The sequence below is a fragment of the Streptomyces sp. NPDC041122 genome (assembly GCF_055592445.1).
Window position 1 is genome coordinate 107,975 of sequence record NZ_JBVIYQ010000013.1, and the last position, 54,595, is coordinate 162,569.

53 protein-coding genes, 1 tRNA gene and 1 riboswitch (2 of these 55 cut by a window edge) are annotated in these 54,595 nt (G+C 72.3%); of the genes, 27 read left to right on the forward strand and 27 right to left on the reverse strand.

The window, feature by feature from the left end:
- A protein-coding gene (locus ACZ6B8_RS36575; RefSeq protein WP_358712291.1) for an ABC transporter ATP-binding protein crosses the window boundary here: on the reverse strand, positions 1-1,018 show its 5' portion. The gene continues 119 nt to the left of window position 1, outside the view; only the first 1,018 of its 1,137 coding nucleotides appear in the window; its start codon is at positions 1,016-1,018; its stop codon lies beyond the left edge, outside the window.
- Positions 1,019-1,230: 212 nt separating this feature from the next.
- Here ACZ6B8_RS36575 and ACZ6B8_RS36580 point away from each other — a divergent pair.
- Positions 1,231-1,304, forward strand: a tRNA-Thr gene (locus tag ACZ6B8_RS36580).
- A gap of 56 nt (positions 1,305-1,360) precedes the next feature.
- Here ACZ6B8_RS36580 and ACZ6B8_RS36585 read toward each other — a convergent pair.
- Positions 1,361-4,552, reverse strand: a complete 3,192-nt coding sequence (locus ACZ6B8_RS36585; RefSeq protein ID WP_471610027.1) for a Tat pathway signal protein — start codon at positions 4,550-4,552, stop codon at positions 1,361-1,363.
- A gap of 157 nt (positions 4,553-4,709) precedes the next feature.
- Entirely contained in the window at positions 4,710-6,179 is a 1,470-nt protein-coding gene (locus ACZ6B8_RS36590; RefSeq protein WP_471610028.1) for an NAD(P)/FAD-dependent oxidoreductase, read from the reverse strand.
- 142 nt (positions 6,180-6,321) lie between these two features.
- Here ACZ6B8_RS36590 and ACZ6B8_RS36595 point away from each other — a divergent pair, with 142 nt between their 5' ends.
- Positions 6,322-7,152, forward strand: coding sequence for a DsbA family protein (locus ACZ6B8_RS36595; protein WP_471088079.1), 831 nt, complete (start codon positions 6,322-6,324; stop codon positions 7,150-7,152).
- On the opposite strand, the gene ACZ6B8_RS36600 is transcribed toward ACZ6B8_RS36595, so the two are convergent.
- Complete coding sequence (locus ACZ6B8_RS36600; protein WP_471610029.1) at positions 7,130-7,876, reverse strand: rhomboid-like protein; 747 nt, start codon at positions 7,874-7,876, stop codon at positions 7,130-7,132. The genes ACZ6B8_RS36595 and ACZ6B8_RS36600 overlap by 23 nt on opposite strands.
- On the opposite strand from ACZ6B8_RS36600, the gene ACZ6B8_RS36605 reads away from it, so the two are divergent.
- The 3 genes from ACZ6B8_RS36605 (at position 7,875) to ACZ6B8_RS36615 (ending at position 10,020) form a co-directional block, all read left to right on the forward strand.
- Positions 7,875-8,798: an aminoglycoside phosphotransferase family protein gene (locus tag ACZ6B8_RS36605; RefSeq protein ID WP_471610030.1), complete on the forward strand. Its 924-nt coding sequence runs from the start codon at positions 7,875-7,877 to the stop codon at positions 8,796-8,798. The genes ACZ6B8_RS36600 and ACZ6B8_RS36605 overlap by 2 nt on opposite strands.
- A 63-nt stretch (positions 8,799-8,861) precedes the next feature.
- Positions 8,862-9,350 (forward strand): GNAT family N-acetyltransferase, encoded by a 489-nt coding sequence (locus tag ACZ6B8_RS36610; protein WP_471610031.1) that lies wholly within the window; start codon positions 8,862-8,864, stop codon positions 9,348-9,350.
- 169 nt (positions 9,351-9,519) lie between these two features.
- Entirely contained in the window at positions 9,520-10,020 is a 501-nt protein-coding gene (locus tag ACZ6B8_RS36615; RefSeq protein WP_471088325.1) for a hypothetical protein, read from the forward strand.
- Between the two features lie 474 nt (positions 10,021-10,494).
- On the opposite strand, the gene ACZ6B8_RS36620 is transcribed toward ACZ6B8_RS36615, so the two are convergent.
- Complete coding sequence (locus ACZ6B8_RS36620; RefSeq protein ID WP_471610032.1) at positions 10,495-11,745, reverse strand: NAD(P)-binding protein; 1,251 nt, start codon at positions 11,743-11,745, stop codon at positions 10,495-10,497.
- A gap of 211 nt (positions 11,746-11,956) precedes the next feature.
- On the opposite strand from ACZ6B8_RS36620, the gene ACZ6B8_RS36625 reads away from it, so the two are divergent.
- Positions 11,957-12,676: a pentapeptide repeat-containing protein gene (locus ACZ6B8_RS36625; protein WP_471610033.1), complete on the forward strand. Its 720-nt coding sequence runs from the start codon at positions 11,957-11,959 to the stop codon at positions 12,674-12,676.
- A gap of 486 nt (positions 12,677-13,162) precedes the next feature.
- On the opposite strand, the gene ACZ6B8_RS36630 is transcribed toward ACZ6B8_RS36625, so the two are convergent.
- The 3 genes from ACZ6B8_RS36630 to ACZ6B8_RS36640 form a co-directional block, all read right to left on the reverse strand.
- Positions 13,163-13,663 carry a hypothetical protein gene (locus ACZ6B8_RS36630; RefSeq protein ID WP_471088067.1) on the reverse strand — a complete coding sequence of 167 codons (501 nt, stop codon included), beginning with the start codon at positions 13,661-13,663 and terminating at the stop codon, positions 13,163-13,165.
- Positions 13,664-13,819: 156 nt separating this feature from the next.
- Positions 13,820-14,515 (reverse strand): response regulator, encoded by a 696-nt coding sequence (locus ACZ6B8_RS36635; protein WP_471088065.1) that lies wholly within the window; start codon positions 14,513-14,515, stop codon positions 13,820-13,822.
- Positions 14,512-15,702: a sensor histidine kinase gene (locus ACZ6B8_RS36640; protein WP_471610097.1), complete on the reverse strand. Its 1,191-nt coding sequence runs from the start codon at positions 15,700-15,702 to the stop codon at positions 14,512-14,514. The genes ACZ6B8_RS36635 and ACZ6B8_RS36640 overlap by 4 nt, the downstream gene beginning before the upstream one ends.
- A gap of 468 nt (positions 15,703-16,170) precedes the next feature.
- On the opposite strand from ACZ6B8_RS36640, the gene ACZ6B8_RS36645 reads away from it, so the two are divergent.
- From ACZ6B8_RS36645 to ACZ6B8_RS36660, 4 genes are all read left to right on the forward strand, one after another.
- Positions 16,171-16,728: a GlcG/HbpS family heme-binding protein gene (locus ACZ6B8_RS36645; RefSeq protein WP_471610034.1), complete on the forward strand. Its 558-nt coding sequence runs from the start codon at positions 16,171-16,173 to the stop codon at positions 16,726-16,728.
- Positions 16,729-16,845: 117 nt separating this feature from the next.
- Positions 16,846-17,499, forward strand: coding sequence for an ankyrin repeat domain-containing protein (locus ACZ6B8_RS36650; RefSeq protein WP_471610035.1), 654 nt, complete (start codon positions 16,846-16,848; stop codon positions 17,497-17,499).
- Entirely contained in the window at positions 17,496-18,611 is a 1,116-nt protein-coding gene (locus ACZ6B8_RS36655; protein ID WP_471610036.1) for a YncE family protein, read from the forward strand. The genes ACZ6B8_RS36650 and ACZ6B8_RS36655 overlap by 4 nt, the downstream gene beginning before the upstream one ends.
- Positions 18,612-18,861: 250 nt before the next feature.
- Positions 18,862-20,289, forward strand: a complete 1,428-nt coding sequence (locus tag ACZ6B8_RS36660) for a M1 family metallopeptidase (RefSeq protein WP_471610098.1) — start codon at positions 18,862-18,864, stop codon at positions 20,287-20,289.
- A gap of 40 nt (positions 20,290-20,329) precedes the next feature.
- On the opposite strand, the gene ACZ6B8_RS36665 is transcribed toward ACZ6B8_RS36660, so the two are convergent.
- From ACZ6B8_RS36665 to ACZ6B8_RS36680, 4 genes are all read right to left on the reverse strand, one after another.
- Positions 20,330-20,854 (reverse strand): GNAT family N-acetyltransferase, encoded by a 525-nt coding sequence (locus ACZ6B8_RS36665; protein ID WP_471610037.1) that lies wholly within the window; start codon positions 20,852-20,854, stop codon positions 20,330-20,332.
- Between the two features lie 89 nt (positions 20,855-20,943).
- Positions 20,944-22,032 (reverse strand): hypothetical protein, encoded by a 1,089-nt coding sequence (locus ACZ6B8_RS36670; protein WP_471610038.1) that lies wholly within the window; start codon positions 22,030-22,032, stop codon positions 20,944-20,946.
- Entirely contained in the window at positions 22,029-22,373 is a 345-nt protein-coding gene (locus ACZ6B8_RS36675) for a PadR family transcriptional regulator (RefSeq protein ID WP_471088053.1), read from the reverse strand. Before ACZ6B8_RS36675 ends, ACZ6B8_RS36670 begins: the two co-directional genes overlap by 4 nt.
- Positions 22,374-22,418: 45 nt before the next feature.
- Positions 22,419-22,901, reverse strand: a complete 483-nt coding sequence (locus ACZ6B8_RS36680; RefSeq protein ID WP_471610039.1) for an ATP-binding protein — start codon at positions 22,899-22,901, stop codon at positions 22,419-22,421.
- A 227-nt stretch (positions 22,902-23,128) separates the two neighbouring features.
- Between ACZ6B8_RS36680 and ACZ6B8_RS36685 the strand changes: the two genes are divergently transcribed.
- Both ACZ6B8_RS36685 and ACZ6B8_RS36690 read left to right on the forward strand, forming a co-directional pair.
- A complete protein-coding gene (locus tag ACZ6B8_RS36685) occupies positions 23,129-23,980 on the forward strand; it encodes a helix-turn-helix domain-containing protein (RefSeq protein ID WP_471088049.1) in 852 nt (283 codons plus the stop codon).
- A complete protein-coding gene (locus ACZ6B8_RS36690; RefSeq protein WP_471610040.1) occupies positions 23,977-24,330 on the forward strand; it encodes a DUF397 domain-containing protein in 354 nt (117 codons plus the stop codon). The genes ACZ6B8_RS36685 and ACZ6B8_RS36690 overlap by 4 nt, the downstream gene beginning before the upstream one ends.
- A gap of 69 nt (positions 24,331-24,399) precedes the next feature.
- Here ACZ6B8_RS36690 and ACZ6B8_RS36695 read toward each other — a convergent pair whose 3' ends face one another.
- Positions 24,400-24,975 carry a TerD family protein gene (locus ACZ6B8_RS36695; protein ID WP_125513572.1) on the reverse strand — a complete coding sequence of 192 codons (576 nt, stop codon included), beginning with the start codon at positions 24,973-24,975 and terminating at the stop codon, positions 24,400-24,402.
- A gap of 198 nt (positions 24,976-25,173) precedes the next feature.
- Between ACZ6B8_RS36695 and arfB the strand changes: the two genes are divergently transcribed.
- Positions 25,174-25,602 carry an alternative ribosome rescue aminoacyl-tRNA hydrolase ArfB gene (gene arfB / locus ACZ6B8_RS36700; RefSeq protein WP_471088043.1) on the forward strand — a complete coding sequence of 143 codons (429 nt, stop codon included), beginning with the start codon at positions 25,174-25,176 and terminating at the stop codon, positions 25,600-25,602.
- 166 nt (positions 25,603-25,768) lie between these two features.
- On the opposite strand, the gene ACZ6B8_RS36705 is transcribed toward arfB, so the two are convergent.
- Entirely contained in the window at positions 25,769-26,311 is a 543-nt protein-coding gene (locus ACZ6B8_RS36705) for a flavin reductase family protein (protein ID WP_471088041.1), read from the reverse strand.
- 469 nt (positions 26,312-26,780) lie between these two features.
- On the opposite strand from ACZ6B8_RS36705, the gene cdgB reads away from it, so the two are divergent.
- Positions 26,781-28,418 carry a diguanylate cyclase CdgB gene (cdgB, locus tag ACZ6B8_RS36710; protein ID WP_471088039.1) on the forward strand — a complete coding sequence of 546 codons (1,638 nt, stop codon included), beginning with the start codon at positions 26,781-26,783 and terminating at the stop codon, positions 28,416-28,418.
- Positions 28,419-28,506: 88 nt separating this feature from the next.
- Positions 28,507-29,529 (forward strand): carbohydrate-binding protein, encoded by a 1,023-nt coding sequence (locus ACZ6B8_RS36715; protein ID WP_471088037.1) that lies wholly within the window; start codon positions 28,507-28,509, stop codon positions 29,527-29,529.
- A 46-nt stretch (positions 29,530-29,575) separates the two neighbouring features.
- Here ACZ6B8_RS36715 and ACZ6B8_RS36720 read toward each other — a convergent pair whose 3' ends face one another.
- From ACZ6B8_RS36720 to ACZ6B8_RS36740, 5 genes are all read right to left on the reverse strand, one after another.
- Positions 29,576-30,424: a class II fructose-bisphosphate aldolase gene (locus tag ACZ6B8_RS36720; RefSeq protein ID WP_471610041.1), complete on the reverse strand. Its 849-nt coding sequence runs from the start codon at positions 30,422-30,424 to the stop codon at positions 29,576-29,578.
- A 63-nt stretch (positions 30,425-30,487) separates the two neighbouring features.
- Positions 30,488-31,426: a 1-phosphofructokinase family hexose kinase gene (locus tag ACZ6B8_RS36725; protein WP_471610042.1), complete on the reverse strand. Its 939-nt coding sequence runs from the start codon at positions 31,424-31,426 to the stop codon at positions 30,488-30,490.
- A 124-nt stretch (positions 31,427-31,550) separates the two neighbouring features.
- Positions 31,551-32,690, reverse strand: a complete 1,140-nt coding sequence (nagA, locus tag ACZ6B8_RS36730; RefSeq protein WP_471088031.1) for an N-acetylglucosamine-6-phosphate deacetylase — start codon at positions 32,688-32,690, stop codon at positions 31,551-31,553.
- The gene (locus ACZ6B8_RS36735) at positions 32,690-33,667 is read right to left on the reverse strand and encodes an ROK family protein (RefSeq protein ID WP_471610043.1); all 978 of its coding nucleotides are present in this window, start codon (positions 33,665-33,667) and stop codon (positions 32,690-32,692) included. Before ACZ6B8_RS36735 ends, nagA begins: the two co-directional genes overlap by 1 nt.
- A gap of 109 nt (positions 33,668-33,776) precedes the next feature.
- Positions 33,777-34,670, reverse strand: coding sequence for an SIS domain-containing protein (locus ACZ6B8_RS36740; RefSeq protein ID WP_471610044.1), 894 nt, complete (start codon positions 34,668-34,670; stop codon positions 33,777-33,779).
- 285 nt (positions 34,671-34,955) lie between these two features.
- Here ACZ6B8_RS36740 and ACZ6B8_RS36745 point away from each other — a divergent pair, with 285 nt between their 5' ends.
- Genes ACZ6B8_RS36745 through otsB form a run of 3 tightly spaced genes read left to right on the forward strand, consistent with a single transcriptional unit; the run spans position 34,956 to position 37,392 of the window.
- Positions 34,956-36,221, forward strand: coding sequence for an ABC transporter substrate-binding protein (locus ACZ6B8_RS36745; protein WP_471610045.1), 1,266 nt, complete (start codon positions 34,956-34,958; stop codon positions 36,219-36,221).
- 39 nt (positions 36,222-36,260) lie between these two features.
- Positions 36,261-36,500, forward strand: a complete 240-nt coding sequence (locus ACZ6B8_RS36750) for a DUF3263 domain-containing protein (protein WP_471088023.1) — start codon at positions 36,261-36,263, stop codon at positions 36,498-36,500.
- Positions 36,501-36,519: 19 nt separating this feature from the next.
- A complete protein-coding gene (gene otsB, locus ACZ6B8_RS36755; RefSeq protein ID WP_471610046.1) occupies positions 36,520-37,392 on the forward strand; it encodes a trehalose-phosphatase in 873 nt (290 codons plus the stop codon).
- Positions 37,393-37,519: 127 nt separating this feature from the next.
- Here the strand turns inward: otsB and ACZ6B8_RS36760 are convergent, their stop codons facing one another.
- The 3 genes from ACZ6B8_RS36760 to ACZ6B8_RS36770 all read right to left on the reverse strand — a co-directional run bounded on the left by ACZ6B8_RS36760 (position 37,520) and on the right by ACZ6B8_RS36770 (position 41,542).
- Positions 37,520-39,007, reverse strand: coding sequence for a right-handed parallel beta-helix repeat-containing protein (locus ACZ6B8_RS36760; RefSeq protein ID WP_471610047.1), 1,488 nt, complete (start codon positions 39,005-39,007; stop codon positions 37,520-37,522).
- A gap of 80 nt (positions 39,008-39,087) precedes the next feature.
- Entirely contained in the window at positions 39,088-40,497 is a 1,410-nt protein-coding gene (locus tag ACZ6B8_RS36765; protein WP_471610048.1) for an alpha,alpha-trehalose-phosphate synthase (UDP-forming), read from the reverse strand.
- Between the two features lie 100 nt (positions 40,498-40,597).
- Positions 40,598-41,542, reverse strand: a complete 945-nt coding sequence (locus tag ACZ6B8_RS36770; protein WP_471610049.1) for a glucosyl-3-phosphoglycerate synthase — start codon at positions 41,540-41,542, stop codon at positions 40,598-40,600.
- Positions 41,543-41,683: 141 nt separating this feature from the next.
- Positions 41,684-41,840, forward strand: a riboswitch (SAM riboswitch).
- 17 nt (positions 41,841-41,857) lie between these two features.
- On the opposite strand from ACZ6B8_RS36770, the gene thrC reads away from it, so the two are divergent.
- The 4 genes from thrC (at position 41,858) to groL (ending at position 46,086) form a co-directional block, all read left to right on the forward strand.
- Positions 41,858-43,156: a threonine synthase gene (thrC, locus tag ACZ6B8_RS36775; protein ID WP_471088013.1), complete on the forward strand. Its 1,299-nt coding sequence runs from the start codon at positions 41,858-41,860 to the stop codon at positions 43,154-43,156.
- An 87-nt stretch (positions 43,157-43,243) separates the two neighbouring features.
- Positions 43,244-43,519 (forward strand): MoaD/ThiS family protein, encoded by a 276-nt coding sequence (locus ACZ6B8_RS36780; RefSeq protein WP_150217764.1) that lies wholly within the window; start codon positions 43,244-43,246, stop codon positions 43,517-43,519.
- 420 nt (positions 43,520-43,939) lie between these two features.
- Positions 43,940-44,143, forward strand: a complete 204-nt coding sequence (locus tag ACZ6B8_RS36785) for a cold-shock protein (RefSeq protein ID WP_005315736.1) — start codon at positions 43,940-43,942, stop codon at positions 44,141-44,143.
- A 317-nt stretch (positions 44,144-44,460) separates the two neighbouring features.
- On the forward strand, positions 44,461-46,086 hold the full coding sequence (gene groL / locus ACZ6B8_RS36790; RefSeq protein ID WP_471088011.1) for a chaperonin GroEL: 1,626 nt from the start codon (positions 44,461-44,463) through the stop codon (positions 46,084-46,086).
- Positions 46,087-46,186: 100 nt separating this feature from the next.
- Here groL and ACZ6B8_RS36795 read toward each other — a convergent pair whose 3' ends face one another.
- Positions 46,187-47,488, reverse strand: coding sequence for an esterase/lipase family protein (locus tag ACZ6B8_RS36795; RefSeq protein ID WP_471610050.1), 1,302 nt, complete (start codon positions 47,486-47,488; stop codon positions 46,187-46,189).
- 2,323 nt (positions 47,489-49,811) lie between these two features.
- On the opposite strand from ACZ6B8_RS36795, the gene ACZ6B8_RS36800 reads away from it, so the two are divergent.
- Both ACZ6B8_RS36800 and ACZ6B8_RS36805 read left to right on the forward strand, forming a co-directional pair.
- Positions 49,812-50,024 (forward strand): hypothetical protein, encoded by a 213-nt coding sequence (locus ACZ6B8_RS36800; protein WP_471088320.1) that lies wholly within the window; start codon positions 49,812-49,814, stop codon positions 50,022-50,024.
- A complete protein-coding gene (locus ACZ6B8_RS36805; protein WP_471088007.1) occupies positions 50,021-50,254 on the forward strand; it encodes a hypothetical protein in 234 nt (77 codons plus the stop codon). The genes ACZ6B8_RS36800 and ACZ6B8_RS36805 overlap by 4 nt, the downstream gene beginning before the upstream one ends.
- Before the next feature lie 64 nt (positions 50,255-50,318).
- Here ACZ6B8_RS36805 and ACZ6B8_RS36810 read toward each other — a convergent pair whose 3' ends face one another.
- Positions 50,319-50,738, reverse strand: a complete 420-nt coding sequence (locus tag ACZ6B8_RS36810) for a winged helix-turn-helix transcriptional regulator (protein WP_471610051.1) — start codon at positions 50,736-50,738, stop codon at positions 50,319-50,321.
- Between the two features lie 109 nt (positions 50,739-50,847).
- On the opposite strand from ACZ6B8_RS36810, the gene ACZ6B8_RS36815 reads away from it, so the two are divergent.
- Positions 50,848-51,735 (forward strand): NAD(P)-dependent oxidoreductase, encoded by an 888-nt coding sequence (locus tag ACZ6B8_RS36815; protein WP_471610052.1) that lies wholly within the window; start codon positions 50,848-50,850, stop codon positions 51,733-51,735.
- A gap of 9 nt (positions 51,736-51,744) precedes the next feature.
- Here ACZ6B8_RS36815 and murQ read toward each other — a convergent pair whose 3' ends face one another.
- Complete coding sequence (murQ, locus tag ACZ6B8_RS36820; RefSeq protein WP_471610053.1) at positions 51,745-52,764, reverse strand: N-acetylmuramic acid 6-phosphate etherase; 1,020 nt, start codon at positions 52,762-52,764, stop codon at positions 51,745-51,747.
- 65 nt (positions 52,765-52,829) lie between these two features.
- Entirely contained in the window at positions 52,830-53,756 is a 927-nt protein-coding gene (locus tag ACZ6B8_RS36825) for a MurR/RpiR family transcriptional regulator (RefSeq protein WP_471087999.1), read from the reverse strand.
- Positions 53,757-53,808: 52 nt separating this feature from the next.
- Here ACZ6B8_RS36825 and ACZ6B8_RS36830 point away from each other — a divergent pair, with 52 nt between their 5' ends.
- Together ACZ6B8_RS36830 and ACZ6B8_RS36835 are read left to right on the forward strand one after the other, a co-directional pair.
- Positions 53,809-54,168 carry a hypothetical protein gene (locus ACZ6B8_RS36830; RefSeq protein ID WP_471610054.1) on the forward strand — a complete coding sequence of 120 codons (360 nt, stop codon included), beginning with the start codon at positions 53,809-53,811 and terminating at the stop codon, positions 54,166-54,168.
- Entirely contained in the window at positions 54,165-54,431 is a 267-nt protein-coding gene (locus ACZ6B8_RS36835; protein ID WP_471610055.1) for a DUF4031 domain-containing protein, read from the forward strand. The genes ACZ6B8_RS36830 and ACZ6B8_RS36835 overlap by 4 nt, the downstream gene beginning before the upstream one ends.
- On the opposite strand, the gene ACZ6B8_RS36840 is transcribed toward ACZ6B8_RS36835, so the two are convergent.
- Positions 54,428-54,595 carry the 3' portion of an HD domain-containing protein gene (locus tag ACZ6B8_RS36840; RefSeq protein WP_471610056.1) on the reverse strand. It continues 4,656 nt past the right edge of the window, so 168 of the gene's 4,824 nt are visible here — the last part of the coding sequence; its start codon lies beyond the right edge, outside the window — the gene reads right to left on this strand; it ends in the stop codon at positions 54,428-54,430. The two genes, ACZ6B8_RS36835 and ACZ6B8_RS36840, sit on opposite strands and share 4 nt — an antisense overlap.

Genomic DNA, 54,595 nt, shown 5'->3' on the forward strand with positions numbered 1-54,595 from the left:
GGTCCTTGTGCTCGCCGGCGACCTCCGCGGAGCCGTAGACGTACCCGTCGGCGCCGAGCTCCTCGACGACGTTCACGGAGACGGCGAGGCCGGCCGGGGCGTCGGCGGTCTCCTTGGAGAGCGTCTTGGCGGTGGTGCCGTCCTGCTCGACGATGTCGAAGTGCTCGGGGCGGACGCCCACGGTGACCGTGCGGTCCCCGCGGTCGGCGGCGGCGGAGAGCGCCTCGCGGTTCACGGGAACGACACTGTTGCCGAACTTCACGCCGCCGTCGGTGATCGGGACCTCGACGAGGTTCATGGCCGGGGAGCCGATGAAGCCGGCGACGAAGAGGTTGGCCGGGCGGTCGTACATGTTGCGGGGCGAGTCGACCTGCTGGAGGAGCCCGTCCTTGAGCACGGCCACGCGGTCGCCCATGGTCATGGCCTCGACCTGGTCGTGGGTGACGTACACGGTGGTGATGCCGAGGCGGCGCTGGAGGCTGGCGATCTGCGTACGCGTCGAGACGCGCAGCTTGGCGTCGAGGTTGGAGAGCGGCTCGTCCATGAGGAAGACCTGCGGCTCACGCACGATGGCGCGACCCATGGCGACACGCTGGCGCTGACCGCCGGAGAGCGCCTTGGGCTTGCGGCCCAGGTACTCGGTGAGGTCGAGGATCTTGGCGGCGTCCTCGACCTTCTGCCGGATCTCCGCCTTGTTCACGCCGGCGATCTTCAGGGCGAAGCCCATGTTGTCGGCGACGGTCATGTGCGGGTAGAGCGCGTAGTTCTGGAACACCATGGCGATGTCCCGGTCCTTCGGCGGCAGGTGCGTGACGTCGCGGTCACCGATGCGGATGGCGCCGGCGTTCACGTCCTCGAGCCCCGCGAGCATCCGGAGCGAGGTGGACTTGCCGCAACCGGACGGGCCGACGAGTACGAGGAACTCGCCGTCCTCGATCTCGATGTCGAGGCCGTCGACGGCGGGCTTGTCGCCACCCGGGTAGATGCGGGTCGCCTTGTCGAACGAAACAGTGGCCATGGTGAGGGCCCCCTTCACCGGCAGGAACGTGCCGGACGATCCGTTGTAGAGAGGGAGTGGTGTAGTCCACCTGAGTGAACTGCTCGTGACCGTATACCGGAGGCCCGCGGTCTGTCAGCAGTCGCGGCTGGACGACCTTCGAGGAAATTTTCGACGGGTGCGGGGGCGGGGTTGGTTACACTGCGGGGGCGCGATCCGCGAGGACCGCGTGTGCCTCCTTAGCTCAGATGGCCAGAGCAACGCACTTGTAATGCGTAGGTCGTCGGTTCGAATCCGACAGGGGGCTCCCGTGGCGAAGGCCCAGGCACCTCATCGGTGGCCTGGGCCTTCGTCGGTTTCGGGCTAACGGACGACGGCGCCCGTGGCCTTGCTCGTCGACGTTCCGTCGTGGTGACCGGTGCGATGGGACGTCACCTTCACCGTGATCTTCTTGCCACGCTGGGCGGTCTTCAGGGTCAGGGAGGACTTGGTCGCGCCGGTGATCTTCGCGCCGTTCGCGTACCACTGGTAGGAGTACGAGCCCGGAGCGGGCGACCACGTGCCCTTCGCCGCCTTGAGGACCTTGCCGACCTTGGCGGTGCCGGTGATCGACGGCTTCGTCGTCGCCTTGGGTGCGGCGCCCTCGGCGACCGTCGCCGCCGACGACGTCGCGGTGCCGTCCTTCCAGCCCGCCTTGTGGGCGGTGACCGTGACGGTCAGCTTCTTCTCCAGGTACGCCGCCGGGATCTTGTACGTCGAGGACGTGGCCCCGTCGATCGCCGTGCCGTCCGCCTTCCAGCGGTAGCTGTAGGAGGAGGGCGTCGCCGACCAGCTGCCGGGGGCGGCGGTGACGGTGGAGCCGACGGCCGCCGTCCCCGTCACCTTGGGCGCGGCGGTCTTGGTGAGGGCCGGCTCGGTCACGGTGAAGGTGCCGCGCGAGTACCGCCCGTTCGCCATGACGGACGCCTGCCACTCCCCGGCCGGGACACCCGTCAGGTCGAGGGTCGCTTTCAGGGTGCGGTTGTCGGCCGACACCGATGTCGTCTTCGCCTTGAGGGTCCTGCCTGCCTGGTGGAGCTCCACCGTGAAGTCGGGGTGCAGGGCGGTGCCCGTCACCGTGAGCGTGGGCTTGGTGCCGCCGGGCGCCGTCATCGGCGTCAGGCCGGTGACGGTGACCTTCTCTTCACCGCAGCGCGACGACGAGCACTTCAGCGTGGCACGGTAGGAGGTGCTCGACGCCTTCTCCGGCAGGCCGAGGACGAACACGGAGGGCCGGTGGGGCACCGAGGACGAGTCGTCCACGCCGCAGACGTAACCGTCGGGGACGCTCAGGGTGCAGCCGTTCTTCCATGTGTTGCCGTAGAGCGCGGGGACCGCCGTCGTGTCGGCGCCGGTGGTGTCCGTGATCTCGGCGTCGAAGTAGTCGAAGGCGGACGTGGGCAGGACCGCGCACACCGCGGTGCGGGACTCGTCGAGGGTGCCGGTGACCGGACCGTATCCGTAGGCGATCGAGGGGACCTTCGCGCACTCGGGGGCGGGCCCCGCGGCGGTGGCGATGCGCAGGGCGTCCAGGTGGTACTCGGGCGCCGCCTTCAGGTTGGCGGGCACCTGGACGAGGACCTGGTGGGTGGTGCTTCCGGTGGCCGCGCAGGAGCGGTTGCGCAGCGAGCACTCGGACGCGCCGTCGTGGTCGAGGACGGCGATGTCGGCGGTGCCGAGTGTGTCGCGCACGTCGACGTGCAGGACGTCCGTGTCCGCCCCGGTGGTGACCTGGTGGCAGCGCAGGGTGCCCGGCGCGCCGTACGCCCCCTTGACGGAGGGGCCGCCGACCTTGACGGCCGCGGTCTTCGTGCAGCCGGCGGACGACGCAGTCGCCGTCACGTCGCGCCGGGTCAGGGTGTACTCGGCGGCCTTGTCGCTGCCGGTGACGAGGACGGTGTGGGCCTTGCCCGGCGTGAGCGGGCAGACCGTCCAGCCGCTGGTGGTGGCGTAGCGGTCGCAGACCCGCTTGCCCGTGGCGTCGAGCACGGAGAACTTCGCGGGGACGTCACCGGAGGTGGCGAGGAGCTGTAGGACCTCGGCCGAGGTGTGGGCGTCCGCCGGGATGGCCAGGCAGCGCGAGAAGGTGCCGACCCCAGTGGAGAACGTGGCCTTGGCCCCGTCGGCGGTGAAGCTGCCCGCGGGCAGGACGGGGCAGTCGTCGGCGGCGTCCGTGCGGTGGACGGCGACCGTGTACGGGCCGGTGTGCGGGGTGCCCTCGGCGTGGACGAGCGCGCGGTAGGGCGCGGCGCCGGTGAGGGCGCAGTCGCCCGCGGCGAGTTGCTCGGCTCCGCACTGCGCGGTGCCCTCGCTGTCGAGGACTTCCACGTCGGCGTCGACTCCGGAGGCGTCGAGTGGGGTGAGCGCCGCGATGCGGGCGCCCTTCGGGGCGGCGAGGCTCAAGCAGTCGTACTGTCCGGACGCGCTGAACTCGCCCTTGTGCACGCCCATTTCGCTCTTCACGCAGCCGCGGTCGGAGGCGCGGTCGAGGACGATCAGGCCCCGCGGAGTGGTGTGAAAGGGGGACGACCCGTCGGTATAGGCGGTGTAGGCGCCGGCGCCGGGCAGCCGGCAGGGCGCCTCGGTGTTGCGGCAGACGGTCTTGCCGGAGCGGTCGAGCACGCGGACCGGGCCGGTCTCACCGTCCTTGTCGACGGAGTCGAAGCGGTACGTGCCCGCTTTCTCGGTGTCGACGGTGAAGCAGGGCGTCGTGGTGAGGTCCTGTGCGGTCAGCGGGCCGTAGGGCCGGACCGGGGCGGACGGGCAGCCCTGCGGGTCGTTCAGGCGGCGCGCCGTGACCGCGTACTCGGCGGGGAAGCCGTGCTCGACGGAGGTCACGCGGGACAGGGCGCGGTAGGGGCCCTTGCCGGGCAGGACGCAGCTGTCCTCGTCGTCCTCGGGGAAACGGGGGCAGATGCGGGCGCCGGTGGCGTCCGTGAGCCAGGCGGTGGACTCGCCGTAGGACCGGGTGCCGTCGGTGAGCCGGATGCGGTCGCCGGGCTCGGCTTCGAAGGGCTGGCAGTCGATCTCGACGGGGCTGGCAGAGGTGCGTGCCGGTGTCGGCTGGTCCCAGTTGGTGCCGGTCTTCGGCGCGCAACCGCGCTCGCTGCTGAGCGGGACGACGGTGACCGCGGTCTCGGCGTCCTCCCAGCCGCTGTTGACGACCTTCAGGGTGTAGGTGGTCTCGGCGGAGAGGTCGCACCACCCGTCGACGCGGTACTCGTTGTCGTAGCAGTCGACCCGGGTGTCACCGCGGTAGATCTCGACGTGTGCGTCGTTGCTGGAGTCTTCGAACGAGACCAGGTGGAGGCCGGCTTCTTCGGTGGTGACCGTGTGACACGTCGTCGTGTCAGGTGCGACGGTGGCCTTGCCGACCGCGCCGCCCGGGTCGCCGAACGGCGCGAGGACCAGCGGTGCGCACTCCGGCTCCGCGGCGTGCGCTGCCGTCGACGACAGCACGGACGGTACGAACAGGGCCAGTAGAGCGGTCAGGACGAGAAATACGGCGGTGGGCACCGCGCGTCTCGCAGCAGGACGTGGTTCAGGCATCGAGCCCCCCCAGGCTGAACGGATGATCCGTGATGTTGGCACAGAGGTGTGACAACGCGCTTGGAGAGGCGCCGTTTTCGGAAGGGGCGGGGCCGGAGGACGGGGCGGTGGCCGTGCCCGGCGGTCAGTGCCGCCCCGCCACCCGGTCCGCCCAGCGGGCCAGGCGGGAGGAATGCGTGGTGTGGGTGGTCTGTTCGCGGCGGTCGGCGGCGTTGTACGTGGCGTACATGCCGTGGACTCCGAGCCAGCGGAACGGTTCCGGTTCCCACTTGCGGACCTTGTGGTTCACCCAGGGGAGCGTGGTGAGGTCCGTGGGGCCCGCCTGGCCCGAGTCCTGTTGGACCAGGTCGCGCAGGGTGCGGGCGGCGAGGTTGGCGGTGGCGACGCCCGAGCCGACGTAGCCGCCCGCCCAGCCGAGGCCCGTGGCGCGGTCCAGGGTGACCGTGGCACACCAGTCGCGGGGCACGCCGAGGACGCCGGACCAGGCGTGCGCCACCCGCACGCCCGCGAGTTGGGGGAAGAAGCGGGTCAGGATGGCGTGGAGGGCCTCGAGGGTGGGCTGCTGGGTGCGGCCGTCGTTGTCCGTCTTCGAGCCGTAGCGGTACGGGACGCCGCGGCCGCCGAGCGCGATGCGGCCGTCGGCGGTGCGCTGGGCGTACATGTAGGCGTGCGCCATGTCGCCGAGCGTCTCGCGGCCCGCCCAGCCGATCGACTCCCACTGGGCGTCGGTCAGCGGCTCCGTCGCGATCATGGAGGAGTTCATCGGGAGCCAGGTGCGGCGCTGGCCCTTGAGGGAGGCCGTGAAGCCCTCCGTGCAGCGCAGCACGTACGGGGCGCGGACCGTGCCGTAGGGGGTGACGGCGTGCTTCGGCTTGATCTCCGTGACGGGGGTCGACTCGTGGATTGTCACACCGAGCGCCTCGACGGCCGCGGCCAGGCCCTGGACCAGCTTGACCGGGTGCAGGCGGGCGCCGTGCGGGGTCCAGGTCGAGCCGACGGCCCCCGCCACCCGTACCCGCTCGGCCGTCTCGCGGGCGCCGTGCAGGGTGCGGTCCTTCTCCCCGTACGAGAGTTCCGTCTCGTGGAAGGCCTTCAGGCGGGCCAACTGGGCCGGGGTGTACGCCACTTCGAGTACGCCGCCGTGGTGGATGTCGGCGTCGACGGACTCCTCGGCGGCAACCCTGATCACCTCGTCGACGGTGTCGTTCATCGCCCGCTGGAGGCGGACCGCGGCCTCGTGGCCGTGCAGCGCCGCGTAGCGGTCGCGGCCCGCGATGCCGTTGTAGAGCCAGCCGCCGTTGCGGCCGGAGGCGCCGTAGCCGCAGAACCGCTGCTCCAGGACGGTCACGCGGAGGAAGGGGGCGGCCTTCTTCAGGTAGTACGCGGTCCACAGGCCGGTGTAACCGCCGCCGACGACGCAGACGTCCGCCGTCGCGTCGGAGGTCAGGGGCTCGCGGACGGGGGGCAGGCCCTGGTCGGCGTACCAGAACGATATGCCGCCGTTGACCGGGCCGGTCCGGTGGTAGGGGATGCCTGCGCTGTGTGCGTTCGCCGCGGCGCCCGCGTCGGCCGCGCTGCTCGTGCTGCTGCTCATGGGCGGACGTTACTGCGCAGGTGGGGGCCGTGGGCAGGGGGTGGGCCGTTGGTCCTTGGGGGCGGGACGTTCGGCAGCCGGGACACGGGATAGATTTCGATACTTTGAGCGGTACGTGTCGAAATTCTGGAGGTCTCCACCCATGGCCGTACACAAGGCCGGACGCAGGGCCGGGCGCGTCGCCGCCGCGGTGGCAGCGGCGGCGCTGATCGGGGTGGCCGCGTCCGCCTGTGGCCCCGACGGCGGCGACGACAGCGGAAAGGGCGGCGGCAAGAGCGCCGGCGCGGACGAGAAGCCCGCCGCGTCGTCCGGCGGCCCGTCCCGTGATCCGTCCGGTGCGCGGTCCCCGGAGGCCGACGCCCCGAACGCCGAGGAGCCCCCGGCGGCCAGTGTCCAACTCGCCGACGTGCCCGCCTCGGTGAAGGGCGGCGTGATCACGGTCGGCGATCCGAAGGCCAAGCATACGGTCAAGGTGTACGAGGACCCGCGCTGCCCGTTCTGCAAGAAGTTCGAGGACGGCGGGGCGCAGGCGCTGGTGAAGCCGGTCGTTGACGGCAAGGTCAAGGTCGAGTACACGATCGCCTCGTTCCTCGACAACAACCTCGGCGGCAGCGGCTCGGTGAACGCGGCGAACGCGCTGCGGGCGTCCGTGGAGGCGGGCAGGTTCCCGCAGTTCCACGCGGCGGTCTTCGCCAACCAGGCGGAGGAGGAGACCGAGGACGCCTACACCCCGGCGTTCCTGCTGAAGATCGCCGACAAGGTCGACGGCCTGCGCGGCGGCGCCTTCGACAAGGCGGTCACCAACGGGACGTACAAGAAGTGGGTCGGTGAGGCGATGGAGGCCTTCACCGCCGACGGAGTCCAGGGCACGCCGACCGTCTTCATCGACGGGAAGAAGGCCGGGGGCAGCGGCAACGCGCTGTACGAGCAGGCGGCGTTCGCCAAGGAGCTCAGGGCGGCGGGGATCTCCTGACGGACGGCCGTGCTCTTCTGACGGGCGGTGGGGCTTTTCCGGCGTGCGGCGGGGTTTTCCCGGCGGCGCCTCGGGTGAGCGGGTAGCAGGCCAGGCCGACCAGGACCGACGTGAAGTGGCCCAGGTCGGTGAAGGTCCTGCCGGTGATCAGCGGGGTGCCGTACACCGCGAGGACGGTCAGGAGGTACGTGTACCGCCACGGGCGCGGGATGCGGTACGTGAGCACGGCGACCACGCCCGCGAGTGCGTAACTCACCCCCACGTCCAGGGTGTTGGCCGAGGAGCCGGGCGCGGCACCGTGGTGGATCGCGAGCGCGAGGACGCCCTCGCTGATGAGGGTGGCGAGGACGTGGGAGAGCGCGGCCACCGTCAGCCAGCGGCGGGTGCCGAGCCAGTGCTCGGCGCTCGCGTGGAACACCGTGTAGAGCACGGCGTACGGCAGCCAGCTCCCGCCGTCGATCCAGAACGCACTGGAGATCAGCACCCGCACGGGGTTCCGCGACAGCTCGTGGATGTTCGTGGAGTGCTGGCGCAGGAAGGCGTCCTCGAACTCCGGCGACATGTGGTGCATGGCGACGGTCGTCACGAAGAGGGTGGTCAGCCAGATGTACGTGCCCGGGGCGGTGCGGACGTAGGTGGCGATCCGGGTGGCGATCCGGGTGGCGATCCCGGGGGCGCGCCTGGTGGCCCGCGCGGGTCCGGTCACGTCCCGAAAAATCCTCATGCGGCGATTCACGCACGCCGGTAGGGTCCGGGCCGTGATCGACATTCGCGTTCCGGAGGGTCTTGTCGCGTCGCAGCACATGTACGCGGGGGAGGCGGGCCGCGCCTTCGTCGCCGGGCTGCCCGCCCGCGTACGGGAGTTCGTCGAGCGGTGGGAGCTGACCCCCGACGGAGAGCCGATGCACGGCATGGCCGCGCTCGTGCTGCCCGTGGTGCGCGCCGACGGCACGCCCGCCGTGGTCAAGTTCCAGGTCCTGGACGAGGAGACCGAGGGCGAGCCGGTCGCACTGCGGGTGTGGGGCGGCGACGGGGCGGTGCGGCTCCTCGACCATGACGCGGGCACCGGCACCATGCTGCTCGAACGCCTCGACGCCGGGCGCATGTTGTCGACGATGACCGACACCCGTGAGGCCGTCCTCGTCATCGCGGAACTGCTCGCCCGGCTGACGGCCGGGCCCGCGCCCGAGGGCATGCGGCGGCTCGGCGACATCGCGGCCGAGATGGTCGAGGAACTGCCGGGGGCGCTGCGGGCGATCGCCGACCCGGCCGAACGCGCGCTCGTCGAGCGCTGCGGGGGCGCGGTGCGCGAGGTCCTGGGGGAGCCGGGGGACCGGATGCTGCACTGGGACCTGCACTTCGAGAACGTCCTCGCGAGCGAGCGCGAGCCGTGGCTCGCCATCGACCCGAAGCCGCTCGCCGGGGACCCCGGCTTCGACCTGTGGCCCGCCCTCGACAACGAGTTCGACGCGGACGAGGTGCGGTGGCGGTTCGACGCGATGACGGAGGTCCTTGGCCTCGACCGCGAGCGGGCCAGGGCGTGGACGCTCGGACGCGTCCTGCAGAACTCCCTCTGGGAGATCGAGGACGGGCGTCCCCTGGTGCCCGACCACATGGAGACGGCGCGGCGGCTGCTGGGGCGGTGAGGCGGTCGCGCCGCGGGTGGGACGGCGTTGACCGCGGTGGGACGGGCGTGGCTTGCTGGCCTCATGATTCGTAACGCCACGCCTGCCGACGTCTCCGTCATCCACACCCTGGTCCGCGACCTCGCCGCCTACGAGAAGGCGCTCGACGAGGTGCGGGCCTCCGAGGAGCAGCTGCGCGACGCGCTCTTCGGGGAGCGTCCCGCCGCCTTCGCGCACGTCGCGCAGGACGACGCGTCCGGCGAGGTGGTGGGCTTCGCGCTGTGGTTCCTCAACTTCTCCACCTGGCGCGGGGTGCACGGGATCTACCTGGAGGACCTGTACGTGCGCCCCGAGGCGCGCGGCGGCGGCCACGGCAGGGCGCTGCTCGCCGAGCTCGCCCGGATCTGCGTGACCCGCGGCTACGAGCGGCTCGAATGGTCCGTCCTGAACTGGAACGAGCCGTCCATCACCTTCTACAAGTCGCTCGGCGCGCTGCCGCAGGACGAGTGGAGCGTCTATCGGCTGACGGATGCGGCATTGGGTGACGTGGCCGCGCTGGCCGTGCCGGCCTAGCGGGACGGAGGAGGGGCGGCGACGGGGCGGGGGAGGGGCGGGGGAATGGGGCGCGTCAAAAGGTTCCTTTGCGCAAAGAAGATCATTGCGTTCGCGGATGGCCCGCTGGTAGCGTCCCGCGTGCAATGACCAAGCAATTGCGGGAAGTTGGGGGAACGACTTCGTGAACATGCGCAATAAAGGGATATCCGTTGCGATTGCCTGCGCCTTGACCGGGGTAGTGGGTAACACGGCGTACGCGTCTTCGGCGCACGGCGAGGGAAATGCGGTGGCCGCGCCGTCGGCGGCGACCCGTCAGGCACTGGGCGCGGACGAGATCTGCGCGGTCCTGGGAATCGGCAGCGGGGCGGCGGGCCTTGCCAAGGCGTTGGCCAAGGGGGCATCGTGGGTGGGCATCGGCGCCAGCGTCGGGTGCTACGCCTATACGAAGGCCAAGGAAGCGACGCCTGCGCAGAAGCGTGCGGCCATGATCAAGTCGTACAAGAAGTACCAGGCCATGAGCGATCTCAAGAAGCTTGACGCCCTCGGCTATTACTGCCGGAAGCAAGGTGGCGGTGGCGGTGGTGGAACCGATGTCGCCCCGATGAACACGGACGTAGGGGTGATGGCGGGGTGGCGGACCATCAAAATGAAGGGCGTCACGTACAAGTGCACGGCCAGCAGGGACTGATGACGCGCCGCGGCCCCGGATACGGGGAGCGCTTTCTGCTCTCCCTGGCCCTGGTCGCGGTGAGCCTGCTGTGGATGACACGGGAAATGGCCCAGTGGGCGACCGTGTTGTGTGCCGTCGGTGCGGGGATCGGGGCAGTGGGAATGCTCTACTTCGGCCGGGGGTATGTGCGGGGGCGCGGGAATTCGCGTTGAGATGGGTTGGCCGTAGCCGGCCTAATCGGTTCTCTTTCCCTGCCGGGTTGCATTTGTGTGCGTGCGGTCATGCGTATGCGTGCGGTCATGCGTATGCGTGCGGTCATTCGTGTGCGTGCTGATGTGGCTGTGTGCTGACTCGGCCGCGTGTTGATTCGGCGCGTGCGCAAGGCGACGAAGGACGCCCGTACCACCTCGGGATGAGGTTCGGTGCGGGCGTCCTGTCTGTTGGGGGCCTCACTCTGGGGCGTCGCGGGCGGGGCCGGCGGCCCTCACCGCTTCAACCCGACGTCGGCCTGAGGTGCAGGCGTGACTCCGTCAGCGCGAGCGTCACCGCCTCCAGCGCGCTGTTGAACGAGACCTCGGAGAGCAGCCCCGGCGCCGCGACCTGGTCGCCCGCGAGGTAGACGCCGTCGCCGCGGTCGATCGCGGGGCGGTCCCGCCAGGTGGTGCCGGGATGGTCCAGCGCGCCGGTCCGGCCGTTCGCGACCGAGGCGCGGCGCCACGTCAGCCGCTCGCGCCAGCCCGGATACCCCAGGTCGAGCAGGTGCTCGGCGCGTGCCACGCCGTCCGCCCCGGTCTCGTCGGGGGAGAGCGGGATCTGTGCCTGGACGAGTTGTTCGCCCTCGGGCGCGAGGGTGCGGTCCTGTGCGGTGAAACGTTCGACCCAGCCCGTACGGTCCAGGTCGGACACGACGAAGGCGTCGCCCCTGCGGGAGCGGAACGCCACGTCGACGAGGGCGGTGCGGCCGCTCGGCCAGCGCAGGGACTGGTCGTCGAGGAGGCGGCGGGCCGACTCCAGCGAGGTGGCGACGACGACGGGGCCCGTCCGGGCGGGGCCGGCCAGGTTGTCGACGCGGTCCAGGGTCTCCGTGCGTACGCCCATGTTCCAGGCGAGCGCGGCCATGCGGTCGATGACCGAGCCCCAGCCGCCGCGCGGGTAGTGCGCCTCCGGGGGCAGCTTGGCGGCGCGGCGCAGGCGTTCGTGCACGAAGCGGGCGGAGAGCGAACCGGGGTCGTGGTGGAACGTCGCCACGGCGGCGTAGTGCGCGGCTGCGTGGGCGCCTTCCTCGCCGACCTGTTCGGTCGCCCAGGTCGTGAAGTCCTGTTCCACCGGGGCGTGTTCGGCCTTGCGGCGCAGCAGCTTGAGCATGGCGAGGGGCGGGACGCGGCGCAGCTCGCCGTGGTGGAGGAGGCGCAGGCGGGTGCCTTCGAGGGGCGGGAGGGGCGCGAGGGGGCCGATGAGGTCGCGCTGCTTGAGCCAGGCCCAGTGGGGGCCGCCGTTGTAGAGGGCGTGCGGTCCGTCGTTCGTCTTGTACGCGCCTTCGGCGGTGCGGGCGCGACCGCCGAGGGTGTGGTGGGCCTCGCGGAGGGTGACGCGGGCGCCGGCCTCCGCGGCGGTGATGGCCGCGGTGAGTCCGGCGAAGCCGCCGCCGATGACGGTGAGGTGGGTGGTGTGGGTGGCGGCGGTGGTGCGGGTGCTGTGGGTGGCGTGGGTGGCTTTGTGGGGGTGGGCGGGGGTGTCGGGCATGGGATGGGCTCCCTTGGGGGGTCTTGGGCTTCACCTCTTGGACGCTCCGGGGTGGGCTGGATGTGACATCGGGTGGGTGGCGGCGGTGGGGGTGGCGCGACGGTGGGGTGGCGCGGTGGTGGGGGTGGCGCGGTGGTGGGGGTGGCGCGGTGGTGGGGGTAGCGCGGTGGTGGGGCCGGGGAATGTCGGTGGGGGCGTGCACGATGGGGGGATGGTGCGGAAGAGAGTGTCGTCGGGTGTGGGTGTGGGTGTGGGTGCGGGTGCGGGCTCGGGGAGTGGGGCTGGGGTCAAGGCTGCTCGGCGGGCCGAGGTGCGGGTGCCTCCGTTGACGCCCTTCGAGGGGCGGGAGTTGGAGCCCGACGGGGATTACGACGGGGTCGAGTTCCGCGGTCTCGACCTCGGGGGGCAGGACGGGGGCGGTGCGCTGTTCATGGACTCCGCGGTGACGGGGTGCTCGGTGGACGAGACCCGGCTGGCGCGGGCGCGGTTCGTCGACTCCGTGCTGACGGAGTTGCGGGGGGTGGGGACGGATCTGGTGGAGGCGTCGCTGCGGGACGTGGAGGTGGTCGACGCGCGGCTCGGGGGTGCGCGGATGCACGGGGGCGTGCTGGAGCGGGTGGTGGTGCGGGGCGGGAAGATCGACTACCTGAACCTGCGGAAGGCGCGGTTGCGGGACGTGGTCTTCGAGGAGTGCGTGCTGGTGGAGCCGGACTTCGGGGAGGCGACACTGGAGCGGGTGGAGTTTCGGGGGTGTGTGGTGCGGGGGGTCGACTTCACGCGGGTGCGGATGCGGGATGTGGACTTCCGGGAGGCGGCGGAGCTGGGGATCGCGCGGGGGATCGAGAGCATGGCGGGGGCGGTGATCAGTCCGGCTCAGCTGATGGAGTTGGCGCCGGTGTTCGCGGGGCAGGTGGGGGTTCGGGTGGCGTGATTTTCTCTGGCGGGGGCGCCTTGGGCGGGTCTCTGCGGGTGCCGCTCGTCTGGGTGCGGGTGTGCTTTGGGCTGGGGTCTGCGCCTGGGGTTCGTCTGTGGGTGCGGGGCCGTGGGGGTATGTGCGTACTCGCTATCCCTGCGCCGCTGCCTCGCGGACAATGTTGCTATTGCGGGCTCGGTGCTCCGTGCGCACATACCCCCACGTCCCCTCCCGTCTCGTACGCGGGTGCGGCCCGGTGGGACACCCCCAGCCGGCTGCACCTCGCGGGGTGGGCCCACCCGCCCGCTCCTACTCCGACTGTGCGTCGCGGGGTAAACGGGTGGGTGGGAGACATCCGCCGCGGAGCGGCGGGCCTGTTTGAGCCTTGAGGCGGGGGCAAGGCGAGGCCCCCACCCGTCCGTCCCCTCCGCCGCGCAGCGGTGGGCCCGGGCACGAGGGAGACGCGGCCGTCGAGGCCCGCACCTCCGCACCGCCCCCCCCGGCCTACCGCACGCGGGGGAAGCGGGAGAGCAGGGACCAGAGGGCCGGGTTGTCCGCCAGGGTGTCGTGGAGGTCCGTGAGGTCGGCCACGAGGTCGTGGAGGAAGTCGCGCGCCTCGCGCCGCAACTCCGTGTGGGAGAAGGACAGCGGCGCCTCCTCCGGGTCCATCCAGTCCGCCTCGATGTCCACCCAGCCGAAGCGGCGGGCGAACAGCATGCGGTCGGTCGACTCTGTGAAGTCGAGCTCGGCGTACTGGGGACGGGAGGCCCGGCTCCCGAGCGGGTCCTTGTCCAGCGTCTCCACGATGTCGCACAGCGCCCACGCGAAGTCCAGGACGGGAACCCATCCCCAGGCTGTGGACAGTTCCCGGTCCGCCTTCGTGTCGGCCAGGTACACGTCCCCGCAGAAGAGGTCGTGCCGCAGGGTGTGGACGTCCGCACGGCTGTAGTCCAGCTGAGGGGGGTCAGGGAAGCGGGCGGAGAGCGCGTAGCCGATGTCGAGCACGGGTCGATGGTGTCATGGTCCGGCCGCACGCCCCGCCCGGCCGCCGGACGGGGAGGCGACGCGGCGGGCGAGAGGCGGAGGGGGAGAGAGGGGAGCGGCGAGAGGTGTAGCGGGAGGTGACGTGGGCGTCGTGGCCCGGCGCCGGCGCGTCACCGCTCAGGGCAGGAGCCGCTGCTCCTTCGCCACCGCCACCGCCCCCGCCCGCGTGTCCACGCCCAACTTGTCGTAGATCCGGCCCAGGTGCGTCTTCACCGTGGCCTCGCTGATGAACAGGGCACGGGCGATCTCGCGGTTGCCGAGGCCCCGGGAGAGCTGGCCGAGGATGTCCCGTTCGCGGTCGGTGAGCGTCGGGTGCGGGGCCCGCATGCGGGCCATGACGCGGGAGGCCACCGGCGGCGAGAGCGTCGTGCGGCCCTGTGACGCCGCGTGGATCGCGGCGAAGAGTTCCTCGGGGCGCTCCGCCTTGAGGAGGTAGCCCGTCGCGCCCGCCTCGATCGCCCGCGTGATGTCCGCGTCCGTGTCGTAGGTGGTGAGGACCAGGACGTGCGGGGCGGGGGACGGCGCCGAGGCGGGAGGTCCTGCCGTGATGCGGCGGGTGGCCTCCACGCCGTCGATGCCCTCGCCCAGCTGCAGGTCCATCAGGACCACGTCCGGCGTCAGCTTCGCGGCCAGGGCGACCGCCTCCTCGCCCGTGCCGGCCTCGCCGACCACCTCGATGTCGGGCGCGCTGCCGAGCAGGGCGAGCAGACCCGCGCGCACGACCACGTGGTCGTCGCAGACCAGCAGCCGCACCGCGCGGCCGGGCCGGGCGGGGCCGTCGTGGGGCGAGGGTGCGGCGGGGGCGTTCGTCACTGTGGCTCCAGCGGGATCGATACGGAGAGGACCGCGCCTTCGCCCGGCGCCGACTCGATCGTCAGTGTGCCGCCGAGCTGCCCGGCCCGCGCCCGGATCGCGGGCAGCCCGTGTCCCCGTACCCCCGGGGCCGCGGTGCCCGCAGCAGCGGGCGGGGTGAAGCCGCGGCCGTCGTCGGCGATGTCCAGGACCACTTGGTCGTCCAGGAGGGTCAGGGTCAGCGCGGCCGTGGTCGCGTGGGCGTGCTCTCGTACGTTGGCCAGCGCGCCCTGCGCGATGCGCAGCAGCGCCGAGCCGACCCGGTCCGGCAGCGGCACCACCGGCCCCTCGGCGTGGAAGCGGACGGCGAGGCCCGCGCCCGACTCTCGCTCCGCGAGGGCCCGCAGCGCCTCGACGGCGCCGCCGCCGTCCGCGAGGTCGGCGGGGGCCAGGTCGTGCACGAAGCGGCGGGCCTCGGCGAGGCCGCGCTCGGTGATCGACTCGGCGGTCCGGACGTGGGCACGGGCCTTCGCCGGGTCGGCGTCCCACAGCCGGTCGGCCGCCTGCAGCAGCATCTGCTGGCTGGACAGGCCCTGCGCGAGGGTGTCGTGGATCTCCATGGACAGGCGTTGGCGCTCGGCGAGCGTGCCCTCGCGCCGTTCGATGGCGGCCAGTTCGCGGCGGGTGCGGATCAGGTCGTCGATCAGTTCGCGCTGGCGGACCGCCTGGCGCTTCATGTGGAGGAAGACGGCCGTGGCGATCGCCGAGACGGCGGGCGGGCCGAGGATCAGATCCGGGTCGTAGCGGCCCGCGAGCCGCAGCTGCGAGGCGATGACGCAGGCGGTCAGCACGGCCACCAGGGCGAGGGCCGCGCGCGGCGGCAGCGTCCGCAGGCCGGTGTAGAAGAGCGGGACCGCGCACCACCCGAAGCTCGGCGCGAGGACGACGAGCACCAGCCAGACCGCGACGACCAGGGCCAGCCAGGCGAGCCGGCGGGGGGTGGGGCGGGCGTCGGGTGCCGGGCGGGGCGCGCGGGGCCCGGGTCCCTTCCGCCGGCGGGCGGCAGCGGCCGTCAGCGGCGGCAGGGCGTAGAGGACGGCGAGGACCGCGACGAGCGCGATGATCCACGGGACGCGCGCGCCGCCGGGGTGACGCAGCAGGAAGCGGGCCAGCGAGGTGGCGAGGAGAAGGTAGAACGTCGCGTGCATGACGGCCGCGAGCCAGCGGGCGTCGGGGTCCGGCGTACGGAGGGCGAGGTCCGGCGTGCGGGCGTCGGCGAGCGGCGCGCGGGCGTCGGCGTACGGCGTCCGGGGGGCCGGGGCCGGGGTGTGCTGTCCCACGGGGCGCCTCCTTCTCGTACGGCCGTCTCTCGTCGGCGGTCGCGCCGCCGCTGAACTGGGCAAACACCTTCATTGTGACCCGTCGTGGCCACCCGGGGGTCAACCGATCGGTTGACCCCCGTGTCGGCCGAGTCGCGCGCGGCGGCGAGCCGGTACGTCGAGGGGTGCGGGGTGTCACCGGCCCCAGGCTTGAGGGCAGAGGCGAACGGATCGCCCGGCCCGCCTCCTCCCTCCACGATCGTCACCGATCGCGCCGCCCCACCCGTCGCACCACCGCCATTGACCTCACCAGCGCCACAGACCCCACCACCGACCACCCACACCCTGGAGCCCCCGATGCAGAAGATCTCCCGCCGCGCCCGTGTCCTCACCGTCGCCGCCACCGCCGCCGTTCTCGGCGCCGGCACGTTCGGCGCCGTCTCCGCCACCGCCGGGACCCCCGACGCCGCCACCAAGGCCGCCGTCACCGCCGACGCGGGCGACAAGAACCTCACGCAGTCGACGCACCTCACCGTCGCCGCCGCCACCAAGGCCGCGCAGGCCGCCCTCGACGCCGCGAAGAAGGAGAACCAGCGGGTCTCCGTCGCCGTCGTCGACCGCAACGGCAACACCGTCCTCACCCTGCGCGGGGACGGCGCGGGCCCGCAGTCGTACGAGTCCGCCGAGAAGAAGGCGTACACCGCCGTCTCCTGGAACGCGCCCACCTCCGAGCTCGCCGGGCGCCTGGAGAAGACGCCGACCCTGAAGGACATCCCCGGCACGCTGTTCCTCGCGGGCGGCGCGCCGGTCACCGCCAAGGGCGCGCCCGTCGCGGGCATCGGCGTCGCGGGCGCCCCGAGCGGCGACCTCGACGAGAAGTTCGCGAAGGCGGGCGTGGCGGCGCTCGGCCGCTGAGCAGCCACCGGCCCACCGGTCCACGGGGCCGGCCATCGTGAGTGCCCCGCGGCCGGCCCCGGCCCGGCCCCCGCGCCCGTCCGCGCGGGGGCCCACCCGTACGAGGAGGAGCCCCCCATGCCCACCACCCCCGACCCCTCCACCACTCCCGACCCCTCCAGCCCCTCCACCCCCAGCCCCTCCGCCGACCAGCGGCTGCTCGACGCCGCGCGGGCCGGGGACGCCGCGGAGGTGGCCGCCGCCCTCCACGCGGGCGCGCGCGTCGAGGCCCGGGACACCGAACTGCGCTCACCCCTGCTGCTCGCCGTCGCCGGCGACCACGTCGAGGCGGCCCGGGTGCTGGTCGCGGCCGGCGCCGACGTCAACGCGCAGGACCACCGGTGCGACAGCCCCTGGCTGGTCACCGGGGTGACGGGCAGCGTCGCCATGCTGCACGTCCTGCTGCCCGCGGGGCCCGACACGACGCTGCGCAACCGCTTCGGCGGAGTCTCCGTGATCCCCGCGTCGGAACGCGGCCACGTCGCGTACGTACGAGAGGTCCTGCGCGTCACCGACACCGACGTCGACCACGTCAACGACCTCGGCTGGACCGCCCTGTTGGAGGCCGTCATCCTCGGCGACGGCGGCCGCGCGCACCAGGACGTCGTCCGGGCGCTCCTCGCCGCGGGCGCGACGCCGGACCTCGCCGACCGCGACGGCGTCACCCCGCTCGCGCACGCGGAGCGCCGCGGCTTCACGGAGATCGGCCGGCTCCTGCGGGACACGGCGTGAAGCCGTCCCGGGCCATCGTGGGCGGGGCGGCGGCGATCCTCGCGACCGCCCTCCTGACGGCCCGCGCCACCACCCCGTCCCCGGCATCCGACGCCCCGCCCGCACGCCCCGCCCACACCCTCCCCACCACCGCGAAGACCCCCGAAGGCACCCTCCTGGTGGCCGACTTCGGCTCCGACACGGTGACCTTCGTCGACCCCAGGACGGGCCCCGTCGACTCGGTGAAGGTCGGCACCGCCCCCTACGGGCTGACCCTGGGCGAGGACGGCCGCGCCTGGGTGGCCACCGCGGAGGGCGTCGCCGTCGTCGACACCCACACCCGCGAGCGCCTCGACCGCGTCCCGTACGAGAGCAGGACCGGCCCCGTCACCACCGGCGAGTACCGCGGCGGCGGCATGGGCATCGCCCTGGCGCCGGACGGAAAGCACCTGTACGTGGGCGTCAACGTGCCCGGAAAATCAGGCGTGTTGGAGGTGATCGACACCGCGGACCGACGGGTGACCGACACCGTGCCCGTGGGACGGCGTCCCTTCGACGTGGACGTGTCGAAGGACGGCCGGGAGATCTACGCCACCGGTCACGACTCCTTCGACGTCACCGTCGTACGCGCCGCCTCGCTGAAGCCGCGCCGCATCGAGGTCGCCCCCTACGGGACGGAGGGCGGCCTCGGCTCCTGGCTGAAGCCGCACTACGCCGCCGTACGGCCGTCCGACGGGCGGCTGCTGTTGCCCTTCGAGGGCGAGCGGCTCGTCGTACTGGACCCGCGCACGGGCCGCTACGAGACCGAGAGGATGACCGCCGACACCCACCAGCACGGGGTGACGGTCGCCGCCGACGGCACGCTGTACGCCGTCGGCACCGGCCCGATCGACCCGGCCACCGACGAAGGCCCTTCCCTGACCGTGCGCGCCACGGACGGCAAGGAGCGGGTCATCCCGCTCGAAGGCCCCCACGAGGACGTCGCCGTCTCCGCGAACGGCCGCACCGCCTACGTCACGGGCGGCTTCACCCGCGACGGCCACTGGAACGGCCTCTCGATCGTCGACACCCGCGACGGCACGGTGACCCGACTCCCGGCGGGCGAACGCCCGTTGGGCATAGCGGTCCTGTGAGACCCGGCCGGTGGCGCGGCAGCGTGCGCTCCCACCGGCCGGCAGGCGCGTACGAGACGGGAGGGGACGTGGGGGCATGTGCGCACGGAGCACCGAGCCGGCAATAGCAACACCACTCACGAGGCGTGGCGAACAGTGGATGGCGAGTACGCACATACCCCCGCGGCCCCGCACCCACCACCGAACCCCAGGCGCAGACCCCAGCCCAAAGCACACCCGCACATTTGCCGCATAAGATCATCGCGTGGACCTGCGATCTCCGGCCGCCCGAGCCGCCACCGTCACCTGCTCCCTCGCCCTGCTCGCGACCCTCGGAGCCTGCAGCGGCGCGGGCGTGAACGGCACCCCGGGCGCCGACGGCGTGCGCGACCCGTACTTCCCCAAACTGGGCAACGGCGGCTACGACGTGACGCACTACGGCCTGACCCTCGGCTACGACCCCGACGCCAAACACCTCACCGGCACCGCCGACATCACCGCCCGCGCCACCAAGAACCTCAGCTCGTTCAACCTCGACCTCAAGGGCCTCGACGTCTCGGGCATCACTGTCGAGGGCAAGGCGGCCCGTTTCCAGCGCGCGGGCCACGAGCTGCGGGCCCGCCCGGCCGATGAGCTCGACCGGGGCGAGACGTTCCGCGCGACGGTCCACTACGCCGGCACCCCGGAGACCATCACCGACGACGACGGCTCCAAGGAGGGCTGGCTCCCGACGGACGACGGCGCGCTCGCGCTGGGCGAGCCGACCGGCTCCATGGCGTGGTTCCCGGGCAATCACCACCCCGGCGACAAGGCCTCGTACGACATAGAGATCACCGTTCCCAAGGGCCTGAAGGCGGTGTCCAACGGCGAGTTGACCCGCGAGTCGACCAAGAACGGCCGCACCACCTTCGCCTGGCACAGCGCCGAACCGATGGCGAGCTATCTGGCGACCGTGGCCGTCGGCAAGTACGAGCTGAAGACGTCGACGACCGACGACGGCATGCAGGTCATCACCGCCGTCGACCCCGCGCGGGCGAAGGCGAGCAAGAAGGTCCTCGACGAGCTGCCCGACATCCTGGAGTGGTCGGAGTACAACTTCGGGCCCTATCCGTTCTCCTCGGCCGGCGCGATCGTCGACCGCGCGGGGCACGTGGGATACGCCCTGGAGACGCAGACCCGGCCGACGTTCCCGGGCGACCTCAGCACCGGACTCCTCGTCCACGAGCTGGCCCACCAGTGGTTCGGCGACTCCGTCACGCCCAAGTCGTGGCGCGACATGTGGCTCAACGAGGGCTTCGCCACGTACGCGGAGTGGCTGTACGAGGAGGACAACGACGGCGACAGCGCCCAGGAGACCTTCGACGCGCTCTACGACGGCGAGTACTTCGAGGACGACGAGGACAACGAGGCGGTCTGGGAGTTCCCGCCCGCGAAGCCGACCGACGCCGCCGGCATCTCGGACTCGCCCGTGTACGAGCGCGGCGGAATGGTCATCCACAAGATCCGCCAGGCGGTCGGGGACGACACGTTCTACGACATCGTGCAGGGCTGGGCGAAGACGTACCGGCACAAGAACGCGGACACCCGGGACTTCACCGAGTACGTCGAGGAGCACGCGGGCGGCGACGAGGCGCGGGCGAAGGTCCGCAGGATCTGGGGCGACTGGCTGTACGGGGACGGAAAGCCGGACCACCGCTGAGCCTCTTGCGCGGCGTGACCGCAAGGCCGCCCCTGCCCCGCTAGAGCTCCTTGCGGAGGACCGCGCAGGGGCGGTGCGGCGCACGGTCCTCGCGGTGCCCGATGACGAGATAGCCGAGCGCGGTCCAAAAGCGCAGTGCCTGCGGGTTGTTCTCCAGGACGGCGAGGCGGGCGGCCGCGCGCCCCGCGTCCCGGAAGCGCTGTTCGACGAGGGCCGCCAACTCCCGCCCCAGGCCGGCGCGGTGCAGCCCCGCGTCGATCATCAGCAGCCCGATCCACGGGTCGGGGTCCGCCGGGTCCGGGTCCGCCGGGTCGGGGTGCCGGGCGAGAGTGACGGCGATCCCCACGAGCCGGCCGGCGGAGCGCGCGAGGAGCACCTCGGCGCCGGGGTGGGCGAGTTCGTCCGCGAGGGCCTTGGCGACCTGTTCGACGCGGATGTCGTCCGGGTCGGGGAAGTCGCCGCCGAGCGCGAAGAACGCGTGGTTGGACGCGTACAGCGCGGTCACCTCGGTGAGGAGGTGACCGGGCAGGGCACCGTCGACGGCGGTGAGCGGTTCGAGGATCATGGGGGCAGGCTAGGGCCCGTGGGCCCACCGGCCCGGGTGCCGGGCCCGGCGGCGCGCAGACCGGAGCCCGCCACGCGCGGCCCCGCACCTCACGCGCCCGACGTCCCCGCGCGCTGCTTGCGCAGGCTGCGCCACTCGCCGACCGCGCTCCAGGCCGCGCACCCGAACGCGCCGACGTAGACGGCGACCCAGCCGCGCGACCCCCCGTCGGGGTTGATCAGACGGTCGACGCCGAGAGCTCCGAAGACGACCGCCGAGGTGAGGGAGCCGTACAGCTTCTGGCGGGTGACGCGCTGCTTCCTGCGCGGCCCCTCGGAGAGGCGGAGGGCGTAGATCTCGACGTCACCGAAGACGTCCTCGGCCCGCCCGTCCTGCGGGGCGGAGGCGAGGTGCTGGCGCGCCTCGCGCACATGGCCGCGTGCCTCGGCGGCCGTCATGCCGTGCCGCCCGCGCAACAGGCCCTGCAGCCGGGCCAGCCACTGCTCGTCGTCGAGGCCGCTGTTGGGGCCGTCATCGGGGCCGTCATCGGGGCGCCCGAAGCTGAACCACCGGTCGATACGGGTATCCGGGAACAGGAAGGCGCCGACGGCCCAGCCGGCCCCCGCCAGCATGAGGACCGGGGCGGGCACGCGGAACAGCCGGTCGTCGGAGAGGGCGTTGGCCAGCGCGATCCCGCCGACCAGCGCGGCACCCGCGCCCGCCAGGAACCCCCACATGCCCCGGATCAGCCCGGCGGAGCGGGCGACGAAGGCGAGGCACCCCAGGCAGGCGCCCACGGCGATCCCGCCGAAGCCGGCGAGCGAGGACGGGTCGACCGTCACCCACAGGCCGTCCTGGATCCAGTACAGGCCGAAGACGGCGAACAGCAAGAAGCCGAGCGTCCCGAACGAGGTGGCGGCCCGCTCACCGGGCCGCATGCCACGGGTGTCGATCCGGGCCCGGTACCGCTCGCTGACGCGCTCGGCGGCGACGCCACGGGCATACGCGGCGGGATCGCCCAGCACCTCCGCCGCGGGCTGCCCCGCCTCGGTCACGAGCTGGTGGGCCTCGGCGAGCATCTCGTCGGCGAAGCCGGAGGGCGCGTCCTCGTCGAGGACCAGCCGCACCAGGACGGCGTCGGCCCACTCCTTGTCCTCCTCGCGCGCCCAACTGAGCTCGGGTGTACGTGTCCTGCTCATGCGTCATCCCCCTTCGCCGTGGGAAGGAGCGCGGCGACGGTCCGGGAGAAGTCCCCCCACGCGGCCTGGTCACGCCGCAACCTCGCTCGCCCCTCCGCGGTGATCCGGTAGTACTTGCGCCCGGGGCCGCCCTCTCCGGCCCCCCACTCGACCTCGACGGCACCTTCCTCTTCGAGGCGCGTGAGGGCGGGATAGAGGGTCGCGGCCTTGACCCCGTCGAGCCCGGCCTCACCGAGCCGGCTGAGCAGGGCGTACCCGTAACTCCGCGGCTCGGACTCGAGGATGCCGAGCAGGCAGAGGGGCAGGACGGCACGGGTCCAGACGGCGGACGGCTCGGCCATGGATCCCCCTCACTTGCTGCTCGACTCTTCGCTCTGCCGGACTATTCAAGTATCCATAATAGTCGGGAACCTGTAAATCCCGTTCCCGGTGCGGCCCTCCCGTCGCAGCTCGAACCACACGTGCTTGCCGCCGCCCGGCCGCACCTGGCGTGGTGCGGGGGCGGTGCCCCAGTCGTGTGCGAGGGCATGCACGAGGAGCAGTCCGCGCCCGCTCTCGCTGTCGCGCGACACGTCGAGGGCGCCGAGGGGTTCGGCACGGCAGTCGTCGTACACGGAGATCCGCACCCCGCCGTCCGCCAGCACGCACGCCTCCATGCCGATGGTCGGCGAGGCGGTGTGCGTGACGGCGTTGGTGACGACTTCGGAGACGAGGGCGCGGGCGGTGTCGGCGAGTTCGGCGCGGCCGGTGGCGGTGAGGAGGAGGGTGAGGGTGTCGCGGCAGATCTTGGGGGAGAGGGGGGTGTTGGGGGTGGTGAGGTGGTAGGTCTGTGCGGCGGTGATGGGGGCGCCGCTCTGTGCGGTGTTCATCTCTTCAACTCCGTGCGTGACTGGACGAGTTGCGCGATACGCCACCGTGGCCTGGCCGCGTGTGGGCGGCTGCTCTGCGGGTTCACCGGCGTTCCGCGTGATGTCGAGAATGACGTTAGGGCACAGGTATGTGACGTCACATATGTATGACGGAAACTCCACTCGTGTGAGTGGACCGGCCGGAGGGCGGGGCGGCAGACTGAGCCCGTCGACTATGAAGGGGACCCATGCCTCCCAGGAGCAATCCCACGGCGCGGCAAGCGCGGTTGGGCGCGGAGCTACGCAAGTTGCGCGAGGCCGCAGGCCTGTCGACCACGGAGGCAGGCGCTCTGCTGGGCGGCAATCAGGCGCAGATCAGCCACATCGAGGCAGGACGGTGGGGCGTCAGCGCTTCCCGTGTACGGCAGTTGGCGGTGCACTACGAGGCGTCGAACGCCGCTTTGGTGGACGCACTGTGCGGCATGGCCGAAGAGCGCGGCAAACGGTGGTGGGACGAGTACCGGGGTCTGCTGTCCCCGGGCTTCCTTGACGTCGCCGAGCTGGAGTACCGCGCCGCGAGCCTGCTTTCTCTGCAGACGGTGACGCTGCCGGGAATTCTCCAGACCGAGGACTACGTACGGGCGATCTATGGCGGCCACATTCCCGCGCTGCCCGCTGATGAGGTCGAGCTGCGGGTGGAGTTCAGAGTGAGGCGGCAACAGCTCTTCGAACGTGTCGACCCGCCCCCGTTCCACGCCTTCGTCCACGAAGCGGCACTGCGCATGCGATTCGGGGGCAGCAAGGTCACGCGGGCCCAGCTCGGCCACCTGCGTGCCGCATCCGAGTGGCCGAGCGTGAAGGTGCGCGTCATCCCCTTCGCCGGCGAAGAGTTCATCGAGGCCACCCAGCCCGTGCTCTACGCGGGCGGCCCGGTCCCCGAGCTGGACACGGTCCGGGTCTCCGGCGCACTCGGTGGCCGCAGCCTGGGCACCGATGCCGGGCTCGAGAAGTACCGGGCGCTGTTCGCCGCCGCGGACCGGGCAGCGCTCGGAATCAAGGCGTCCCGCCAGCTCATCCTCGACATCGAGAAGGAACTGTGAATACTGCCGCCCAGCCGCCCCTCCCGCAGATCACGTGGCAGAAGTCGTCCTTCTCGGGCGCGGGCGACGAGGACTGCGTGGAGCTCGCCCACAACGGTCCCCACCTGCTCCTCCGTGAGAGCGACGACCCGGACACGGTGATAGCCACCCCGCCCGCGGGCCTGGATGCCCTGGTCCGTTGGCAGAAGTCGTCCTTCTCCGGCGCCGGAGGCGAGAACTGCGTGGAGCTCGCCCACAACGGTCCCCACCTGCTCCTCCGTGAGAGCGACGACCCGGACACGGTGATAGCCACCCCGCCCGGGGGCCTGCACGCCTTGGTGCGTTGGCAGAAGGCGGCCCACCACAGGTAGAAGGGCCCCACCCCCAGCGAAATCGCTGAGGCCGGGGCCCTTCTACGACGTTCAGACGGTCACGTCACCTCAGACGTTCACGCCGAAGTCCTGCGCGATGCCGACCAGGCCCGAGGCGTAGCCCTGGCCCACGGCGCGGAACTTCCACTCCGCGCCGTTGCGGTACAGCTCGCCGAAGACCATGGCGGTCTCCGTCGCGGCGTCCTCGGAGAGGTCGTAGCGCGCGATCTCCGTGCCGCCGGCCTGGTTGATGATGCGGATGAAGGCGTTCCGCACCTGGCCGAAGTTCTGCGAGCGGTTCTCGGCGTCGTAGATCGAGACCGGGAAGACGATCTTCTCAATGTCGGCCGGCAGACCTTCGAGGTTGACGTTGATCTGCTCGTCGTCGCCCTCGCCCTGGCCCGTGACGTTGTCACCGGTGTGGACGATGGTCTGGTCCGGCGTCGCCTTGTTGTTGAAGAAGACGAAGTGCTGGTCCGAGAAGACCTTGCCCTGGGTGTTCACCGCGATCGCGGAGGCGTCCAGGTCGAAGTCGGTGCCGGTGGTGGTGCGGACGTCCCAGCCGAGCCCCACGGTGACGGCGGTCAGGCCCGGAGCCTCCTTGGTGAGCGAGACGTTGCCACCCTTGGACAGGCTTACTGCCATTGTTGGGAGTCCCTTCCCTCGTTTACGACGCTCCGCCCTTCGCGGGCGGCGCGTACGGGCTTCGTACTGGGGACGAAGCTACCTTCACTCCTACCAACGCCGACCGGGGTCCCCAAGGTTCCACCCGGCTTTACTTTCTTTACCCGGGCCCGCGAAAAGGGCGTGACGCGCGCCCGGCGGACGCGCGACCATGGGGGCATGTCCGGACCCCATGTCATCCGCGGTTCGGTCTCCCTGCCGGAGGCCGAGCTCATGTGGCGTTTCTCGCGGTCCTCCGGGCCGGGCGGGCAGCACGTCAACACCACCGACTCCCAGGTCGAGCTGCGTTTCGACCTCGCGAACACCGACGCGCTCCCCGAGGTGTGGAAGCGGCGCGCCCTGGAGCGTCTCGCCCCCCGGCTCGTCGACGGCGTCGTCAGCGTCCGGGCGAGCGAGCACCGCTCGCAGTGGCGGAACAGGGAGATGGCCGCCACCCGGCTCGCCTCCCTGCTCGCCGAGGCCACCGCCCCGCCGCCGAAGCCCCGCCGCGCCACGAAGATCCCGCGCGGTATCAACGAACGCCGCCTGCGCAACAAGAAGGCGCGCAGCGAGACCAAGCGGGGGCGCTCCGGCCAGGGTTGGGGCTAGCCCCGCCCGGCGCCGGGGCCCGCCCCGTCAGGCCCGCCCCGTCAGGGGCGCGGGGAACTGCGCGAGCAAGCACGGAAAAGCCGCAGCCGCTCCTGCTGGGATCCCGGCAGACGCGGCTGCGGCTCGTCGCGCGCTGAGCGCGCAGTTCCCCGCGCCCCTTGAGGGGCTAGCCGAGCTGGCGGTACTTGCCGCGGAAGTACGTCAGGGGGCCACCGTCGCCGCTGGGCAGCGACGCAGTCAGCACGCGGCCGATCACCAGCGTGTGGTCGCCCGCCGTCACCGTCTGCTCCGTGCGGCACTCCAGCGTCGACAGCGCGCCGCCGACCAGCGGGGCGCCCGACGCCGCCCCCCGTACGTACGGGATGTCCTCGAAGAGCAGGCGGTCGCTGATGCGGCCCTTCATCGCGAAGCGGCCCGCGATGTGCCGCTGGCTCTCGGACAGCACCGACACCGCCCACAGCGGCTGCTCGGCGAGCAGGTCGTCCATGCGGGAGCCCTCGCGCAGGCTCACCATGACCAGCGGCGGGTCGAGGGAGACGGAGAGGAAGGCCGTGGCCGTCATGCCCACGTCCTCGCCCGCGGGCGCGTTCGGGTCGTCCGGGTCCAGGCCGGGCTCGCGCGCCGTCACCAGGACCACGCCCGCCGCCAGCCGGGACATCGCCGCGCGGAACTCGTCGTTGCTCACCCCATCAGCATGCCCGTGTGACACGGGATGACGGGGGGAACGCGGGGCCGGGAGAGTCTTCGGTACGTGAGCCACACCGTCGACGCTAGCCCGTGCGCCCCCGCCGAAACATCGGCCGCTGGGCCCAGGACGGTCCTAGGACCGGGGGCCGAAGGGTGGGTGTGGACGTGGGTGCGTACGCAGGTGGGTGCGTCCGCGTGGCACTCAGTGCCGTACAGGGGCCTTTCTCCGGAGGACTAGTCCAAGGGACTGGACCAACGGCGGTGCCCCATCTGTGACTTGAGTCACAGGACCCATATTTTGTTGACCCTGTGTACCGGGTGAGCAGCTCGCTGTGATTCAGTGACGGTGGCAATAAGACACTGCGGGCACCAAAGGCGCAAGGGCACGGAAGAGCCACTGCCGCGAGGAGTGCCACGAAGAGCACGGGCGAAAGATCACTGCGGGCGCTGCGCATCCTGGAGTTGCTGTCGAGGTCTCGGGGAGAACGAGCATGGAGACCGAGTCGGAGCCGTACGTCCGTCTTGCGACCCTGCGGCAGCTGCACCAGGTGGTAGCGGAGCTGAACACGGCCCGGAGCCTGGCGGACACGCTGCAGACCGTCGCCGACGGCGTCGTCAACGGCCTTGGCTATGAGCTGGCGTGCGTCAATCTCGTGCGCCCGGACGGCGACCTCGTCGTCGCCGCCTTCGCGGGCAACTCCTCCGCCGAGGCGCTCATCACCGGCCGCGTCGGCTCCCGGGACGCCTGGGAGCGCCGGCTCGCCATGGGCGAGGCCTGGGGCGCGCTGCGCTTCATCTCGTACACCGAGGGCTGGGTCCTCGACGACGACGACGTCCCGCAGTGGTACACCGAGGGCCCCGAGCCCCGCTTCGAGGACGAGTGGCACCCCTCCGACCGCCTCTTCGCCCCCATGTACGCGACCGGCGCGGCCGGCGGCGAACTGCTCGGCGTGATCTCCGTGGACCGGCCCCGCAACGGCCGCAGGCCCGGCGCCTGGGGCCGCGAGGCCCTGCAGATGTACGCCTTCCAGGCCGCCATCGCCATCAGCAACGCCCGCCTGCGCGCCAACATGCAGCGCGCCCTGGTCCGCCTGGAGCGGGAGCAGCAGGCGCTGCGGGCCAGCGAGGAGTCCTTCCGGCAGGCCTTCGAGTACGCGCCCTCCGGCATGGCCATCGCCGAGATGGGCGGCGACCAGCACGGGCGGATCCTGCGCACCAACGACGCGCTCTGCCGCCTGCTCGGCCGGCCCGCGTCCGCGATGCGGCGCTACTCCTTCTCCGACCTCGTCCACCCCGAGGACATCGGCACCCTGCTCCGTACCTCAGCCGAGGGCGGCCGCGCCGAGCTGCGGCTCGCGCGCCGCGACGGGACGTACGTGTGGGTGTCGCTGCGCAACTCCGTCGTCGCCGACGCCGCCGACGGGCCGCGCTTCCTGCTCACCCACGTCGAGGACATCGAGGAGCGCAAGCGCCGCGAGCTCCAGCTCGCCCACCGCGCCTCGCACGACTCCCTCACCGGCCTGCCCAACTCCGCCGAGCTGCGCGCCCGGCTCAGCGCCCGCCTCTGCCGCAGGCCGCACGCCGGCCAGCCGAGCGCCGTCGACTCCCTCGACGCCGCCTACGAGCACGGCTTCGACTTCGGGCCCGCCGCGCACCGGGCGGACGACGGCTTCGACCACCACGTCCACACCGTCGCCCCCGAGGGCGGGGAGAACGACGTGGACGACGGCACCAAGGGCCTCGCCGTCCTCTTCTGCGACCTCGACGGCTTCAAGTCGATCAACGACAGGTTCGGCCACCACACCGGCGACGCCGTCCTCATCGAGGTCGCCCGCCGCCTCACCAACGGCGTGCGGGACGGGGACACCGTGGCGCGGCTCGGCGGCGACGAGTTCGTGGTGCTCGCCGACGGGCTCGGCCGGGCCGACGCCCAGGACCTCGCGGTCCGGCTGCGGAACGCGATCATCCCGCCGATCCGCGTCGACGGCAGAGCGGTCCGGGTGGGGGCGAGTTTCGGCATCGGCTGGGCGCACTGCGGGATGTCGGCCGACGAAGTGTTGCACTCCGCCGACCAGCGGATGTACGTGGAGAAACGCTCCCGTGCCAAGCAGCACCGCAGGGCGGGCTAGCGGTCCTGATGAGGTCAACGCCACCCCTTGGGCTCACTCGGACCGGGTAGGCTCCCGGGCGTCAGCGACATGAGGGAGTGACCTGGGAATGACGCCCGGCAATAACGGCGAGAACACGCCGAGCGCGCCGCAGGGCGACGACGATCCGTTCGGCTACCTGTACGAGGACGGACAGGCGGCCGGAGCGACCCCGCCCAGCGGCGGGGGCGGCTACGGGTACCCGGGGTCCCGCTCCTCGTACAACCAGGTCAGAGCGGTCGGCGACCGCCGCCCCTCCTACGGGCAGCAGCAGACCTACGGCGGCCAGCAGGCGTACGGGCAGCAGCAGGGGTACGGCCAGCAGGTCCCGCCGCAGCAGCAGCCCCAGCAGGGCTACGGCCGGCCGAACGCCCACTACACCGCGCCCGAGGCGCAGCCCGGCGGCGCTCCCGTCACCACGCCGCAGTACGCGCCCGCGGGCGGCGGAGGCGGCCGGGGCCGCGGCCCGAACACCAAGGGGCTGCTGATCGCCGCGGCCTCCGTGGTGGCGGTCGTCGGGCTCGGCATCGGCGCCGCCGTGATCTTCGGCAACGACGACGACAAGAGCGACGACGCGAACGCCGGCGGCAAGCCCTCGCAGGCCTCGTCCGTCGAGCCGAGCGAGAAGCCGAGCAAGAAGCCCGAGAAGAAGGCCGACCTGCCCAAGACCGACGCGAAGGCCCTGAAGCTGGACGGCGGCACGACCACGGCGTCCGACGTCGACGGCGCCAAGGCGGACGGCGGCACCTACGTGGCCGGGTTCGACAAGGTCGGCGCGCAGGTGACGTGGACCGTCAACGGCATCCCCAAGAACGGCGCGTACAGCCTGCGGGTCAACTACGGGGTGCCCGGCAAGGACTCCAACGCCACCATCCTCGTCAACGGCAAAAAGCAGACCCGCCCGCTGAACATGAAGAACTTCGCGCACGCGGACGAGGGCGACTGGGAGAAGGGCTGGACCAACACCTGGGCGGTGGTCCAGCTCACCAAGGGCACCAACACCATCTCGCTCACCTGCGCACAGAGCGACCTGTGCGGGACGACCGGCGCCAACATCGACCAGATGTGGCTCGTGAACGGCGACCAGGGCTAGCGACCGGGCCGCCGCCCCCCACGGGTTCCGGGTGGGCTCCTGAGGGTTACTTCAGGAGCCCCAGGAACCCCGCCACCGTCCCGGCCATCGCCTCGCGGGCCGGGGCGAGGTATTTCCGGGGGTCGACGCCCGTCCCGTGGGCGGCCAGGTAGCCGCGGACCTCGCCGGTGAACGCCGTGTTGAGGGCCGTGCCCACGTTGATCTTTACCATGCCGGCGGCGATGGCGCGGCGGATCTCCTCGTCCGGTACGCCGCTCGACCCGTGCAGGACGAGCGGCACCGGCACCGCCCGCGCGAGAGCGCCGATCAGGGCGTGGTCCAGCGACGCGGTGCGCTCGGTCATCGCGTGCGAGGAGCCCACCGCCACCGCGAGGGCGTCCACGCCCGTCCCCGCCACGTACGCGGCCGCCTCCGCCGGATCCGTGCGCACCCCCGGCGCGTGCGCGTCCAGCGGCGCCTCGCCCTCCTTGCCGCCCACCTCGCCGAGCTCCGCCTCCACCCAGATGCCGCGCTCGTGACCCCAGCGCACTGCGTCCGCCGTCGCCTTGACGTTCTCGTCGTACGTCAGCTTCGACGCGTCGAACATCACCGAGCTGAAGCCCTCCGGATGCGCGGCCCGCAGCAGGTCCACGTCCGTCACGTGGTCGAGGTGGAGGGAGAGCCGGGCCGTGGAGGCGCGGGCCACCGCGGCGCTCGCCGCCGCGATCGGGGCGAGCCGGCCGCCGTGGAACTTCACGGCGTTCTCCGATATCTGCAGGATCGCGGGGAGCCCGGCCCGCTCCGCGCCCAGCGCCACCGCCTCCGCGTGCTCCAGCGTGATGACGTTGAACGCGGCGACGCCATGACCCGCGTCGCGGGCCTCCGCGACGAGTTCGCCGGTGCTGACCAGTGGCACGTGCTCCCCAAATCCCGGGGCCCTGCGCCCCGTTGTGCGGTGCGGATACGGCTCAAGGAGGGTCTATGCGGGCGCCGACACGGCCGGGGAGACCGCCACCCGCGGCAGCAGCTCCTCGTACGTGGCGGGGTCGAACTCGCCCGCCACCGGCGCCGCCACCGTCGCCGCCGACAGCGCGACCGCGCGGGCCAGGCGGTCCGGCCACGGCAGCCCCTCGGCGAGGGCCGACAGCAGCCCCGCGACCGCCGAGTCGCCGGCGCCGGTCGGGTTGCCGCGCACCCGGGACGGCGGACGCGCCCGCCAGCTGCCGTCCGGTGTCACGGCGAGGAGCCCGTCGGCGCCGAGCGAGGCCACCACGGAGTGCGCGCCCCTGCGGCGGACGTCCCGGGTGGCCCGGCCCGGCTCGTGGGACCCGGTCAGCTCGGCGAGCTCGTCGGCGTTGGGCTTGACGATGTCGGGGCGGGCGGCGACACCGCGCCGCAGCGGCTCCCCGCTGGTGTCGAGCAGGACCGGGACGCGGGCGGCGCGTGCGGCCCGTACCAGGAGCGCGTACGCCCCGACGGGGACGCCGGGCGGCAGGCTGCCGCAGAGGGCGACCGCGGACAGGCCGGCGCGGCGCACCAACTCCTCGTAGGAGTCCAGGAACGCGGCCCATTCGGCGGGTGTGACGACCGGGCCCGGTTCGTTGAGCTGGGTGGTGTCGCCGCTCGCCGCGTCGACCACGGCGAGGGTGCGGCGGGTGGCGCCGGCGACCGGGGCGAGGGCGTCGGTGAGGCGCGGTTCGGCCGCGAGCCGCTCGTGCAGGACGCGGCCGGTGTCGCCGCCCGCGAAGCCGGTGACCGTCACGTCGTGGCCGAGGGCGGCGAGCACGCGGGCGACGTTCAGGCCCTTGCCGCCGGGGCGCTCGGTCACCTCGGTGACGCGGTGCGAGGCGTGCGGGGTGAGCGTCGGGACACGGTAGGTGAGGTCGAGGGCGGTGTTCAGCGTGACGGTGAGGATCACTCGTACCACCCCCGAAGTGCCTGTTCGTTCGCGTGTGCCGTTGGCGTTCGTCGGGTTCTGATCATGCCAAACAGAAGGCGGTTGGCCCAGAGGTGAGGGCCAACCGCCTTCTGTTCAGGAGGGGTTAAAAGGGCGCAATCACCCATTCGCCCTTGCGCATCACGCCCGTGACGTCGAACGCGGCGTCCAGGACGACCAGGTCCGCGTCCTTGCCGGGCTCCAGGGAACCCACCCGGTCGTACATCCCGAGGAGCCGGGCCGGGTTGGCGGAGACGGCGCGGACGGTGTCCTCGACGGACAGCCCGTCGACGGTCACCGAGCGCTTGAACGCGCGGTCCTGGGTGAGGGTCGATCCGGCGATGGAGCCGCCCTCGACGAGCCGCGCCACGCTGTCCTTCACCTCCACCTCCAGCGGGCCGAGCATGTAGCGGCCGTCGCCGAAGCCGGCCGCGTCCATCGCGTCGGTGATCAGCGCGACCCGGTCCGCGCCCGCGTGGTGGAAGGCCAGCTCGAAGGCGGCCGGGTGGAGGTGGGTGCCGTCGTTGATCAGCTCGACGGTGATCCGCTCGTCCTCCAGGAGCGCGGCGATCGGGCCCGGGTCGCGGTGGCCGAGGCCCGGCATGGCGTTGAACAGGTGTGTGGCGACGGTGGCGCCCGCGTCGATGGCGGCCACCGTCTGCTCGTACGTCGCGTCGGTGTGGCCGATCGCCGCGATGACACCGTGCTCGGCGAGGAGCCGTACGGAGTCGAGGCCGCCCGGCAGCTCGGTGGCGAGCGTGCACATCCTGGCCTGGCCGCGGGCGGCGTCGATCAGCTTGCGGACGTCGGCGGGGTCGGGGTGGCGGAGCAGCCCTTCGCTGTGCGCGCCCTTGCGGCACGGGGAGATGAAGGGGCCCTCGAAGTGGATGCCGGCGATGTCGCCCTGCTCGGCGAGTTCGGAGAGCACCCCCGCGCGCTCGACGAGGAAGTCCATCTCGCCGGTGACGGTCGAGGCGACGACGGTGGTGGTGCCGTGCAGCCGGTGCGTGTGCACGCCCTTCAGGACGTCCTCGACGGTGCCGGAGGTGAAGGAGGCGCCGCCGCCGCCGTGGTTGTGCAGGTCGATGAAGCCGGGGACCACCCAGTGGCCGGTGAGGTCGACGGTCTCGGCGCCCGCGGGCGCGCTGCCCGCGATGCGGGTGCCGTCGACGATCACTCGGCCGTTGGTGAGGGTCCCGGTGGGCAGGACCACCTGTGCACCGGCGAGAACCTTGCTAGTGGCCATCAGGTGGCTACCTCCGTGGGGTCGGTCGTGGGGTCGGTGTTCCGGTCGCCGGTTCTCCGGTCGACGAGGTCCCAGGCGAGCAGGCCCGCGCCCAGGCACCCGGCGGTGTCGCCGAGGGCCGCGGGGACGATGTCGGGCAGCGTCTGGAACTGGACGACGCGCGCCGCGACGGCGGCCCGCAGCGGCGTGAACAACGTTTCCCCCGCCTCCGCCAGACCGCCACCGATGATCAGCGTGTGCGGGTCCAGCAGAGTGAGAGCGGTGAGCAGACCGTCGGCGAGGGCGTCGACGGCGTCCTGCCAGACCTGCTGGGCCCGCGGGTCGCCGGACTCCACGGCCTTGGCGCAGTCCGCGGCGTCCGCCTCCGGGCCGCCGCTCGCCTCGGCCCAGGCCTTGCTCACCGCGGAGGCGGAGGCGAGGCGCTCCAGGCAGCCGCGCTGACCGCAGCCGCAGGGCGGCCCGCCGGGGCGCACGACGATGTGGCCGATCTCGCCGGCCGAGCCGTGGGCGCCGGGCTCGATGGCACCGCCGATGCCGATGGCGCCGGCGATACCGGTGCCGAGCGGTACGAAGAGGAAGCGGTCGGCGCCCTTGCCCGCGCCGATGCGGCCCTCGGCGAGGCCGCCCGTGCGGACGTCGTGGCCGAGGGCCACGGGGACGCCTTCCAGGCGGGCGCTGAGGAGGTCGCGGAGCGGGACGTCGCTCCAGCCGAGGTTCGCCGCGTACACCGCGATGCCGTGTTCGGCGTCGACGATGCCGGGGACGGCGACGCCGGCCGCGGCGGCGGGCTCGCCGAAGCGGGCCGCGCCGTGGGCGCGCAGGTCCGCGGCGAAGTCGAGGATGGACTCGACGACGGCGTCGGCGCCCCGGTCGCGGCCGGTGGGGCGGCGCGCCTCGTACAGCAGCGTGCCGTCCGCCCCTACCAGGGCGGCCTTCATTCCGGTGCCGCCCACATCGAGGGCGATGACGTGTCTCACGGGGGACAGTCTCGCGCGTTCCCCCTGGAAAGGTCTAGTCCACTTCGGCTTCTCGTGGGGGTCGCGGGTCTCCCCGGGGTCTGCCGCGCCCCGGGGAGATCCGCCCGGCCTACGGCAGGATCACGCTGCGCGTGAGGTTGCGGGGGCGGTCCGGGTCGTAGCCGCGGGACTCCGCCAGCGCCACCGCGAGCCGCTGCGCGCGGATCAGCTCGGCCAACGGGTCGGCCTCCTGGCGGGCCACCAGCTCGCCGCCCACCCGGTCCACGTCACCGGCGAGCCCCTCCGGCAGCACCCCGAACATCCAGGCCACCCGGCCGGGACCGGTGATGGAGATCGGGCCGTGCCGGTACTCCATCGCCGGGTAGGACTCCGTCCACGCCCCCGCCGCCTCGCGCATCTTCAGGGCCGCCTCCAGCGCGAGCCCGTACGTCCAGCCGCGCCCCAGGAACGTCCACTGCTCGGCGTCGACCACCGACGCCGGCAGCGGCTCGGTCACCGCGAGCTCCGCGTCGACGGCGGCCTCGGCCACCGACTTCACGCCGGGGATGTCGCCGAGTCCGGCCCGCAGGAAGGCCAGCGCCGTCGTGGCGAACCGGGTCTGGACCACCGACTCCTCGTCGGCCCAGTCCAGGACGGCGACCGCGTCCGCCGCGTCCATGACGGGGGTCTTGGGGTCGGCGGTCAGCGCGACCGTCGGGACCTTCCCCTTCAGCTCGCCCAGCAGCTGGAGGACCTCCGTCGTCGTGCCGGACCGGGTGATCGCCACGACCCGGTCGTAGGCGCGCCCGGCCGGGAACTCCGACGAGGCGAACGCGTCCGTCTCGCCGAGACCCGCGGCCTCCCGCAGCGCCGCGTACGCGATGGCCATGAACCACGACGTCCCGCACCCGGTGACGGCGACCCGCTCACCCGTCCTCGGCAGCCCCTCGAAGGTGGCGGCCGCCTCCACCGCCCGGTTCCAGCAGGCGGGCTGGGTTGCTATTTCTGCTGCGGTACGCGACATGCGCCGAGGCTCCTCGTCAGTGCGGGGCTGGTCTGGTGCGGGATTTCGCTGTGCTGTGCCGAGACGTGCATAGCAGTCGCCGCCCGCGCACGGCAATGATCAGTCCTCGCCCGGGCGCCCGCGAGCGGGCTCCGGAAGGCGCTCGCCGGGGCGCCCGTGGAGGCCGTTGCACAAGTGATACTCGGGTGGTGTAGACCTTGTGTCCGGACTCGGGGGAAACTCGCAGTTCAAGGGCATAGGGGCGAAGGCGCCTCGGGACGCGGAAGCAATGAGGGTGGGACAGCTGTGCAGCGGCGCGTGACAGGACTGACCGCGGCGGTGGCCGCACTGGGCATGGCGGGCGTGCTCGCCGGCTGCGGTGGTCCCGGCGACTCCGGCGACGTCACCCTCAAGCTGGTGGCCGCCGACTACGGCGACTCCGCGGAGAACAGCTCCAAGAAGTACTGGGACAAGCTGGCCGACGGGTTCGAGAAGGAGAACCCCGGCATCAAGATCGACGTCACCGTCCGCTCCTGGAACGACGTGGACCGCGACGTCAAGGACATGGTCAAGAAGGGCGAGGCCCCCGACCTGGCGCAGATCGGCGCGTACGCCGACTACGCCGCGCAGGGCAAGCTCTACGAGGCCGACGAGCTCCTCTCGATCGCCACCCAGGCCGACTTCCTCGCACCGCTCTCCCAGGCCGGCGAGGTCAACCGCATCCAGTACGGCATGCCGTTCGCCTCCTCCACCCGCCTGCTCTTCTACAACACCAAGCTCTTCAAGGACGCCCACCTCACCCCGCCGCAGAGCTGGACCGAGCTCCAGGCGGACGCGAAGGCGCTCAAGGCGCGCGGCGTGAAGATCCCGTACGCGCTGCCGCTGGGTCCGGAGGAGGCGCCCGCCGAGACGCTGATGTGGATGCTCAGCGGCGGCGGCGGTTACACCGACAACGTCGGCTCGTACGCCATCGACTCCAAGGAGAACGCCAAGACGTTCTCCTGGCTCAGGGACGAGCTCGTCGGCGAGGGCCTGACCGGCCCGACGCCGCCCGGGAAGATGAACCGCGCCGACGCCTTCGCGGCGTTCTCGCGCGGCGAGGTCGGCATGCTCAACGGCCACCCGACGCTGATGAAGATGGCCGCCAGGAAGGGCGTCAAGTTCGGGATGGTCCCCGCGCCCGGCCGCAACGGCAAGGCGCAGGCCACGATGGGCGTCGCCGACTGGATGATGGCGTTCAAGCAGAACGGCCACCGCAAGGAGGCCGGCAAGTTCCTCGACTACGTCTACAGCAAGAAGAACGTGCTCGACTTCTCGAACGAGTACGACATCCTGCCGGTGACGACCTCCGCGTCCCAGGCGATGGCCGCGGAGCGCGGCCACACCGCGCTCGGCAAGTTCCTCGACGAGCTCCCCACCTCGCAGCTCTACCCGGTCGGCAAGACCTCCTGGGCGCAGGTGTCGGCGGAGGTCAAGAAGAACATCGGCAAGAGCGTCGAGAAGGGCGGCAACCCCGCCTCCGTCCTCACCGGCATCCAGAACCGCGCCGCGGCCGAGGAGAACGCCGAGTAGGACTTGGCGTGGTGGCACGAACCGTCGGAGAGTGACGGCATGAACCATCAGGAACCGGAGCTCTCCGAACGGGACCGTGCCGTCCTCGCCCTGGAGCGGCGCCAGTGGCCGGGCCCCGGCGCGAAGGAACGCGCCATCCGTGAGGAGCTCGGCATGGTGCCGGTCCGCTACTACCAGGTCCTGAACGCCCTCCTAGACGACGCCCGCGCGCTCGCCCACGACCCGATTACGGTCAATCGACTGCGCCGGGTGCGGGAGTCACGGCGCGACGAGCGCTGACGCGGTTAAGGTCGGGCCCATGGGTGACCCTACGTACACGCAGCCCGCCGGCTCCGGACGTCCCGGCCTGCCCGAGCCCGTGACGCCCGCCGGGCGCGACGGCCTCGCCGCGCTCCTCGCCCGGCCCGAACGCGCCGTCGTGGCCCTGGACTTCGACGGCACGCTCGCCGCCATCGTGCCCGACCCCGAACAGGCCCGGGCCCACCCCGGCGCCGTGCCCGCGCTCGCCGCGCTCGCGCCCCGGCTGCGGTCGGTCGCCGTGGTCACCGGCCGCCCCGCGGGCGTCGCCGTCCGCTACGGCGGCTTCGCGGGCGCCGCCGGCCTCGAACACCTCGTCGTCCTCGGGCACTACGGCGCCGAGCGCTGGGACGCCGTCACCGGCACCGTGCACGCCGCCGAGCCGCACCCGGGTGTCGCGGCGGTCCGCGCCGAACTCCCCGGCTTCCTCGACGCGATCAACGCCTGGCGCGGCACCTGGATCGAGGAGAAGGGCCGCGCCGTCGCCGTCCACACCCGCCGCGCCTCCGACCCGCAGGCCGCCTTCGAGGCGCTCCGCGGACCGCTCGCGGAGCTGGCGAACCGGCACGGCCTCATCGTCGAACCCGGCCGCATGGTCCTGGAGCTGCGGCCGCCCGGCATGGACAAGGGCGTGGCGCTCGCCGAGTATCTGCGCGAGGTGGGCGCCGAGTCCGTCCTCTACGCGGGCGACGACCTCGGCGACCTGCCCGCCTTCGGCGCCGTGGAGAAGCTCCGCTCGGACGGGGTCGCGGGCCTGCTGGTGTGCAGCGGCAGCACCGAGGTCGCCGAGCTGGCCGGGCGGGCCGACCTGGTGGTGGACGGGCCGGCCGGAGTGGTGGAGTTGCTGACCGCGATCACGGGTCGGCTCGGCTGACCGCCGGCCGGCCCGACTGACCGCCGGCCGGCCCGACTGACCGCCGGCCGGCCCGACTGACCGCCGGCCGGCCCGACTGACCGCCGGCCGGCTCGACTGATCGCCGGTCAGCCGGACTGATCGGCGGTCAGCCGGACTGATCGGCGCCGATGCCGGGCGGGTCGGGGATCCGGTGCCCGAAGTAGTCGTACCGGGTGCCGTCGGCGGTCCCCGCGCCCGCGCCGCGCGCCGGTGAGCCCGGCCGCAGCCGCACGTCGTCCGGCCGCGCCGGGTGCGCCGCCACGAACAGCGGGTCGGCGTTCACGGCCTTCGGGTCGCGGGGCTGCGCGGTGTTCCGGTACAGGTTGTTCTCGTAGGTGCCGACGGTGTCCCTGATGGGGGACCCCGCTCCGGTGGCCGCGCCGACGAAGACGTTGTCCCGGAAGGTCACGCCGGTGGGGCCGTTGTTCGAGACCAGGGCGGTGTCCGCGCGGTCGGTGACGACGGTGTTCCGGTAGACCCGCGTGTCCGTGGTCGCCCCGCACACCACCGAGATCACCCCGTACGGGGAGGCCGTGTTGCGGTCGTTCACGCTGATGTTGTCGTGGACGCGGTTGCCGTCGCTGACCTTGCCCTCGCCGTTGCAGACGAGCAGGAAGCCGCCCTCGTTGTCGTGGCTGTAGTTGTACCGGTAGACGTTGCGGACGTTGCCGCCGTCGATGTCGTACGCCATGGAGTCCCGCGTCCCGTGCCCGCCGGTCACCTCGTTGTACTGGTACAGCGCGTCCTCGGACTCCCAGGCCCACACGCCCGCGTTGTAGCCGGCGGAGCGCGTGTTGAAGCCGTCGACGTAGTTGTGCTCGACGCGGGCCCCCGCCGTCTCGTGGACGACGATGCCGTCGCCGCCCACGTCGTACGCCTCGTTCCGCCGGACCAGCACGCCGGTGGAGAACCGGCCGGGCCCGTCCCACGTCGACATGGTGCCGATGCCGGTGCGGTCGACGTGGCGCACCGTGGAGTCCTGCACGCGCACCCCGTCGAAGCGGGTCGGCTTCGCGGTGCCCTGGACCGTGAAGAGGATGCCGCCGCTCGGGTCCGGGTCCTTGAAGTCGGCGCCGTTCACGTCGTGCACGTCGACGCCGTCGACGACGAAGTGGTGGGCGGTGCCGTAGTCGGTGAGCTGGACGTAGAGGCCCGCGCGGCGGTCGGTGGTGGTGGCGGGTCCGGTGTTGGAGAGGTCCAGGTCGCGGATCTCCCACTGCTCGGTGTCCACCAGGTGCAGCGCCGCGCGGGCGCCGCCGCCCTCGATGTGCGGCTTGGCGGCCCGCCGGTCGCCGTACGCGCCGATCCGCACGGGGGCGCCGGCCGCACCCGCACCTTTGGGGGCCAGCACCCCCGTGCAGCTTGTGCCCCGCCTCAGCAGGAGCCGGTCGCCGGGGCCGTAGGTGTGCGCGCTCGCCTCGGCCACGGTCCGCCAGGCCGCCCTCGCGGAGGTGCCGGACGCGGTGTCGTCGCCCTGGGCGCAGTCGACGTGGTAGACGGTGCCGGTCCGTGCGGCGGCAGCGGTGGGCGCGAGGCCCGTGCCCGCCACGGCGAGAGCGGCCAGGATCACGGTGCTCGTACGGCGCGGGGTCATGCGGTGGACCGTAGTGAGGCACCCGCCCCACGCCCATGGACAAACCGAAGCGGCCCTTGGACTGCCCGCGCCCTACGGCGTCAGCCGGTGAGGGCCCGCAGCTGGTCCAGGAACCACTGGGCGGGCGGCAGCGCGGTGGCCGCCGCCGTGAGCCGCTTGGTGCGCTCGGCGCGCTCCTCCGCGGGCATCGACAGGCCGGTGTGCAGCGCCTGCGCGGTGGCCGACACGTCGTACGGGTTCACGGTGAGCGCGTCGTCGCCGAGCTCCTCGTGGGCGCCCGCCTCCCGCGACAGGACCAGCGCGCAGCCCTCGTCGGAGACGACCGGCACCTCCTTCGCGACGAGGTTCATGCCGTCCCGGATCGGGTTCACCAGCGCCACGTCCGCCATCCGGTAGGCGGCGAGCGAGCGCGCGAAGTCGTCGTCGACGTGCAGCAGGACCGGGGTCCAGCCGGGCGTCCCGTACGCGGAGTTGATGGACTCGGCGACCCGGGCGACCTCCGCCGTGTACGAGCGGTAGACCGCCAGGTCCTGCCGGGAGGGGTAGGCGAAGGCGACGTGCACGACGCGTTCGCGCCACTCGGGGTGGGTGTCGAGGAGCTCGCGGTAGGCCAGCAGGCCGCGCACGATGTTCTTCGACAGCTCCGTCCGGTCCACCCGGACGATCAGCTTCCGGTCCTCCCCGTCCTGCGCGCCCGTCTGCTCGCGCAGCGTCCGCATCCGCTCCTCGACGTCGTCCCGCCGCGAGCGCTCCCGCAGGAAGTCCGCGTCGGCACCGAGCCCGTGCACCCCGATCCGGGTGCCCGAGGTCCCGCCGACGAGCCGGACGCAGCAGTCCGTGAAGGCGTCCGCCCACCGCCCGGTGAGGAACCCCAGCCGGTCGGCGCCCAGCATCCCGCGCAGCACCTGCTCGGCCACGTCGTCCGGCAGTATCCGGAAGTAGTCGGCGGGCGCCCACGGGGTGTGCGAGAAGTGGCCGATCCGCACGTCCTCCCGCAGCTCGCGGAGCATGCCCGGCACCAGCGTCAGGTGGTAGTCCTGCACCAGGACCGCGGCGCCCGGCGCCGCCTCGGCCGCCAGCGCCTCGGCGAACGCCCGGTTGTACCTCTCGTACGCCGCCCACTGCGCCCGGAACTCCGGCCCGAAGGCCGGCTCCAGCGGGGTCTGGTAGAGCATGTGGTGGACGAACCACAGCACCGAGTTGGCGATGCCGTTGTACGCGTCCGCGTGGACGTCCGCGTCGATGTCCAGCATCCGCACGCCCGGCTCGCCGACGCCCCGCCGCACCGCCTCGCGGTCGCCGTCGCCGAGCGCCGCGCACACCCACAGCGCGTCCGCGTCGTCACCGATGGCGCTGAGTCCGGAGACCAGACCGCCGCCACCGCGTTTCGCGGTCAGCTCCCCGTCCTCACCCACGGTGTACGAGACGGGGCCGCGGTTGGACGCGACGAGTACCTGCGCTGCTGCTGACGAAGCGGACTCGGAGACCATGTGGCAAAACGTAGCCCGTCCCGGGCCCGGGCAAACGTACGACCGGACTCCGCGTGCGGCCCGGCCGGATGTGACCCCCGCGCCGGCCCCCGCCGCCCCCCTACGCCACGCGGCGGCGCGCGTACTCGGCGACGCCCGCCATCGGAGGCCGCTCCTCCGTGTCGACCGGATACGTGCGCGGCACGAACCCGTCCGCGCCCCGCTCGAACTGCGTCAGCTCCGGACGCACGAGATGGCCGCGCGCCAGCCGCAGCTGCGCCGTCCGGTAGATCGCCGCCGCCATCCGCCCGAGCGCCTGCCCGTCCTGGTGCCGGTGCCTGCGCACCCCCACGTCCACCTGCGCCAGCGCGTCCAGACCCACCGTGTGCAGCGCGTCGACGAGCAGCCCCAGCTCCACGCCGTATCCGACGGGGAACGGCAGCCGCTCCAGGAGCGACCTGCGCGCCGCGTACTCGCCGCCCAGCGGCTGGACGAACCCCGCGAGCAGCGGCCAGTGCATGTTCAGAAGCGGGCGCGCCATCAGCTCCGTCACCCGGCCGCCCTGCCCCGCGGCCGACCCCAGCGGACGGTCGTACATCGCCTTCACGAACGCCACGTCCGGGTCGGTGAGCAGCGGCCCCACGATCCCCGACACGAAGTCCGCGGAGAACTCCCGCAGATCCGCGTCGACGAACGCCACGACGTCCCCGCCCGTCACCAGGAGCGAGCGCCACAGCACCTCGCCCTTGCCGGGCACCGGCGCGAGGCGCGGCAGGATGTCGTCCCGGTGCACAACCCTGGCCCCGGCCGCCGCGGCGACCTCCGCCGTACGGTCCGAGGAGCCGGAGTCGATCACCACGAGCTCGTCGACCAGCGGCAGCCGCTCCATGAGTTCCCGGCGGATCTCGGCGACGATCTGGCCGACCGTGCCCTCCTCGTCGAGCGCGGGCAGCACGACGCTCACCGTGGTGCCCGACGCCCGCTTGGCGGCGGTCAGCAGCTCCGGCGGGCGGTCGGCGACGGAGAAGGAACGCCTGCTCAGCCAGTGCTCGACCTCTTCCAGCACGGTCGCGGTCCTCCCATATGTGATCCATCTCGCGGTTCGGACGACTATCTCAAGGGTCCGGGGCTTCGGTTACAGTCTTGAACAACGCCGGTGACCATCGCATGTCGGGGTCATCGCCGCCTGAGATCAACAATCGAATACCGCTCATCCAGAGGGGCAGAGGGATACGGCCCGTTGAAGCCCCGGCAACCCTCCAGCCGGTCTCGTACGCGATCAAGTGATCAGCGCCGCGAGGCTCCCGGCTAGGGAAGGTGCCAAATCCGTCTCGCGGCGAGATGCGTCGCGAGGAAGATGAGGAGAAAGGGCCTCGCCTCCATGGCTGTGCAGACTGTCGCCACCGAGAACACCACCACCACCTCCGTAGACCTCGGCCCCGCATCGGGACTCTCCTGCCGGGAGTGCGGCACCACCTTCCCGCTCGGCCCGATCTTCGCCTGCGCCGAGTGTTTCGGCCCCCTCGAAGTCGCGTACGACCTGCCCCTCGGCGACCCGGAAGCCCTCCGCAAGCGGATCGAGGCGGGCCCCGCCAACATCTGGCGGTACGCCCCGCTGCTGCCCGTCCCCGCCGACGTGGCCGACAAGCCGAACCTGAACCCCGGCTGGACCAAGCTCGTCAAGGCCGACAACCTCGCCGCCGAGATCGGTGTCCAACAGGGCAAGTTGTTCGTCAAGGACGACTCCGGCAACCCCACGCACTCCTTCAAGGACCGTGTCGTCGCGCAGGCCCTCGAAGCGGCCCGCGCCTTCGGCTTCACCACCCTCTCCTGCTCCTCCACCGGCAACCTCGCGGGCGCCGTCGGCGCCGCCGCCGCCCGCGCCGGCTTCCGCTCCTGCGTGTTCATCCCGCACGACCTGGAGCAGGGCAAGGTCGTCATGGCCGCGGTGTACGGCGGCGAGCTCGTCGGCATCGAGGGCAACTACGACGACGTGAACCGCTTCTGCTCCGAGCTCATCGGCGACCCGCTGGGCGAGGGCTGGGGCTTCGTCAACGTCAACCTGCGGCCGTACTACGGCGAGGGCTCCAAGACCCTCGCGTACGAGATCTGCGAGCAGCTGGGATGGGTCCTTCCCGACCAGCTGGTCATCCCGATCGCCTCCGGCTCGCAGCTCACGAAGATCGACAAGGGTCTGAAGGAGCTCATCGCGCTGGGCCTCGTCGAGGACAAGCCTTACAAGATCTTCGGCGCGCAGGCGGAAGGCTGTTCCCCGGTGTCGGCGGCCTTCAAGGCCGGCCAGGACGTGGTCCGCCCGCAGAAGCCGAACACCATCGCCAAGTCGCTGGCCATCGGCAACCCGGCCGACGGGCCGTACGTGCTCGACATCGCGCGGCGTACGGGGGGTGCGGTGGAGGACGTCGACGATGAGCAGGTCGTCGAGGCGATCGAGCTGCTCGCTCGGAGTGAGGGGATCTTCGCGGAGACCGCGGGCGGGGTGACGGTGGGCGTCACGAAGAAGCTCGTCGAGGCGGGGCTCATCGATCCCTCACTCACCACGGTGGTGTTGAACACCGGTGACGGGCTCAAGACGCTCGACGCTGTTGCCGAGAGGTCTCAGGCGACCGCCACGATCAAGCCGAGCCTTGAGGCGTTTCGCTCCGCGGGTCTGGCCGGCTGACCTTCTCCTTTCCCTGCGGGCCGGATGTGGCTGGCCGCGCAGTTCCCCGCGCCCCTGACGGGGCCCGTATCCCCTGAGGTGAAACCCATGAGCGTCAACGTCCGGATCCCCACCATTCTCCGCACCTACACCGGCGGCAAGGCCGAGGTCGCCGCCGAGGGGGCGAACCTGGGTGAGGTCATCGCCGACCTGGAGAAGAACCACACCGGCATCGCCGCCCGCGTCCTGGACGACCAGGGCAAGCTGCGCCGGTTCGTGAACGTGTACGTCAACGACGACGACGTCCGGTTCGAGCAGGGCCTGGAGACCGCCACTCCCGACGGTGCGGGCGTCTCGATCATTCCGGCCGTCGCCGGCGGCTGATCGCTTTCCGCAAGAACCCTGCAGAAGTCGAATTGCCCTCTCCGGTGAGAAACGGAGGGGGCAATTCTGCATGGTTGAGCGCGGTACAGTTGGGAAGTGTGCTTCGCCGTTTGTGCCGAGCGCATATACGAAGTCGACCCGGAGTCGACAAGAAGCAGCCAATGCGCGCCGCCCATTTGAGCCCCATGTGGCTTTTGCCCGGCCCGACTTGCCCTGAATTCCGGCAAATTCTCCGCATATTACCGATCGCGCGTGCCCAGAATTCTCGTCCGATTGACCTGTTGCAGACGGCAGTTGGACAGATACATTCAGCGGCGGTCGACGCGTTCCGGCGCACACCCCCAATCAGTGGGGGGTGAGGTCTGACCCGGGTCCGCGAAGTGCGGTCCTGTGCAAGGGCCAGTAATAGGGGAGTTAGGCATGGCTCAGGGCACCGTCAAGTGGTTCAACGCGGAGAAGGGGTACGGCTTCATCGCGGTCGACGGTGGTGCGGATGTTTTCGTCCACTACAGCGCGATCCAGATGGACGGGTACCGCACCCTTGAAGAAGGTCAGCGAGTCGAATTCGAGATCTCGCAGGGCCAGAAGGGTCCGCAGGCGGACATGGTCAAGCTCGCCGTCTAGCTCGGCGCGATCGACCACCGAAGCAAGCATCGCGAGGGGCTCGTATCCCGTCAGGGGTACGGGCCCCTCGTGTGCGCGGGGTCCGCGCGCCGGGCGCCCGGACCTGTCCGAGATCCTCGAGAGGCGCTTGCACTCGCAGGGGTCGAGTGCTAATCATTGGGCTTAGCACTCTCCGAGTGAGAGTGACAGAACTTGGATCGGGTCGGTGAGGCCCGCAGGCCGGGTGGGGCAAGGAACCACAAGGGCTGCAGGCCGTCCGTCGCGGGCACCAGCACGGTCCGTTTGCTTTTCCACCCCGTCCGGGAGGACCACTTCACATGGCCAAGATCATCGCGTTCGACGAGGAGGCACGGCGCGGCCTCGAGCGCGGCATGAACCAGCTCGCCGACGCCGTCAAGGTGACCCTGGGCCCCAAGGGTCGCAACGTCGTCCTCGAGAAGAAGTGGGGCGCCCCCACGATCACCAACGATGGTGTCTCCATCGCCAAGGAGATCGAGCTCGAGGACCCGTACGAGAAGATCGGCGCCGAGCTGGTCAAGGAGGTCGCGAAGAAGACGGACGACGTCGCCGGTGACGGCACGACGACCGCGACCGTCCTGGCCCAGGCCCTGGTGCGCGAGGGTCTGCGCAACGTGGCCGCCGGTGCCAACCCGATGGCCCTCAAGCGCGGCATCGAGAAGGCCGTCGAGGCCGTCTCCGGCGCCCTGCTCGAGCAGGCCAAGGACGTGGAGACCAAGGAGCAGATCGCTTCGACCGCCTCCATCTCCGCCGCCGACACCCAGATCGGCGAGCTCATCGCCGAGGCGATGGACAAGGTCGGCAAGGAAGGCGTCATCACCGTCGAGGAGTCGCAGACCTTCGGTCTGGAGCTCGAGCTCACCGAGGGCATGCGCTTCGACAAGGGCTACATCTCGGCGTACTTCGCCACCGACATGGAGCGTATGGAGGCGTCGCTCGACGACCCGTACATCCTGATCGTCAACTCGAAGATCTCGAACGTGAAGGACCTCCTTCCGCTCCTCGAGAAGGTCATGCAGTCCGGCAAGCCGCTGCTGATCATCGCCGAGGACGTCGAGGGCGAGGCCCTGTCGACCCTGGTCGTCAACAAGATCCGTGGCACCTTCAAGTCCGTCGCCGTCAAGGCCCCGGGCTTCGGTGACCGCCGCAAGGCCATGCTCGGCGACATCGCCATCCTCACCGGTGGCACCGTCATCTCCGAGGAGGTCGGCCTCAAGCTGGAGAACGCCGGTCTCGACCTGCTCGGCCGCGCCCGCAAGGTCGTCATCACCAAGGACGAGACGACCATCGTCGACGGCTCCGGTGACAGCGACCAGGTCCAGGGCCGCGTCAACCAGATCCGCGCCGAGATCGAGAACAGCGACTCCGACTACGACCGCGAGAAGCTCCAGGAGCGCCTGGCGAAGCTCGCGGGCGGCGTGGCCGTCATCAAGGCCGGTGCCGCGACCGAGGTCGAGCTCAAGGAGCGCAAGCACCGCATCGAGGACGCCGTCCGCAACGCGAAGGCGGCCGTCGAAGAGGGCATCGTCGCCGGCGGTGGCGTGGCCCTGCTGCAGGCCGCCTCGGTCTTCGAGAAGCTGGACCTGCAGGGTGACGAGGCGACCGGCGCCAACGCCGTGAAGCTCGCCCTGGAGGCCCCGCTCAAGCAGATCGCCGTCAACGGTGGTCTCGAGGGTGGCGTCGTCGTCGAGAAGGTGCGCAACCTGACCGTCGGCCACGGCCTGAACGCCGCGACCGGTGAGTACGTCGACATGATCGCCGAGGGCATCCTCGACCCGGCGAAGGTGACGCGCTCTGCCCTGCAGAACGCCGCCTCCATCGCCGCGCTGTTCCTCACCACCGAGGCCGTCATCGCCGACAAGCCGGAGAAGGCGGGCGCCGCCCCGGCCGGCGGCGGCATGCCGGGCGGTGACATGGACTTCTGATCGGCTCCGGCTGATCACTGGTTCATCGCTTCACGCGAACCGAGGGCGGCACTCCTTCTCAGGAAGGGGTGCCGCCCTCGGGCGTTCGGCCGGGGCAGGACTACGGCAGGCGGTCCATGATCCAGGTGCAGAGCTCCTCGGTCACCAGGGTGTGGCCCTCGTTCCGCGAGGCGCAGAGGAACTCGTCCAGCTCGCTGTCCTCGTCGGCCGAGGCCGTGACCGGCCCGTACAGCTTCTCGTGGGTGTCGATGTCGCGCAGCGCGATGGCGCTGACCGTCGGCACGAAGCAGTGCTCGCGGATGTCCGCCTCGGAGCCGAGGCCGATGAGCGCGGGAATCTTGTTCAGCTCGTCGGCGAGGATGCCGAAGCCCTCCAGGGTGCCGCCGGGCGCGCCGTCCATCTCCGGCAGGCCGGAGGTGCGGACGCGGGGCTTGCGCAGGGTCACCACGCGCAACTGCGCGACGAGTTGGTCCTCGCCCGTGGACTGGGTGTGCAGGTGGGTGCCGGTGATGGCGAGGCCCGCGCCGTGGAAGGCCTTCTCGCCCGGCGCGATGCCGTTGCCCTCCCCGCTCCGTGACCCGTTGGCGACACCGATCTTCCGGGGCCGCGCGGGCCAGCCGCCGACGCGCTCCAGTTCGGCGAGGAACTCCACGCGCTCCTTGTCGGTCTCCGGGGTGTCGTCCCACTCGGAGATGTGCTGCCACAGCAGCTGGCGCGCGGCCGGACTGTTCATCTGGTGCGAGAACGCCGCGTTGAGGCGCCGGATGTAGTGCGCGAACGACTGCAGGGCGATCGGGATCCACGCGCCGCGGTGCGGGCTGTCGTAGGAGAAGTAGAGCGCCGTCTCGTGGTCGATGCCCTCCTGTTCCATCCTGGCGAGCGCGTACCGCGTGACGAGCCCGCCCATGCTGAACCCGCCGACCGTCAGCGGACGGTCGCCCTGGCGCCGTGCGATCGCCTCCAGGATCGCGGCGCGGGCGACCTGCGCGTTGTCCAGGATGGAGGCGCTTCGCTCGTCGAAGCCGAGGAGGACGACGTCGTAGCCGCGGCGGCGCAGGGTGCTGAGGAACGGGTACGGGCCGCGCTCCAGGATCTCCCAGGAGAAGTCCAGCTCGCTGGGCCCGGTGTTGAATCCGTCGCCGAGGATCACGGGCCGGGTCAGCCCCTGCGCCGGGTTGGCGAGGTACACCCAGGCCCTGCCGTTCGGCAGCGCCCACTCCTCGTCCGGCTCCGGCGCCTCGGCCGGCTGCTCCCTGGCCTCCCGGGACCCGGGCGCCAGGGTGACGCGGGCGGCGGCCCCGAAGGCCTCGGAGATCTGCGGGTCGACGGGCTCGTGCGGTTCGTCCGACGCGGACGACGCGGATGACGCGGACGACGCGTTGGGGTCGCTGGGCTTGGTCATGGGTCCCCTCCGGTGGTGCGGCTTCGCTGGGGTGCCATCTTTGGTACGTCCGGCAGCCGCCGGGTAGGGGGAGCGCCCGGATACGGGCAGGGGTGGTGCCCTTTCGGACAGGGCGGGTTCGGCCGGTTACGGCTGGGGCGTGAGGGGCGGGGCGCGTTGGCCTGCGGTGTACGGGGGGACGGGGCGTGGTGCCCTCGCGGGGCGGCGGCGCGTCGGCCAAGTCGGTGGGGGTGGGGGCGTGGCGGGGGGCGGAAACGGGGGCGAAGTCTGTCGCGAAGGTGACCGGGGTGGGGGAGTCTTCGGTGGGGCGGTGCGTTTGCCGGTGGCCGGGGGGGCGTCTTCGGTGGCCCGGCGCCTTCGATGCGTACCGGGGCCGCCCGGGTTGTTGCGGAGTGTGGCGCCTCCGGGCCGGCAGTAAAGGGCGCTCCTTCGTCGCGTCGGCTTCGCCGATTCCGCTGCGCTCCACCCTTGACTCCCGTCCCTCCACCGCAGCGAAACGTCCGACCCGGCCGGCCAGGGTGAGGCGGCGGGTTCGGCTGGGATGGGTCATCACCTTTCGCTGCCGGGTGCGGACCGGCCCATCGCGGGCGGACGCCCCGGTGCGAGCTCGGCCCACGGCCCGTCTGGTCGGGTCATCGGCCTTCGCGGCCGGGTGCGGACCGGCCCATCGTGAGCGGACGCCACGGTGCGAGCCCGGCCAGCCGCGCGGCATCGCCGCTCGGGACATCCGCTTTCGCGGCCGGGGAGCGGTCCGGCCCATCGTGGGCCGACGTCCCGGTCAAGGTGGTGGGGTCGGGTGTGCGGGGCGGGGTCTCGGGGTCGGGGACCTACTTCGGGAAAGTTGCGAATAGAGACGCCACGCGCCCCCTGCCATCACCGCGAATGCGCCCCCGCGACGTGACCCCGCCCTCTGACCTCAGGTGCGGCCCGGCCCCTCGTGAGCCGCCGTCGTAATCGGCGCTCGGGTCATCGGCTCGCGTTGGCGGGTGCGGCTCGGTCCATCGTGGGCGGCTGCCAGGGTCGGGGTTCGGTCCGCCCTCCGGCTTCGCTGCTCGGGGCATCGGGTTGTGTTGGCGGGTGCGGGGTGGCTCATCGTGGGCGGGTGTCAGGGGCGGGGTGGGTGTTGGGCTGGAGGTGGGGCCCTCTGCCCCTGAGGGTTTGGCACCTACTTTGGGAAAGTTGCGAAGCATTGCCCCGTGCGCCCCTTGCCCGCGCCCTGTGCGCCGGCGGGCGGGTGGCCGGTCGTAGGATCCCACTCACCTACGCGAGCCCAGCAGCCCCACTCAACTCCCTCGTCTCGCAGGCCTCATGCGTCACGAGATCCCGCCCGTCCCAGGATCCCCGTGTCCCGCAGAGGACCTGTCCGTCCCATCGCCGCCAGCGGGTTGGCTGGTTCCGGGGGCGCTTGGGTTGTGACAGGGGGGCGCGCGGCTTCCTCATTCGCAACTTTCCCAAAGTAGGTGCCAGACCCCCTCGGCGGGCAGTCCATCGAAGGTGGCATCCGCCGACGATGGACCGGTCCGCACCCGGCACCGCGAGCCGATGGCCCGACCAGAGCGGCCGTGGGCCGGGCTCGCACCGTGGCGTCGGCTCACGATGGGCCGGACCGCTCCCCGGCCGCGAAAGCGGATGTCCCGAGCGGCGATGCAAGGCGGCTGGCCGGGCTCGCACCGGGGCGTCGGCCCACGATGGGCCGGTCCGCACCCGGCGGCGAAGGCCGATGACCCGACCAGTTGGACCGTGGGCCGAGCTCGCGCCGTGGCGTCCGCCCACGATGGGCCGGTCGGCACCCGGCGACGCGAGCTGATGACCCGATCAGCCGGGCTGCGCGGCTGGCCGAGCTCGCACCGTGGCGCCCGCCCGCGATGGGCCGGTCCGCACCCGGCAGCGAAAGGTGATGACCCATCCCAGCCGAGCCCGCCGCCTCACCCTGGCCGTCCGGGTCGAACGTCAACGTGCGGTGGAGGGGCGGGAGTCAAGGGTGGAGCGCAGCGGAATCGGCGAAGCCGACGCGACGAAGGAGCGCCCTTTACTGCCGGCCCGGAGGCGCCACACTCCGCTCTCACCCGGGCGGCCCCGGTAGGAATCGAAGGCGCCGGGCCACCGAAGACTCCCCCCCCCGGGCCACCGGCAAACGCACCGGCCCACCAAAGCCCCCGACACCCCGAACCCACGCGCAGCGTTCTGCGCCACGGGTTCGATCACGGCCACAGAGCCCCCATGGAGCATGGGGAGTTGTTGGGTCGGCGGAGCTGTTCAGCGGGCGCGGAGCCGGACACGCTGGGTGAGTGAAGAGCAACACTCGGTGGGAAAGGCGGAGCTCATGGCGCTGACGGCGCGGGAACGGGTGCGGGCGGCGGAGGAGGCCGTACGGCAGTTGAGGGCGGGCCTCGAAGGGGTCGGCGTCACGCTGCCGTCGTTGCGGATCGATCCGCTGACCGCCGCGGACGAGGGCGCACTGCCCCTCGTGGAGTTGGGGCGCTGCAACCTCGACACCGCACTGCGGCTGGCCGCCGTTCTGGAGGGGGCGCGATGAGCACCGAGGACCCGAGCGTGCCGGAGACGGGGACCTACGCCGTGGACTACCGGGACGGGAGCGTGGGGGAGGTGATGGGGTGCGTGGGCGGACTCGTCCAGCTCAGGCCGATCGGCGGCGGCCGGGAGTGGGACTGCCCGCCCGCGGAGATCGGCGACGCGCCACCGAAAGAGGTGCTCCGCGAACGGGTGCGGGAGCTGAACCGGCAGGCGCAGGCCAGGCCGCGATGAAAGCCACGCGCGCGCAGGAGGCTCGCTCCGCCGGCATCGGGTGCGAACTCCTGCGCCGGACGCGTCACGCAGCCGGATCCGCTCCCGGCGACCGTCGGGTCGGCGCGGTCGGCGCGGTCGGCGCGGTGGGTGCGGTGGGTGCGGTCGGTGCGGTCGGGCGTTCGCGGCCCCAGGCGGCCAGCGGCTGGAGCGCGGAGTTGAGGCGGGTGCCGTCCTCGGTCAGCGAGTACTCGACGCGGGGCGGCACCTCGTCGTAGGAGGCGCGGTGGACGACGCCGTCCGCCTCCAGCTCGCGCAGGTGGGAGGCCAGCACCTTCTCGGTGATGCCCGGCAGCAACCGGCGCAGCTCACCGAAGCGGCGGCAGGGACGCTCGTGCAGCGCCCACAGGATCAGCACCTTCCACTTGCCGCCGATCACCTCCATCGCCGTATCGATCCCGCAGATGTGCCCGTCCGGTGCGCCCGGCCTGTTCAACGACGCCATGCCCCGCCCCCTCCATGCCCCGCCCTGACGTGCTCGCTCACCTCAGGGTAACCACCCACTCCCAAGTGCGTACTTGTCCGCCTCCGGGCCTGTGACCAGGCTGATCGACATGACACAGCACCCTGTTGAGAAGACCCCCGTCACCCTGCTCGGCCTCGGCGCGATGGGCACCGCCCTGGCCCGCACCTGGCTCGCCGCCGGCCACCCCCTCACCGTCTGGAACCGCACCCCGGCCCGCGCCGCGGCACTCGCCGCCGAGGGCGCGAAGGTCGCGGGCACCGCCCGCGAGGCGGTCGCGGCGAACACCCTGATCGTCGTCTGCCTGCTGGACGACGCCACGGTCGACGAGGTGCTCGACGGCACCGACGTGACCGGCAAGGACGTGGTCAACCTGACCACCGGCACGCCCGCGCAGGCCCGCGCCCGCGCCGCATGGGCCCGCGAGCGCGGCGCCCGCTACCTGGACGGCGGGATCATGGCCGTCCCGCCGATGGTCGGCGTACCGGAAGCGGGTGGCTACGTCTTCTACAGCGGCTCGCGCGCGCTCTTCGCACGGCACCGGGAGACGCTGGGCGTCCCGGCCGGCACCACGTACGTCGGCGAGGATGCGGGCTTCGCGGCCCTGCACGACGTGGCCCTGCTCAGCGCCATGTACGGGATGTTCGCCGGGGCCGCGCACGCCTTCGCCCTGGTCCGCAAGGAGGACATCGACCCGGCGTCGCTCGCCCCGCTGCTCGCCGACTGGCTCGTCGCGATGGCCCCGTCGGTCCACCGGACCGCCGGCCAGCTGCGCGGCGGCGACTACACCGAGGGCGTCGTCTCCAACCTGGCCATGCAGGTCGCCGGCACGCCGACCTTCCTGACCACCGCCGAGGAGCAGGGCGTCAGCACCGAACTGCTCGCCCCCTACTTCGCGTTGATGCGCCGGCGCCTGGCCGAGGGCGTGGGCGCGGGCGAGGAGGACCTGACGGGAGTGATCGACCTGCTGGCCCGTTGACCGGCTCCCTCACGGATCCGTCCGGTCCGAGGCGTGGGCGGAGGCGCGGGCGGAGGTGGCGCGGGCGGTGGCGGCGTGGTCGAGGGCCGTGCGGAGGTGGCCGGACGACGTCGCCAGGAGGGTGGCGGCGGTCGCGGCGTCCACGCCGCCCAGGAGGGTGAGGATCGCGTTCTTCACCTCGCCGTCCGTGGCGGCGAGGGCCGCCTCGATCTCCGCGTCGGACGCGCCCGTGGCGAGGGCGACGATCCGGCGCGAACGGGCCCGCAGCTTCTCGTTGGAGGCGCGGACGTCCACCATCAGGTTCCCGTACGTCTTGCCGAGCCGGATCATGGTGATCGTCGACAGCATGTTGAGGACGAGCTTCTGGGCCGTGCCCGCCTTCAACCGGGTGGATCCGGTGAGGAGTTCGGGGCCGACGACGACCTCGATGCCGTGGTCGGCGGCGGCCGCGAGCGCGCTGTCGGCGTTGCAGGAGAGGCCGATGGTGAGGGCGCCGCGGCGGGCGCGGGCGTGCTCGACGGCGCCGATCGCGTACGGGGTGCGGCCCGAGGCGGAGACGCCGACGACGACGTCGTCCGCGGTGAGGCCCAGGGCGTCCAGGTCCGCGGCGGCGAGCTCCTTGCTGTCCTCCGCGCCCTCGACCGCCGTGACCATGGCGCCGGGACCGCCCGCGATCAGGCCGACGACCTCACCGGGGTCGGTGTTGAAGGTCGGCGGGCACTCGGAGGCGTCGAGCACGCCGAGCCGCCCCGCGGTGCCCGCGCCCGCGTAGACCAGCCGCCCGCCGCGGGCCATCCGCTCGGCGGTGCCGTCGATCGCCGCCGCGATCCGGGGCAGCTGCTCGGCGACGGCGGCCGGGACGGTGGTGTCCTCGCCGTTCATGATCCGGGCGATCTCCAGGGTGGGCAGCCGGTCGATCTCGGAGAGCTCCGGCCGGAACGCCTCGGTGGTGAGGGTGGCCAGCTGGGCGCGGAGCTCCCCGTAGGGGTCGCCCGGGTGGGAGGGGGTGGCGCCGGTGGTGGAGGTCATGACGTCTGCGGCTCTTTCGTGTCCGGTACGTACGGGTGGCGTGATCGGGGAGGTGGGCGCCGCGCTCAGCGGGGGCCGGCGCCGCGTGGACTGTGGCGGTGAGCCAGGGCCTCGTAGGACGCGGCGAGCGCGGGGGCCGCCGTCTCGTACGTCCGCTGCGCCACGCCCACGAACAGGCAGTCCACTACGAGGAGTTGGCTCGTGCGGGACGACATCGCGGCCGGCCGCAGCTCGCTCTCGCGGGCCGTGGAGGTGGTCAGTATGTGGTCGGCGTACTGGGAGACCGCGCCGTCCGGACGCCCGGTGACCGCGATCGTCGTCGCCCCGTGCTCGAAGGCGACCCGCAGCGGTTCGATCACGTCGCCCGTCGAACCGGAGTGGGTGATCGCGATGGCGACGTCCTTGGCGCGCAGCGTCACCGCGGTGGTGACGGCCAGGTGCGGGTCGGAGTGCGCGTGCGCGATGTGCCCGATGCGCAGCAGCTTCTGGGCGAGGTCCTGGGCGACGAGCCCCGAGGCGGCGACGCCGTAGATCTCCACGCGCCCGGCGCCGGCGAGCGCGGTGACGGCGGCGCCGAGCTGCACGGTGTCGAGCGCGGCGGCGGTGTCGGCGAGGGTCTGCTGCTCGTCGTAGGCGAGCTTGGCCACGACGTCCGCGATCGGGTCGTCGACGGCGATGTCCGCGGTCACGGCGGGCGCGCGGCCGGACTGCTGCTGGGCGGCGAGGCCGGCGAGGGCGAGGCGGAGGTCCCGGTAGCCGGGGTAGCCGAGGAGGCGGGCGGTGCGCACGACCGTCGCCTCGCTGGTGCCGGTGAGCTCGGCGAGGCCGGTGACCGTGAGGGCGGCGCATCCCGCGGGGTCGCCGGCGACGGCCTCGGCGACGCGCTGCATGGAGCGGGTCATCGACGGCGCCAGGGTCCGCACCTTGGCCGCGAGGGCGGCGGGGGCGGGGGGCGCGGCTCCCGCGAAAATTTCCTTCACGTCATGGGTCACGTCTGAAAGGTATTTTCGGGGGCGGGGGCGGTCAAGGGGTGACAATGGCTGCATGGACACGATCGACCCCCTGGAGCAGGCGTTGCACGCCGCCCGCGCACTCGTCCTCGCCGACCTCGTGGCCCGCGAGGTGGCCGCGGCGGAGGTCGTCTCGACGGTGGAGGAGTCGGTGGCGCACCGCCGCTGGTGGGTCGAGCAGTGGCCGGAGGGCGTCGCGTACGTCGCCGGTCTCGTCGCCCAGGACGTCCAGGACGCGCTCCTGGAACGGTACGGGCGGTGGCCGCTGTGCCCCGTCTGCGGCACGGGCGACCCGCACGCGCTGGACGTGGAGCCGGAGTTGGGGCCCGACCCGCACTGGGTCTGCGGCAAGGCGGGCGTCGTGGTGGCGCCGGTGGGCGGGCTCACGCCGTGACGGTCTACATCGACCCGCCGACCTGGCCGGGGCACGGCCGGATGTGGTCCCACCTGGTCAGCGACGTCTCGTACGACGAGCTGCACGCCTTCGCGGCGTCCATCGGCTGCCCGCCCCGCGCCTTCGAGCGCGACCACTACGACGTGCCGTCCGAGCGGTACGGGGACGCGGTGCGGGCGGGCGCGGTGGAGATCGGCTCGAAGGAACTGGTGCGCAGGCTCACGGGGGCGGGGCTGCGGCGGCCCAAGGGGCGGTCGGCCTAGCCGCCGGGGGATGGCGGCCTACGCCGGGCGTCCGGCTCCGCGTCGAGGGGCACGGCCCGGGTCAGCGATTCCGGGCTGAACCACGTCTCCGCTTCGTGGCGCATGTCCAGTTCGGTCGCGGAGAGAGCGACGTCGTGGAAGGGCATCGCCAACCGCATGGCCAC

Excerpts from the sequence above, each read along its gene's own strand:
- ACZ6B8_RS36590 (WP_471610028.1), bottom strand. The coding sequence starts at position 6,179 with ATGAGCAGCAGCACGAGCAGCGCGGCCGACGCGGGCGCCGCGGCGAAC.
- ACZ6B8_RS36595 (WP_471088079.1), top strand. The coding sequence starts at position 6,322 with ATGGCCGTACACAAGGCCGGACGCAGGGCCGGGCGCGTCGCCGCCGCG.
- ACZ6B8_RS36605 (WP_471610030.1), top strand. The coding sequence starts at position 7,875 with ATGCGGCGATTCACGCACGCCGGTAGGGTCCGGGCCGTGATCGACATT.
- ACZ6B8_RS36600 (WP_471610029.1), bottom strand. The coding sequence starts at position 7,876 with ATGAGGATTTTTCGGGACGTGACCGGACCCGCGCGGGCCACCAGGCGC.
- ACZ6B8_RS36610 (WP_471610031.1), top strand. The coding sequence starts at position 8,862 with ATGATTCGTAACGCCACGCCTGCCGACGTCTCCGTCATCCACACCCTG.
- ACZ6B8_RS36615 (WP_471088325.1), top strand. The coding sequence starts at position 9,520 with ATGCGCAATAAAGGGATATCCGTTGCGATTGCCTGCGCCTTGACCGGG.
- ACZ6B8_RS36620 (WP_471610032.1), bottom strand. The coding sequence starts at position 11,745 with ATGCCCGACACCCCCGCCCACCCCCACAAAGCCACCCACGCCACCCAC.
- ACZ6B8_RS36625 (WP_471610033.1), top strand. The coding sequence starts at position 11,957 with ATGGTGCGGAAGAGAGTGTCGTCGGGTGTGGGTGTGGGTGTGGGTGCG.
- ACZ6B8_RS36640 (WP_471610097.1), bottom strand. The coding sequence starts at position 15,702 with ATGCACGCGACGTTCTACCTTCTCCTCGCCACCTCGCTGGCCCGCTTC.
- ACZ6B8_RS36645 (WP_471610034.1), top strand. The coding sequence starts at position 16,171 with ATGCAGAAGATCTCCCGCCGCGCCCGTGTCCTCACCGTCGCCGCCACC.
- ACZ6B8_RS36650 (WP_471610035.1), top strand. The coding sequence starts at position 16,846 with ATGCCCACCACCCCCGACCCCTCCACCACTCCCGACCCCTCCAGCCCC.
- ACZ6B8_RS36665 (WP_471610037.1), bottom strand. The coding sequence starts at position 20,854 with ATGATCCTCGAACCGCTCACCGCCGTCGACGGTGCCCTGCCCGGTCAC.
- ACZ6B8_RS36670 (WP_471610038.1), bottom strand. The coding sequence starts at position 22,032 with ATGAGCAGGACACGTACACCCGAGCTCAGTTGGGCGCGCGAGGAGGAC.
- ACZ6B8_RS36675 (WP_471088053.1), bottom strand. The coding sequence starts at position 22,373 with ATGGCCGAGCCGTCCGCCGTCTGGACCCGTGCCGTCCTGCCCCTCTGC.
- ACZ6B8_RS36680 (WP_471610039.1), bottom strand. The coding sequence starts at position 22,901 with ATGAACACCGCACAGAGCGGCGCCCCCATCACCGCCGCACAGACCTAC.
- ACZ6B8_RS36685 (WP_471088049.1), top strand. The coding sequence starts at position 23,129 with ATGCCTCCCAGGAGCAATCCCACGGCGCGGCAAGCGCGGTTGGGCGCG.
- ACZ6B8_RS36695 (WP_125513572.1), bottom strand. The coding sequence starts at position 24,975 with ATGGCAGTAAGCCTGTCCAAGGGTGGCAACGTCTCGCTCACCAAGGAG.
- arfB (WP_471088043.1), top strand. The coding sequence starts at position 25,174 with ATGTCCGGACCCCATGTCATCCGCGGTTCGGTCTCCCTGCCGGAGGCC.
- cdgB (WP_471088039.1), top strand. The coding sequence starts at position 26,781 with ATGGAGACCGAGTCGGAGCCGTACGTCCGTCTTGCGACCCTGCGGCAG.
- ACZ6B8_RS36715 (WP_471088037.1), top strand. The coding sequence starts at position 28,507 with ATGACGCCCGGCAATAACGGCGAGAACACGCCGAGCGCGCCGCAGGGC.
- nagA (WP_471088031.1), bottom strand. The coding sequence starts at position 32,690 with ATGGCCACTAGCAAGGTTCTCGCCGGTGCACAGGTGGTCCTGCCCACC.
- ACZ6B8_RS36740 (WP_471610044.1), bottom strand. The coding sequence starts at position 34,670 with ATGTCGCGTACCGCAGCAGAAATAGCAACCCAGCCCGCCTGCTGGAAC.
- ACZ6B8_RS36750 (WP_471088023.1), top strand. The coding sequence starts at position 36,261 with ATGAACCATCAGGAACCGGAGCTCTCCGAACGGGACCGTGCCGTCCTC.
- otsB (WP_471610046.1), top strand. The coding sequence starts at position 36,520 with ATGGGTGACCCTACGTACACGCAGCCCGCCGGCTCCGGACGTCCCGGC.
- ACZ6B8_RS36760 (WP_471610047.1), bottom strand. The coding sequence starts at position 39,007 with ATGACCCCGCGCCGTACGAGCACCGTGATCCTGGCCGCTCTCGCCGTG.
- ACZ6B8_RS36765 (WP_471610048.1), bottom strand. The coding sequence starts at position 40,497 with ATGGTCTCCGAGTCCGCTTCGTCAGCAGCAGCGCAGGTACTCGTCGCG.
- thrC (WP_471088013.1), top strand. The coding sequence starts at position 41,858 with ATGGCTGTGCAGACTGTCGCCACCGAGAACACCACCACCACCTCCGTA.
- ACZ6B8_RS36780 (WP_150217764.1), top strand. The coding sequence starts at position 43,244 with ATGAGCGTCAACGTCCGGATCCCCACCATTCTCCGCACCTACACCGGC.
- ACZ6B8_RS36785 (WP_005315736.1), top strand. The coding sequence starts at position 43,940 with ATGGCTCAGGGCACCGTCAAGTGGTTCAACGCGGAGAAGGGGTACGGC.
- groL (WP_471088011.1), top strand. The coding sequence starts at position 44,461 with ATGGCCAAGATCATCGCGTTCGACGAGGAGGCACGGCGCGGCCTCGAG.
- ACZ6B8_RS36795 (WP_471610050.1), bottom strand. The coding sequence starts at position 47,488 with ATGACCAAGCCCAGCGACCCCAACGCGTCGTCCGCGTCATCCGCGTCG.
- ACZ6B8_RS36800 (WP_471088320.1), top strand. The coding sequence starts at position 49,812 with ATGGCGCTGACGGCGCGGGAACGGGTGCGGGCGGCGGAGGAGGCCGTA.
- ACZ6B8_RS36805 (WP_471088007.1), top strand. The coding sequence starts at position 50,021 with ATGAGCACCGAGGACCCGAGCGTGCCGGAGACGGGGACCTACGCCGTG.
- ACZ6B8_RS36810 (WP_471610051.1), bottom strand. The coding sequence starts at position 50,738 with ATGGCGTCGTTGAACAGGCCGGGCGCACCGGACGGGCACATCTGCGGG.
- ACZ6B8_RS36815 (WP_471610052.1), top strand. The coding sequence starts at position 50,848 with ATGACACAGCACCCTGTTGAGAAGACCCCCGTCACCCTGCTCGGCCTC.
- murQ (WP_471610053.1), bottom strand. The coding sequence starts at position 52,764 with ATGACCTCCACCACCGGCGCCACCCCCTCCCACCCGGGCGACCCCTAC.
- ACZ6B8_RS36830 (WP_471610054.1), top strand. The coding sequence starts at position 53,809 with ATGGACACGATCGACCCCCTGGAGCAGGCGTTGCACGCCGCCCGCGCA.